This is a genomic window from Aliiglaciecola sp. 3_MG-2023 (genome assembly GCF_030548205.1).
GTDB lineage: Bacteria > Pseudomonadota > Gammaproteobacteria > Enterobacterales > Alteromonadaceae > Aliiglaciecola.
Genome location: NZ_JAUORV010000004.1, coordinates 115,344 through 173,014 on the forward strand (window position 1 = coordinate 115,344; position 57,671 = coordinate 173,014).

Below are 57,671 nucleotides of genomic sequence, written 5' to 3' on the forward strand. Positions count from 1 at the left end.
ATCAGCCATGCCCGTTTATTAGAAATGCTTGGTGGTCAATACGATTTAGTTAGAACAATGCCAAATACCCCTAGTTTGTTGAGTAAAGGCATGACGGGTTTGTTTGCTCCTGATACCTTGGCCAAAGAATTAAGAGATTTTGTTGATCAGATGATGGCCAGCGTTGGCGAAACCTTATGGGTATCCAAGGAATCTGATATTGATATTGTTATTGCCACAGCGGGCAGTAGCCCTGCTTACTTTTTCTTATTCTTAGAGTCCATGCAGAATCACGCAATGTCGTTGGGAATGAGCCAATCCGACAGCCGCAAGTTAGTCCAACAAGCCATGTTAGGTGCAGCGGAAATGGTTTGTCACAATGATCATCTTGAAATTGGTGAGCTTAGAGCCCAAGTTACTTCAAAAGGCGGTACTACTAATCAAGCCATTGAAAGTTTTCAGGCAAGTGAATTACCGGCAATAGTCGCCAAAGCGATGGATGCAGCAATTAGTAGAGCCCAACAAATGTCTAAACAATTTTAAGGTATCAAAATATATGGAAGCCGTGGCTTTTTTAGTTGAAACGATTTTTAAGCTTTATTTAATGGTTGTTATGTTACGACTTTGGCTGCAACTCGCCCAAGCCGATTTTTACAACCCATTGAGTCAATTTGTTGTCAAAGTGACACACCCAGTTGTTGGCCCTATGCGCAGGCTCATTCCTTCCATAGGAAAGTTTGATACTGCAACCTTTGTATTTGCTTTGGTCATAGCCTTAGCAAATGTATGGATTATCGCTTGGCTAAAAGGGTTCATGATTTTAGATGTACTATGGCTACTAAAAAGTGCGTTTTTGATGCTACTTATCGAAGGCGTACAATTAATCATATATGTACTTATTATTCGTGCGATTCTAAGTTGGGTCAGCCAAGGAAATAACCCCCTTGAATATTTGTTTCACCAGTTAACAGAGCCAATGATTGCGCCCATAAGAAGAATAATCCCCCCTATCGGCGGGCTTGATTTATCCCCTATGATTTTGATTATCTTTTTGCTTTTTATCATGCGACTGTTTTAGGAACCTAACATGTTTTACCGGGCTATTTGTTTATCACTAATTTTACTCTCGAGTGTTTGTACTGCGGAACAAAAAAAGGTTTTAGGCGATTGGGATGTTCATTACATTGCTTTTAATACTACCTTTTTGACGCCCGAAATCGCCCGGGCAAATGGTATTGTTCGGAGTCCAAATAATACTCTACTTAATATTTCAATTATCGACCGAAAAACTAAACAAGCTCAAAAAGTAGATATAAGTGGCACAGCCAGAAACCTCATAGGTACAACAACTGAACTAACGTTTAAACCAGTAATTGAAGGAGAAGCCATATATTATTTGGCTTCTATGCCTTTTGAACATGAAGAGCATTACCGTTTTAGCATTTCGTTGAGACAAAATAAGATCAATCAAACACTAAAATTTGAACAAAAACTTTATCGTGAGGAATAATCAAAACTAGGCTAATTTAGTCTGTTTTTTATACCATTGTTTAATAGATAAAGTAACTAAATTGCTTTAACGTTCAGTTATTAGAATCGACTGAATCGTTTTCATGGCAAATACTTCAAACCTTTTAGATAAAAGTAAACGTAGAACGCTAAAAACCTTAGCTAAAAGTGGCACCACAGCAATGCTGATTAGCAAGGCTCCCTATGTGTTTGCCCGCACTAAAACTGTACTTAAAGTTCTTGGTACTCACGTTACCTTGCAAGAGGAACTGCGCAAGCAGGCAATGCAAGATTTAGGCATCGATTTAATCTTTGAAGCTGGTGGCAGTGCTGCGATTTTGCAAAAAGCTTCGGTAGATCCAACGTCTTTTGATTTATATGAACAATGGTCGAATAGCATTAACGTACTTTGGGCATCGGGTTCTATCCAAGGGATTGAGAAGAAAAGATTAACCTATTGGGACGAGATTAATTCGTTAACCAAAACCGGCAAAATTACCGAGGATGCTAAATTCGGCGCAGGGGATGCCCCTTACAAAATTTTACATGTACAAAACAATGGTCGCTTAGGAATTGAACACACGGATAAAGTGAGTTTTTTACCCTATGTTCATAATGTAGATTCCTTCGGCTATAACACCAGCAAAATTGCCCAAGGTATTCCTTATAAAACTGAAAGTTGGGGTTGGTTATTAGATCAAAAAAATCGAGGAAAAGTCGGCATTGTTAATGCACCTACAATAGGAATATTCGATTTAGCCTTAGCAGCTCAAGCGCAAGGTGTATTAACCTTCAACGATATAGGCGCGATGTCGAAACGAGAATTAGACATCATGTTTGATTATCTTATTGAATTGAAACATAAAAACCACTTCAGTGGATTTTGGACGTCAGTACCCGAATCTGTGGACTTTATGCGCTCTAACCGTGTGCATATTGAAAGCATGTTTTCACCCGCAGTTTCTGCATTAAATGGCCAAAATGTACCTGTCTCATTTGCCGCTCCTAAAGAAGGTTATAGGGGTTGGCATGGTGTGATGTGTTTGTCATCTGCAATTTCCAAAAGTAAAAAAGATGCAGCTTATGATTACATGAATTGGTGGTTATCAGGCTGGCCTGGCGCTTTTATCGCCAAGCAAGGATATTATATTTCAAATCCGCAACGTTCTGCTAAATACTTGACTCAAGCAGAGTGGGATTATTGGTATCGAGGATTGGCCGCGAGTCATGATTTACAAGGAACTGATGGCAATATTTCAGTCAACAAAGGAGAGGTTCGTTCTGGCGGAAGTTACGAAACACGATTCTCAAATGTAGCAGTGTGGAATACAGTGATGCCGACTTACGATTATAGCTTACAAAAATGGTACGAATTTATTAGCTCATGATAATTTTGGAGATCTAAAGGAATTGTTTAATTCGTTGAAAATTCAAATAACGATAGTGTTAACTGCGCTGATTCTTTTTTTAACCGCACAGTCGTATTTGTCTACAAAAAACCAAGAAGCCTTTTTGGCGGGGATAACGTTATCACAACAAACAATGGATAAAGTTGGCCTTGTTCGCGATCTCGAAAAAGACCTTCTTGATATCCAACGATATGTACTGATTTATAAACAAACCGCCAGTGAATCAGTCATCGAGCGGTTTAATTTAATCCAAGACAAAATCAACTCAAACCTGTCATTGCTATATACCTCTGTTCAGTCTGATGATCAGGCCACCGTATATATCGATCGAATCAGCAGAATGCGGGCACACTTACAAGAATATAGAACTAATTTCGAAAACGTAATTCAAGGGCGTAGCCGCAGAGAAAGGTTATTCGAAGATAGTATTAAAAGGCAGTTCGAAAAAACCCAATTACAGTTAGAAGAATACCAATCCAGTAAAAATCTTTCCGAGCAAGAAAGTAGCGCAGTATTGGCTATGAGTCTGCAGCTGTCTGAAGCCCATGCTCTGTCTTTAGAGTATTTGTTAACGCCAGACCCAAGCATAGTTGGCGAGTTTGATAGTTTGTTGTCAAAGTCAAAAGAGATTATGAATGAATCTCTTAAAGACAATCCAGTTTTGTTTAGCCTAGAAACCGATTTAGACAAATTGAGCACTGACTTTAAACAACTAACTCAAGTTACCCGAGGGTATTTATTCTTAATTAATGTGGTAATGGCAGGCTCGGCAAACGAATTTTTATATTTAACTAGAGAACTCAATCAACTTGTTACAGAGAACCAACAACGAATAAATGAAGAAATTATTCAAAGTGGTAAAGATGCGCAAAGCCGCAACAGTCTTTTCGCTGCTATAAGTGTGGCCTTAGCAGTATTAACAGCATTGTTTTTTACTTATCGGGTAATGATGCCAATATCTGAAATGACTGAATTATTTAAAACCTTGGCCAGTGGCAAAAATATCAATAAGACAATTAAAAAACGCAAAAACAACGAAATTGGCGAATTAGCCGCAGCAGCACAAGTGTTTCAAGAGAAGAATAAACAGACCCAAGAGCTTTTAGAACATTCCAAAAACCTGAATGCTAAACAGGAAAAGCTCAATCAAGAGTTAGCGATTTCAACTAAGAAAGCGGAGGAGGCTTTGGCAACTAAGAGTATTTTTCTTGCCAATATGAGTCATGAAATCCGAACACCAATGAACGGCATTATCGGCTTAGTCGATATCGTTTTAAAATCGAAGCTTGATAACAAGCAGAGAGCGAATTTAGAAAAGGTTATTTATTCAACCCATATTCTGCTGAATTTAATCAATGGAATTCTCGACTTTTCAAAAATTGAAGCTGGCAAACTGGATATCGAAAAAGTTAAATTTTCCCCCAGATCGATGTTCGAAAACGTTTTAGCTAATATTTCCGCCAAAGGAAACGAAAAGAACCTTAATATACAGTTTTTTGTCAATCCCTTACTACCCGTAGAACTTATTGGTGATCCCATGAGAATAAACCAAGTTCTACTTAATTTGTGTACCAATGCGGTTAAATTTACGCGCAATGGTTCTGTGCATATTCACATCGACTTCACCCCACTGGAGAATGAACAAATTTGTTTAAAAATATCAGTGAAGGATACCGGTATTGGTATGGATGAAGCACAGTTAAAAAGTATATTTAATCCATTTACTCAAGCAGATGACTCTACAAGCCGAAAGTTCGGTGGTACTGGGCTGGGATTAACCATAGTCAAACAACTCGTAGAATTAATGCACGGGAAAATAACGGTTGATTCAACAGTAAATAGTGGAAGTCATTTTCAAGTGGAATTAATTGTAGGTGCTGGAAGTCTAAATAAGCGAATTATGGACTTAGGATTTGAAGTGAGTATTGCACACATTTCTGTCAATGATTCAGGCTTAACTCCCGATACTTATTTGAACAGTTTGGATCAAGATTATGTATCTTTATCGTTAGCAGAAATCGACAATTTTGAATTTCAAAATAAAGAAAAGTCCTTGTTGTTGATAGATATTGACGATATTAAAACCCACAAAGTTTTAAACCAACATATTGCCAAAGCAAAAGAAAAAGGAATGAATATTGGTTTAGTAACTAATACTCAGCCCAGTACTCTCCCCTCTCTGTTGCAACAAAAATGGAACCTGCCGGTACTTTCCCATCCATTTACCCCTAGACATTTTAGTCTGTTTATATTGCAAACATTAGGCGTTGACTGCCCATACGACACGCCTAATTTGGGAGAAGTTACCCCAAAATCAGCGCAACTTAAAGGACATGTTTTATTGGTGGAAGATAATCATATCAACCAGATTGTTGCCTCTGAAATGCTCGCAGCTCTTGGCTTAACCTTTGATGTAGCTGAAGATGGTCATCAAGCCGTGACCAAGATAGTCAATTCACCTCAATACGATATTGTGTTGATGGATATTCAAATGCCGGTTATGGATGGTTATGAAGCCACCAAACAGCTCAGAAGGCAGGGCTTCAAAGATTTAGTTATATGTGGATTGTCTGCCAACGCAATGAATTCTGACTTTGAATTAGCTTTTGCAGCTGGTATGAATGATTATATAACGAAACCCATTAAACCCCAGATGTTAAATCACGTATTGAGTAAATACCTCCCCTCAAAAACGACGGATAACACCGCAAAAGATGACTTCATACTTGAGAGACAAAGTTAACGAGTTGAGGAGATCAGTTTCCCCTCAACTTTAGCTGTCAAATTAACTGCCGCTTACATCTGAGCGGGCAGTTACCGCTTCTTGCACGCCATTGAAAACACTTTCATCAGGGTACCCATCGGCTAGCATATTATTAGACAATTGGAATTGACGAATGCCCTTACGGGTAGCCGGCCCCATGATCCCATCAGCCTTACCGACATCAAAGCCAAGGTCATTGAGCCCATCTTGTAGGGCAACCATTTGACTGATCGGGTAATTAGGTAGGTCGGGCAAAGACTTGCTCCATTCAGGTTTACCAATAATTCGATCCGCTAGATAGCCAACAGCTAGGGCGTAAGACTCAGAGTTATTCCAGCGCATAATTACATCAAAATTGCGGTAAACTAAAAACGCGGGCCCTTTCGCCCCTGTGGGTAAAATGAGTGAAGCATCCATATCACTTTTAGGAATTTTATCGTCATTCACTTTACGGAGTCCAAACTCGGACCATTGAGCCAATTGTTTTCGACTATCTTTACCTGCATGGCTATAGTCAAAGTTTTCCGGGAGTGTCACTTCTCTTCCCCAAATAAAACCTTTTTCCCAGCCTAATTTACTTAAAAAATTGGCAGCTGATGACAATGCATCAGGTTCACTGTCCCATAAATCTACTAAGCCATCATTATCTCCATCAACGGCGTAATTGATATATGCAGAAGGCATAAATTGCGTGTGTCCCATCGCGCCCGCCCAGGAACCAAGCATTTTATCTTTCTTCAAATTTTCTCGTTGCATCAACTTGAGTGCAGTGAGTAGCTCTTGGGTAAAAAATCGACTGCGGCGTTGATCACACGCCAAGGTAGCTAAAGAGTCGATAATTGGCATCTTGCCTTTGTAACTCCCAAAATTGGTTTCTAACCCCCAAAAGGAGATTAAATAGTGGGCTGGGACTCCATACTCGTGAGTTAATTGACTCAGTAGGTCCTTATGCTTACGCAGCATTTCACGACCTTTATCAATCCGCCATTGAGTGACACGTTTATTTAAATATGTAGGGAAAGTTTGTACAAATTCAGGTTGATTACGATCGTATTCAAGCACTTTGTCAATTTGCTTTACATCGTCCAATGCATAAGCGATGACAGTTTTATCTATACCTGCTACTTCTGCTTTTTGCTGGATACCAGAAATGCATGTTGAAAAAACTGCGTCATCCGACTCCAGAGCAGTTTCAACAGGTGCATCTTGTGCCAATAAGGTGGCACAATAAAACAAATTTGCAGCAACCAATGTGCTTTTTGTCAAAACAGACATCATATAATTCCTCGGCTTGAATAGTTCTAATAGTAGCTTAAATGGCGCGCTTGAGCTTAATAACGTTTCTGGCATTTCATGACTGCCCTATTCAATATCACTGTTCTTCGCGGGTAAAGACCCATTGTTTGTCATTACTTTGAGATGCACTATATTGATAACCAGCGGCATCAAATTGCTTAATTTGTTCAGGATCAGACAAACGCTTTTCAATAATATATCGAGCCATTAATCCTCTTGCTTTTTTAGCATAAAAACTAATGACTTTATATTCACCGTTCTTTTTATCTTTGAAAACTGGTGTAATAACTTCGGCTTTCAAGTTTTTCATCTTCACCGATTTAAAGTACTCATTTGAAGCTAAGTTAACTAATACGTTGTCACCCTGCTGTTGCAATGAATCATTGATGCCAAGTGTTATTTTGTCTCCCCAAAATTCATACAGATTCTTGCCCCTTAAGTTAGCTAACTTAGTGCCCATTTCTAAACGATATGGCTGCATAAGATCCAAGGGTTTTAGCAAGCCATACAAACCAGATAAAATGCGCATGTGTTGCTGGGCATATTCTAAATCTTGTTGACTAAATTGTTCGGCTTGAATGCCCGAATAGACATCACCATTGAACGCTAAAATAGCTTGTTTCGCGTTGTCAGGGGTGAATGGCAAAGACCAACTACTGAACCGGGCAGCATTAAGACCAGCTAATTTATCACTTATATGCATTAGACTGGATAATTCAGCCGGTGATAATTTGACACACTCTTTAATTAATAATTCAGAATCCGGCAAATATTCAGGTTCAGAAAAAAGTTGGGTTGTGGGCGGTGTTTCGTAGTCTAAATTCTTTGCAGGTGATACAACAACTAGCATCAAATATCCTTTGGTAAATTTGTGTGAATGACAGGTTTAAGCCGGTCATCACTATAACATTAATTATAAATACTAAACATTTGGACAGTTACATATTTAACAGTTCAATTTATATTTAATTAGAATTTAAGCCCCTAGAAACCACAAATAAATGTGACAATTTTGAGTAATTACTCACTACTCATATAATTGCTCACTTTTATTTATTATAATAAGTCTATTATTTTTAATAGTTCAGGGGTCGATAAAGTAGAAACCAAACCTTAACAGTTATACCCTGTGAGTCATTCTTAAGGTTTACTATTTTTATCAGGCAATATCGATAACCATTCACTATCGATGATTGTGAAATTAATTTTTTCTAAAGAGGTTTTTATGACAAATCAATTAGCAGCTTTGCGGGAAATCACCACTGTAGTGGCAGACACCGGTGACATCGAAGCCATTAAAAAGTATCAACCTGTTGATGCTACGACTAACCCATCTTTGTTACTTAAAGCTGCCGAACTCCCTCAATACCGCACTTTGATTGAAGAATCAGTCGCCTGGGCAAAAAGCCAATCAAATGATGAATTACAGCAAATAGAAGATGCCGGTGATATGTTGGCGGTCAAAATTGGTAAAGAAATCGTCAATATCGTTCCTGGCCGCATTTCTACGGAAGTCGATGCCCGCTTGTCTTTCGACACCCAAGGCAGCATCGCCAAAGCCAAAAAACTTATCGCCTTGTATGACCAGGCAGGTGTTAGTAAAGATCGCGTTTTAATTAAATTAGCTTCCACTTGGGAAGGTATTCGTGCTGCTGAAATATTAGAAAAAGAAGGCATTAACTGTAACTTAACTTTATTGTTTAGTTTCGCTCAAGCACGAGCCTGCGCTGAAGCTGGCGTTTTCTTAATTTCTCCTTTTGTAGGCCGAATTCTAGATTGGTACAAAGCGAGTACAGGTAAAGATAGCTACCCAGCCAATGAAGATCCTGGGGTAGTTTCTGTCAGTAATATTTATCAATACTATAAAGAACACGGATATAAAACCGTAGTTATGGGAGCAAGTTTCCGTAATACCGGTGAAATCATTGAGCTAGCAGGCTGTGATAGATTAACCATCAGCCCAAACCTTTTAGAAGAACTTTCACAAACTGAAGGCGGTTTGGAAACCAAATTAATTGATAAAGGTGCAACTAAAACAGCTGGCGAAAAACTGACTGAAAGTCAATTTAGATGGGAACATAACCAAGATGCGATGGCGACAGAGAAACTTGCTGAAGGTATTCGTAACTTTGCCAAAGATCAAGACAAACTAGAAGTAATGTTGAAAGACCTTTTGTAAATGGATTTAACCTAGCCTCTGAAAACATGGCTATTTAGTTACCAGGTTTTCTTGGCAGGAATTAAAATCATCCAATACAACAATCTTTAATCGCCTTTAAAAGAAGAGAATTGATAAATGTCTTTAGTAAATCAAAGTGAACAATGGAAAACCCTTGAGCAATTAGCTAGCGGTATCGCTGATCAGCATATGCGTGATTGGTTTGCAGCAGATGAGTCAAGAGCATCTAAGTACTCCTTGGAAAGCTGTGGGATCAAGTTAGACTATTCCAAAAACTTAATAAACCAAGAAATACTGCAGGCCCTTTATAGTTTAGCAGATAGCCAACAAGTAGCTGAAAAGCGCGATGCTATGTTCGCTGGCAACATTGTTAATCACACGGAAAAAAGAGCGGTATTACATACTGCTTTACGCAACTTTTCCGGTGAACCCGTGTTGGTTGATGGCGAAGATGTTATGCCAGAGGTTTTAGCCACACAAGATAAAATTAAAGACTTTGTTCATTCGATTCATTCTGGCGAGCACCTTGGTTACACAGGCAAAACAATCAAACATATTGTGGCTATTGGTATTGGTGGCTCATTCTTAGGTCCTAAAATTATGTCAGAGGCGTTAAAGCCATACTGGCACAAAGGTATTTCAGTACACTACGTGGCTAATGTGGATGGTTGTCATATCCAAGATGTGTTAGCTGATCTTGATCATACCGATACCTTAGTAGTCATGTCTTCGAAGTCTTTCACTACCCAAGAAACTCTGCAAAACACGCTGACTGCAAAACAATGGTTTCTTGACCAAGGTGGTAGTCAGAAGGATATTGCTAAGCATTTCGTGGCCGTTTCATCTAACGTCAATGCGGCTGTCGAATTTGGCATGGACGAAAATAATATTTTCCCTATGTGGGATTGGGTTGGCGGCCGCTATTCATTATGGTCAGCCATAGGTTTACCGATTGCGTTAACCATTGGATACCAAAATTACCGTGAGTTACTCGAAGGCGCTTACCAAATGGATTGCCATTTCAAAGAAGCGCCAGCAGAGCAAAACCTCCCCATGTTATTAGGCCTACTTGGCGTTTGGTACACCAATTTCCACGCTGCGCAAAGTCATGTTCTACTGCCTTATTATCATTATCTACGTGGTTTTCCAGCTTATGTCCAACAGTTGGATATGGAAAGTAATGGCAAGAGCGTAGCGGGTTTAAATGAACAAATTGACTATGCAACAGGACCCGTTATTTGGGGAAGTGAGGGTACCAATGGTCAACACTCGTTTCATCAATTAATTCATCAAGGAAAAGTACTGATCCCTGCTGATTTTATGTTCCCGTTGAAAGTAAACAATCAAGATGACACTCACCACGCAATGCTAGCCTCTAATTGTTTTGGGCAGACCCAAGCACTGATGCAAGGTAAAACCTATGAAGAGTGCTACGCTGATTTAGAGGGTGCTAATTTAGATGAAGAAACTCGTCAGTCTTTAGCCACCCATAAAACCATGCCCGGTAACAAACCAAGTAATACCTTATTATTTGATCAACTAGATCCTAAGACGCTAGGGGCCTTAGTTTGTATGTATGAACACAAAGTGTTTGTGCAAGGCGCGATTTGGGGTGTGAACTCATTTGATCAATGGGGTGTTGAGCTTGGAAAAGTTTTAGGTAACCAAGTGTTAGACAAATTGGTTAATAGCGATGCACAATTGGATTTTGACAGTTCTACTAATCAACTGATTTCCGCGTTTAGAGCTGCCAATAACAATTAGTTTTTTTCCTCTATAAGTAGGATTTGCTGTTGCTTAGTGCACGCAGCAAATCCTTTCCCACCTCGTTCCTTAGTTTGCATGAAAACCCTGCAACTTGTTCACTTTAAAGGCAAAAACCACTTTTTTGTCATCAAAAGTTCATGTTTTATTAACAAAAACTAAAACTAATAGTTTTATTTTGGTAGCGCCTGTGATAAAAAATTACTCGGTTAGGAAACTAAAGCAGGAAATCTTGGTTGACTAACTAGCCTTATTTGCGCCAAAAACAATAAATGGAGACGTAAAGTGGATACAAAAAAATTAATGTCAATGATTGACAACGAATCCCGCCCATCAAAAACTAAAAGCAAAAAGCGTAAGTGGAGAGAAATAGAAGCGATTCAAGATCGCTATAAACTGAGAAAAGAACTCGAAGATATGGACATGTCTTTAGAAGCAGAATTAGCTAACCTATAAACGATAAATCAAAGCCCCACATTGTGGGGCTTTTTTTATCACTATAGATTTTAGTCAATCTGCCAATTTATTGGAGATTGTCTTTGGCTAGTCAGTATTTTATTGGTCTGGGAGAAGTGTTTACATCCTAGAAAGCCTCGATGTGCTGACAACGGCGATGGATGCGGTGCCCTAAGTATGTGGTGGCGATTTTGGTCTACCAATTGCCCCTTCTTTTGACTATGGCTGCCCCACAGTAAAAAGACTAGCCCCTGACGGTGTTGGTTTAATTGACTGATCACATTATCGCTGAATATTTCCCAGCCAATTTTTGCATGGGAGTGGGCTTTGCCCTGCTCTACAGTTAATACCGTATTGAGCAATAACACACCTTGTTTCGCCCATTGAGTCAAATTGCCATGGGCCGGTATTGTAAAGCCTTCAATATCCTCAGCCAGTTCTTTGAATATATTTCTCAATGATGGCGGGATTTTAACGGTTGATTCTACCGAAAAACTTAAACCATGAGCTTGTCCCGGGCCGTGGTATGGATCTTGACCTAAGACGACAACCTTAACATCCGTAAAGGGAGTCATTTTAAAGGCGTTGAAGACAAACTCATCTGGCGGATAAATTATTTTACCCGCGCCACGTTCACTGGCAATAAACTGTTCTATGTTTTGGAAATAAGGCTGTTTTTTCTCAGCCTCAATAATTTCTTTCCAAGTTAGCATTTACGCTTGTAGAGTCTTGAATAAATGAGCCTTTAATTGCTCATAATCATTAGCCAAGTCTACCGAGAAGCTCTCTTTACCAGCACAGTCAGCCAAAGGTTGAGGCAAACTAATAGGCTGCCCCAGTACATTCTCAACACTTTCTCTGAATTTCGCTGGGTGAGCAGTACCTAAGAAAATACCGGTTTCACCTGGCTCAATAAAACGTGTTAACGATTTATAAGCGATTGCGGCATGGGGCTCACTCACATAACCAAGTTGAGCCAATTGTTTCATAGCAACCTGAGTGTAATCTTCATCTACCGCATCACCCTGCAACATTTCTTTGTCAATTAAACCACGTTCGATTAGGGCTTCGATTCTTGGCCAGTTGTTTGGTTGGCTCACGTCCATAGCATTGGATAAAGTAGCAACTGTCGCTTTTGGATCCCAGTCACCGGTTTTCAGGTAACGAGGAACCGTATCATTAGAGTTAGTCGCCGCAATAAAACGTTTGATAGGTAGACCCATCACTTTAGCAATCATCCCTGCGGTTAGGTTACCAAAGTTTCCGCTTGGTACAGAAATCACGACGTTTTCACGCTCTTCTTCTGACAACTGAGAAATCGCTTCAAAGTAATAACAAACCTGGGCTAGCAAACGACTGATGTTAATTGAATTAGCCGAGTTTAAGTGCAAGCCTTGACGCACTTCAATATCATCAAAGGAAGATTTGACTAATTGTTGGCAAGCATCAAAGTCGTCTTCAATGGCAACAGTGTGGATATTGTCGCCAAGTGTTGTGAACAGCTTTTCCTGTAGCAGACTAATTTTGCCTTTAGGATACAAAATCACCACATTAATATTGTCTAATCCATGAAATGCATGGGCAACAGCCGCACCAGTATCTCCTGAGGTCGCGGTAAGGATAGTAATAGGCTCACCTTTTGCGATGACAGACAAGACTTGCGCCATAAAGCGGCCACCAAAGTCTTTAAACGCCAATGTTGGCCCATGGAACAATTCAAGACTGTAGATACCGTCAGTCACTTTTGCCAAGGGAGCTTCGAAAGCAAACGCTTTTTCGACAATACCTTGAATTTCAGCTTTGGAAAGCTCATCGCCAATTAACTTTGACAATATTTCCACTGAACGGGGAACGAATGGCATATCCAAGATTGCTTGGATATTTTCGAACTTAGGAAATTCCTTTGGAAAATATAGCCCTTGGTTTTTACCTAAGCCTTTTTTTACCGCTTCAGCGAAACTAACTTGATCGCTGTCATCTTTTAAATTAAACAATTCCACTTAATTACTACCTTTATTTTATCGGTTTACCAGCGTCTTAGGGCTGGTTTATGAGACCACCGCACCTTGCGTATCAATCTGGCAAATATGACTAAAACCCGTGTCATTCTGAATATAATTTTCAGATAACCAATTTTGAATACCTTGTGCTTTCTCTAAATTATTACAAACTGCAAATACAGTTGGGCCCGAGCCAGAAATACCGAAGGCTAAGCCACCATTGTTCATTACATAATCTCTGCTTTCATCAAATTTGGGTAACAAAGACTTACGATAAGGTTCTGCCAACACATCCTTCATCACTGCAGCGGCTAAAGCTTCGTCTTTTCGATAACTTGCATCCACAAACACGGCCAGCTGCTGACCAAAGGTGATAGTCTGCGCCATGGGGATTTGCTTGGGCAAAATGTCCCTCGCTGCAGCCGTTGAAACACTGATCCCTGAATAACAAGCTACCCAATACCAATTTTCAAAAATCGGTAACGACAACGCTATTTTGTCTGACTGGCTATTCATCAAAGTTAAACCGCCCACAAAACAAGGTGCTACATTGTCGTAATGCACACTTCCGCTAATTTGTCCTTCCAATTCACCCATCATCAATAGTAACTCGTTTGCTTCGAAAGGTTCATCAAAAAACTGATTTAAACCGTGCAACGCAGCGACTATCGAACTGGCACTTGAACCTAGGCCACTGCCAATGGGTAAGTTTTTGTGTAATACCATTGCCACTTCCGCACTTGGCAATTCACGTTCATGCAATTTTTTAGTGAATAAAGTGTAGCAGTGAAAAACAATATTTGATTGTGGATCTGCAGGCAATTTATCCGCAAAGCGTCCTTCAACTTTTAGACTAAAGGTATCCGCAGCGCTAACCTCCACTTGATCGCCCAAAGGACTTCCATCAATAGGGGTTAATGCTGCACCTAGTAAGTCGAAACCTAGACTAACATTGCCAATTGATGCAGGCGCGTAAGCTGTCATGCTTTTATTCATCGTTTAGATATCCTGTTTCCATGGCATAGTACGAAGTACATCAGCAAACACACCAGCGGCGGTAACTGTTGCGCCGGCGCCATAACCGCGAATAACATAGGGAATAGGCTGGTAATAATGACTATGAATCGCTAAGGCATTTTCCCCTTCTTTAATTGTATATAAAGGGTGGGTGTTATCGACGGCTTTTAACGCAACTTTACATTGGCCTTTTTCAATTGAGCCAACATAACGTAAAACTTGTCCTTTGCTTTTGGCTTCTTCAACCAGTTTTAAATAGTGGCCATCCAAGCTAGGTAGGTTAGCCATAAAGTCATCGATACTGCCACTGGCATCAAAAGAGTCTGGAAGTACGGATTCTATTTCAATATCGCTTAGTTCTAACTCTAGATCTGACTCGCGAGCCATGATTAAGAGTTTTCGCGCCACATCCATACCCGATAAATCATCCCGAGGGTCAGGTTCGGTGAAGCCATTTTGCTTGGCTATTTGAGTGGCCTCTGACAATGTATGGCCTTCATCTAACTTACCAAATACAAACGATAAAGAACCCGATAAAATACCTTCAAAGCGTTTTAATTCGTCACCTGCGTAAATCAACTTTTGCAAGTTATCGATTACCGGCAATCCAGCACCAACAGTTGTTTCATATAAAAACTGGCGATTTGTTTCCTGAGCCATAGAACGCAGTTTTTTGTAGTAGGCAATATCGCGAGTGTTGGCTTTTTTGTTAGGGGTCACAACATGGAAACCAGCAGACATAAAGTCGGCATATTGACCGGCAATATTTTCGTTACTCGTACAGTCCACAATAACTGGGTTAATCAGACTGTTTTGCTTAACAAATTCATTCAAATTTTCAACCGATAAGGTTTTGTCTGAGTTATCTAAATCAGTTTGCCACTCCCCTTGCAGATCAATGCCACCAGCTTGCAACAACAATTTACGACTATTGGCTACGCCGTAGACTTTTAAGCTAATACCACGCTCAAACAAAGGTTGTTGTTGGCGAGCCATTTGTTGCAATAGTTCTTTCCCTACGTTGCCGCACCCCACAAGGAAAATATCAATGGAGTGGGTATTCGAGAAAAAATTCTGATGTACAACCTTCACTGCTTCTTTTGCACGGTGACTCTCAATTACCGTCGAAATTGAGCGCTCAGATGAGCCTTGAGCAATAGCGACATTGTTGACTCTTGCTTGAGCCAATGAACTGAAGAACTTGGCTGCTAAGCCCTTTGAATGACGCATACCATCTCCAACTAAAGTGACAATTGCTAATTCATGGCGAACTTCGATGGGATCTAGTAAGTTGTTCGCTAATTCCAACGCAAACGCATCTTCTAACAGATTTTGAGCTTTTTCAGCATCTTTGCTGTGAATACAAAAGCTAATGCTGTATTCAGAAGATGACTGGGTAATTAAGCTGATAGAGATATTCGCATTCGACATGACTTCAAACACACGACTGGCCATGCCAACCATACCTTTCATACCTGGGCCAGCGACATTAAACATAGTCATATCATCAAGATGAGATATCCCTTTAACACTGGTCCAAATTTCACTCGAGTCTTTACCGATTAATGTCCCAGGAGCAGCGGGGTTTAAGGTATTGCGAATCAAACAAGGAATATGGTGTTGGGCGATTGGGCCAATGGTTTTCGGGTGCAGAACTTTGGCTCCAAAATAAGAAAGCTCCATGGCTTCTTGATAAGTAAGTTTATCGAGTAACACGGCACCATCTACTTGGTTGGGATCGGCATTGTAAACCCCGTCCACGTCTGTCCAAATTTCACAACACTCCGCATCTAAGCAGGCGGCAAGGATAGCTGCGGAATAATCAGAACCATTGCGACCAAGGGTCACTTTTTCGCCTTCAGCGTTAACTGCAACAAAGCCCGGCATAATCAATATTTCAGATTTATCATAAACAAAGTCTGAAAAGCGCGCTTTGCTCACTGCAACATCAGCAATGCTATCTAAATACTCACCTTCAGCAACAATATAATTAACAGGGTCAATAATGTGATTTTTTTGGCCAAGTGCGTTTAATATTTCACTAAAAATATTCACACTAACATATTCGCCCATACTTAAAATTTTAGCGGTAATTTGGTCTGGGGCACAACGAAGTAACTGAATGCCATCTAAATGCTGTTTCAACTCAACTAAAATAGTGTCAATAAAGCTGCTTAAACGGGCTTTACGAAAAGCGGGTAATTGGTTAGCGAGATCGCTAGCAATACCATTTAACGTCATTTCTAGTTTGGCATACAATTCGCCAAAATCGCTCCCTGCACTTGCTTGTTCACATAACAAGGATAATGCGTTGGTCACTCCCTTAGGAGCCGATAAAACCACTGCTGCACCGTTTTCTTCATGGCTAGCTAAGCTTATGTCTTTGACCGACAAATAACGTTTAGCATCAGCCATAGAAGAGCCACCAAATTTCAACACCTTCATTTATTGCTCCTGTTTACTTCTGTTCCGCTGCTTGAGATTGCATTCTAATTTTATACTTCAGCCTTTCCCTCACACTGCGGCAATATAATTGCGCTCAGTGACAAAAGTAGGCAAATAATTTTGCTATAAATAACAAAAAGCCCGCTTGAGTCGCGGGCTTTTTTTAAATTTCTTTAAGCACTAGCCAGCGACCAACTCGTTTGAGGTGGTAATCATAATCATGCCGATGGTGCTTATTATTATTTTCATGTGGCTCAATTTGCCGTATAGACGTCTATATGTCAACCGTCAAAGGGCGATTTGTTGGTGATTTATGCCGATCTATTTACTCTAAGGTAGAATTAAACGGATTGAACCGACTATAAACAACACTTCCGGGTTAAATAACCACCCAAAAACCAACTTTGCCCCATAACTGACTTGTTTATTGTGCAAACACTGGATTCAATTCAATTCGATAGAATGTGTTACTGGCTTTATAAGCCTGAAAATGGCCCTTCGACCATTATAGAGTCATTGAGAGAAGATAGTTAAGATAATCAATTTCACCTAATATTGATGTGAATCATATATTTGCAGCTATTTTGTCGCTAGTATAACAACTAACAAATAGTTCATATTGATAATGATTAAGGAGCAATTATGTATAAAACAATTTTGTGTGCAATAGAGGCATCAGCAGAAGGGAAACAAGTTCTGGCCAAAGCAGCTGAAATGGCAGAGCTTTATGGCAGCAAATTAATTGTTATGCATGTTTTACCATACAAATTATTGCCTAAGGATTATCAGAAAGAATTAAAAGACGAAATATCGCCAAAGATTGAAGAGTTATGCGCTGATTTCAACGTTCCTAAAAAGAATCGCATTATCAAGGTGGGTAAACCTTATGAATTGATATGCAATGAAGCCATTAAGAGAAAGGCTGATTTAATCATGTTAGGAACACATTCTAAAAAAGGGATTCAAGCGTTAATAGGTTCAACTGCTAATGGGGTTGCTAACTATGCTGACTGCGATGTGTCATTAGTGAGAATCGCAAAACCCGCTCATTAGGCACAGAAATAAATGCAATCATTTGTTACCTACAAATTTGTGGGTAACAAATAGTATGCTGGGTAAAACAATGGCAATCGATAATCATCTTTGCTCTAACCGAAGCTGATATTTGTTTAAGAAAAGCGTTTAGCTAAATCTAAAACTTACTTAGTATTTTCTCCTATCCCATAACAATTCAGTTATAAAACCCACTGTCGTAATTTAATGATAAGCCACTAGGGTCACTTAATTGTAGCTTTGGTATTCAATGGCTTATTAAATCAAATACGATTGTGTTGCTTTTTTGATCCTAACCAAAGGCTTATTTATTGCAGATTACTCTTAAATTCCTTTGCAAGTTGGATGAAAAACTCAACTTTTTGCGGTTCAATATCTTTAAGCATAGTATCGAATACTTGCTTTTCGATTGTATTAAATTTGTCGAGGTACGTTTTTCCTTGGCCAGTTAAAGACAAAATTTGACTACGCCCATCGTTTTTGTTGCTAGTTTTAACCACCAACTGCTGATTTACGAGCTCTTTAATCAAGCGATTAATTTGCGCTTTGTCTCGAGACATAAACGTGGCCAACTTTTGACCGGTGCAATCTTCAATTTTAGAGATCACCTTCAGGGACTTTAAATGCATAGGTGATAAGTCTGAATCCAATTGTTTAACGCCCTCAATGATATTCGTGCGCACGGTCCGAAAAAGACTAAAAAGCGCTTCATTTAATTCCATTATTTCTCCACATGTAAAAACTCCCGATACATTTGGTTGACATTATCAATCAAAATCAATATAGTAGACTTTATCAACCTTATTCCATTGGGTACGAAAATGCAACTAGAGTTCAAAAAACACTGACGATATTCACTATTCTCAGTACGTTCGTTGGCTTGATAACAGCGATTATGACATAGCTAAACTTGCAGACAACTCAGATTCATCAAAAGCAGTACTCGGACTTTTGAAGGCTGTGCTATTGGGATCTGCAACGGCAATAGGATTAACCATCGCCTGCATAATGGTGTTTGTGATCCGCTCCAAGTTACAACAATGTTTAGCACCACCATTAACTTAAAAATCACTCTTAAAGGAGAATTATATGGGTCCCAAAATGCGTATGACAACGGTAGAATCGGTAATTGATTTATCGCCTCACATGAGACGAATCATTTTACAGGGTGACGAGCTTGAAGACTTCCCTGATGATAAAAAAAGCGCCCACGTAAAAGCGATCTTCCCAAATCCTAATTCAACGGAAAAAATGCCTAAACTAGGTATGTATATAGGCTTTAAGAAGTGGATGCGCTCATATACTGTGCGCGAATTTGACAAACAGAACCGTCAATTAACCCTCGACTTTGCGGTTAATGATCACCAAGGATTAGCCAGTAATTGGGCGGCTAATGCTAAATCTGGAGACTTTCTGGGAATTGCTGGACCGGGAGAGGTTAAACATACAGATTTAAATGCCCCTCAGCATCTTTTCTTTGGTGATATAACTGCTTTACCCGCTATCGCAGCAACATTGGAGCAATTACCGGTTGATGCGAAAGGTAGCGCGTGGATCCAAGTACCTGATGAAGCAGATAAACAACAATTCAATGCACCTACCGGTATCGAGATTAATTGGTTGGTCACGCCTGATAAGTTAACCGAAGGTTTTTTATTAGGATTGTCATCGCAGCCGACAGATATGCAAGAAACGGCGATTTTTATTGGGGCTGAAGCCAAGATCGTGAGGCAATTAAAGTCTTACTTAAATGAATCTTGCCACTATGATAAAAGTAAATTGTATGCAAGTGCCTACTGGAACCAAAAAAAGTAGTACTGTCTCGGTGGGTACTTTGACTAAAAATGTCAGGTAAACTATATGCCAACTTCAACACTTCAGCATTAAACAAGTAGTTTTAGATGGCCTTTGATACGCAAGCAATCAACAAACAACGTCAGAACTTAACGGACTATGATGAAATCTGGTTGTTCGGTTATGGCTCATTAATTTATAAAGTGGACTTTGATTTCATAAGCAGTGAATATGCGCACATTTTTCATTACGAGCGCCGCTTTTGGCAAGGAAGTCATGACCATAGAGGGACTCCAGAGCGCCCCGGAAGAGTGCTAACCTTGTGCCCTAGCAGTGGAAAAAAGTGTTTTGGACGTGCGTTTAAAGTCAACCACGACGTTTTCGAGCACTTAGATCATCGAGAGAAAAATGGGTATCTGCGCCATGAAATACCTATCCATCTATCAGATAACCGAACAGTCAAAGGTTTGATATATCTTGCCAGTCCTGACAATGCGGCTTACTTAGGCGAAGCCAGTATAAAAGATATTGCAACGCAAATTTTCAACTCATCTGGACCAAGCGGATTGAATCGCGACTATGTTTATGAACTTGCTGCAGCGCTAAGAGAGCATGATGAAGTTGACAAACATGTGTTTGAAGTCGAAAAAGCACTTATCGCCATGGCTTAATAGTTAAGTATCAGCGCTATGATTCAACATTTCATAGGAATAAAGTCCAGCCGACAAACGTATTTGCATATCTCAACGAAATCACAGAACCGGTAGCTCGGGCTTCAGTCCGATATATTAGCCGAAGCAATCCACTGACTAGAAATATTTCTCGAATGCAGTCTAGCCTAAAGGTGAGCGCGGAATATAAGGGTGCGACAATATGTCGCATTTTAGAGGGCTAACTGCCTCGCTATACTAACGTTAAATCACACTTAAAAGGTTCAAATTGGTGTCAGTAACGTCCAGTAATCTAAGCATTTCCCAGAAACTTTCCCCTATCGCACTAGTCATCGGTGCGTGTTTCTTAACTTCTCCTGTATATGCAAATGACGAAACCGAAATTGTAGAAGTAATAGGCTATAAACCTCAAGATAAAGTGCTTTTGGGTTCACCAGAAGCTCTACTAGAACAACAAGGTGTGCGCTTTTCGGCAGCAGGTGGAATGTCCAGCTTACCGGTACTCAACGGTATGATGGGAGATCGCGTTAAAGTGCTGGTAGATGGTGCAGATGTTACCGCAGCCTGTGCAAACCATATGAATCCTCCACTATCCTATATTTCTGCCAATCAAATCAAGACGATTTCAGTAATTGCTGGCATTTCACCGGTAAGTTCGGCAGGAGACAATATTGCCGGTGTAATAGAGGTGAACACCATAAATCCACAGTATAACGACAGTGAAAATATAGGCTGGCAATCGGGTTATGCTTCGGCGGAGTACCGCAGTGTTAACGATGCCATGCTAATTGGTTTAGGTATGCATTTGTCAAGTGATTCAATCAGTCTGGATTATCAAGGTGCCTATGAAGATGCATCAAGTTATGATGATGGCAATGGTGACCAAGTGCGCGATACACTATACAGAGCACAAAACCATGCGCTAACTGCAGCTTTCAAAGACCAGTATCAGCAACTGGCAGTTAAACTAACCCATCAATATATCCCTTTTCAGGGCTTTGCAAATCAATACATGGATATGACTCACAACCAAAGTTATGGGCTAACCACACAATATTTACGTGAGTTACAAAATGGCGATTTTCAGGCACAATTCAATTGGCACCAAGTTGAACATCGGATGGGCTTTTTTACGCCAGAAAAAACGGGCATGATGCCGATGAATACTGAATCTGATGACTACAGTGCGAAATTACGCTGGCGTGTCCCTACCTCCGACAACCAAACCTGGTTAGCTGGTGCAGAATGGTTTGCTTATCGAATTGAAGATTGGTGGCCGGCGGTTGCCGATTCTGCAATGATGGGACCCAATGATTACCACAATATTCATGATGGTGAGCGCGACCGCCTGGCAATCTACGCTGAAAGTATTTCCCAGCTGGCCAATCAATGGACAATCTCTGCAGGAGTGCGGGTTGAACATGTTACAACCGATACCGGTGAAGTGCAGTCATACAGTACCATGTCGATGATGGGCATGCCGAATGCGGATTATGCAGCTAGCCTGACATTCAATGCAGCAGATCGAAATCGTTCAGATACATTAGTGGATATATCCTTATTGGCATCCATTCCCCTTAATAGCCAACAAACTTTAGAATTGGGTATAGCACGCAAAAACCGCGCACCAAACTTATACGAACGTTATAGCTGGGGCCGCGGCAGCATGGCTATGACCATGATTGGCTGGTTTGGCGATGGTAATGGCTATGTGGGAGACATTAATTTGGCCCCTGAAACGGCAGTAACCTTTAGTGCTGGATACCAATACGCTAGTGCCGATGAAAGTTGGCAATTTTCCATTAATCCTTATTACACTAAAATAAGTGATTATATTGATGCACAAGTTATTGGTAGCTTTAGTGCCTTTGGACAAACAGACAACCCTGATGCCACCCGCAACCTGTTGCAGTTCGGTAATACCGAGGCCACGCTTTATGGGGTGGATATCCAAGCGCGAAAACAAATTGCAGACGATGCCACATGGGGTCAGTGGAACCTACAAACCGAATTTAGCAGTGTCCGAGGTTCCCGCGACGATAGTGGCGAAGATCTTTATCAAATTAACCCCATAGAAGCTAAACTGAGTTTGCAGCACAAGTTAGCTAATTGGCAAAACAGCGTGAGCGTACAGTGGGTAGACAGCAAAGAGCGTGTTGATGCTCGTCGACTTGAAAATACCACCGATAGTTACACATTAGTAGATATCGCAAGTCAGTATCATTGGCAACATATAACCCTAAGTGTGAGTGTCAATAATCTGCTGAATGAATACTATGAATTGCCGCTAGGTGGCGTCAGTGTTGCAGATATTAGAATGGGTGAAAGCACTGATTTTGCGCAGCTACCTGGTAAAGGTCGCTCAATTAACCTTGGCCTTCGTGCTAGTTTTTAATCTGAAAGCATAGGGAAATAGACAATTGCAGTGAAGATGTCGCCGCGCTATCAGTGGCGACATCCACCAGCGAATCAAAGTGGCTTAGTTTGTTTCTTGGTCTCGAATATATTCATTAAGTTTTGCTTCTGCTTCATCGCCAAACAGAATATGGCAGGCTTCTAACAAACCGGGAGAAGACAAAATTTCTTGTTGCGATAACACCAACGAAATCTTCGATCTTCTTCTTAAAAAGTCATCCAATTTAGTTACCATTTCTCGATTTGCTGCATGCTCCAACTCTACGGTTAAATACTCAGAGTTTTTAATCAATAACTCCCCTTTTTTAGGGTTTTCACGAATACTTTCTAACATATTGATCGCATTTCTACCGTACCGCCGCCAAAACCTTTGGGTTAATGGCTCAGAAGAAGATTCCGGCGTTAATGCATCAAAGTCCATCAGTTCTGCTCGATGTAAAAATTCTTTTTTAATGCTGTCATCGGGCTCACCATACCACTTTTTATTCGCGTAAGGCATGTTAATGCCAAAACCTTTGACGATTTTAGCCACCTCGTTACCCACGTTTATGCAATCAGTTAGTTTGCCTCCAAATATGGACATGTATTTGGTTTCTGAATTGGTATCAATAGCATGTTTACGAGATAACTGTACCCAATCCGCTTTCCCACCTTTACCTTTGATAGCTAAAGGACGAACACCACATCTTTCGGAAATAATATCTTTTTTAGTTAGAGCAGTTTCTAAATCTAATAAATTGTTGGCGTTATCTAAAATAAACTGCCTATCTTCATCAGTAACTTTAACATTTGGGGATTCAACTTGACTATCGGTTGTTCCAATACACGTTCTTGTTCCCATAGGTATAACGAAAAAAAGTCGACCATCATCAGCAAAGAAAGTCAAAACTTTGTTGCTTTCCGTAATTCTTTCAACAATTAAGTGAATACCTTTTGAAAAAACATGGTGATGCTCGGTAGTTTCACCTGAAATATTATTTACCGGATCTACGAAAGGGCCGCAGGCATTGATAATACACTTAGAGCGAATCTCCATTTTGTCATTGTTGATTATGTCTTTCGCTGTAGTTACCCAAATATCGCCTTCTTTTTTAGCGCTTTGCGATTCAACATAATTAGCGGCAATACAGCCATAACTCATACTTGAGCGAATAAAGTTGAACACAAATCTTGCATCATTATCATATAAATAACAGTCTGAATATTCAAAACCACCATTCACTGCAGAAGTATCTATTATGGGCTCTAGTTCTTTAATTTTTTGCGCAGACAAGTAGTTAGGAAACTTAGTGAAAAAACGCCCCATTGCCCAATAAAGCAGAGTCCCCATGTAAATAAAAAATGGTGGAAACCTAAATCCACGTTGAATACTTGTTAGAAAGCGAATTTCTTTAACTGTTGAAGGATAACTGCGCATAAGATGATTTCGACTCTTACACAATTTATTGACCAAGGTGTATTCATAACTTTCTAAATATTTAATTCCGCCCCACGCTAAGTTTGAAGAATTCGAACTAGTAAACCCAGCGAAGTCCCCCTTATCAATTAAGGCTACTTTTACCCCTTTTGCAGCAAGCGCTGCCGCAGAAACTGCACCGTTTATACCTCCACCAAGTATAAGTACATCAAACTCGTTTTTTGGAAGCTTTTTGATATTGCTTTTGCGTAAATTAGTCATATTATTTATCTATTAGTTAAACGATTTAAGGATTGGCCTGTGATGTATTTGCCCAAGATAATGTCGCGCTTTGTTTGTATATTAATTTATTAATTAACAATGCTACTGCGACGCAGGAAACCAAAGTAATGAACATTAAATGTATATAATGAAGACCGAAAGGATTTGAAACTGGTGAAAATTCAAATGACAGTGAGCCATAAAGAAGCACTCCAAAGAACACTGCACTAATTGCCGCATTTGCATGAACATTCTTAAACACTAAACCTACAATAAATACTGATAAAATAGGCATACTTAGTAAACCGTAAAGTTGCTGAAGCAAGTTAATAATACTATCTGCTTGTTGGTAAACAGGAACTAAAGCAAGGGATAACAAAGTTAATCCGGCAGTAATCCAGCCACTCAGTTTAGGCACATTAGGTTTGTCATCGATGTAAGCCTCATGAATATCACACACATATAACGCAGTAGCGGAATTAAGATTACTATTAAATGTAGTGAGTACCGCTGCCGCCATTGCCGCTGCGAAAATGCCAGATAACCACGCGGGTAATAAATCCCCAACAATTCGACCATATGCCGTATCACCAATATCTCCATATAATTTAAAAGAGATAATTCCTGGTACAACTATGATTGTTGGTACAATTACCAAACGGATTACCGCCGCCGCAAAAACACCTTTTTGCGCTTCTCTTAGCGTCGGTGCCGCCATAGCTCTTTGGGTTACAACTTGATTAGTCCCCCAATAAAACATCTGTATAAAAATCATGCCGGTTAGTAGTGTATGCCAAGGAATAGGAGAGTCATCATCACCAATAAGAGTTAAACGTTCAGCGGGGATACCAGAAAAATCATAGTCGATAGCATTAAGCGCCAGAAATACAATTAAAATAGCCATAACCAATAGCAATACACCCGAATATGTATCTGACACAGCAACTGCTCGCAAACCACCAAATATTGCGTACATAGCCCCGATAGTAGCGAAAGCAGTGGCAATATACATAAGTGGAATATCTATATTGAACATGTTTTGCATAAACAACGATCCAGAATAGATTACAGCAGGACAAAATATTAAAGCGCTCCCCAAAAAGAACATAACACTGATGACGGCACGAATATGACGATTTTGGTATCTTTGCTCGAGTAGCTCTGTGGTTGTAGTGCATTTAAATTTATAATAAACGGGTAAAAATACTTTAGCTAAAATAATTAGGCCGACTACAGCTGAAAATTCCCACAAAGCCAACAATGCCATTTGTTGACCATTCATCCCGACTAACTGATCTGTACTTAAATTGGTTAACGTAATCGAACCCGCGACAAAATACCAAGCTAAGCCACCACCTGCTAGAAAGTACTCCTTATTTTGATTGGCTTGCCTGTGGCCTTTTCCTTTACAATGAATATAGGTCAAGACGCCAATTAAAGCCGTCACGCCTATAAATACAGATATTTGAATTAAGTGGTCTGCCATTATTTTTCCTATACTTTCTTCGCTGTTGTTTATACTTGCTTTTGCTAAAATCCGAGTGCGGCTTTAGCTTTTATTTACTTCAAGTTTTATACTTTGGATTTGTGCGTTTGTATTTCGCTTATTGTTTTTCTGAATCAGTCCATTTAGCTGCGAAATTGATAGCAATATTCCGTGTATTGGAGTTAGATAACCACGTCGATTTAACTCGCCTAATTGAGCATCTGAAAGGCTATGTAATTGGTCTTCGTTGATACTGTTCAAGCCAGTAAGTGTGTGCTGATTCTGATCTTGGTAACGAATGATTAAATTAATCGGTTTTAACAACTCTAAATCTTGCAATACCTGACCAAACTGCATCGTCTGGATATCGTTACGAATGTCTGCTTTAAGGTTGTTTTTTATGCGTTTTAAAATCTCAGTTGGTTGACCATTGGAATCAAATAAGCTCTCACCTTTTGTCTGAGAAAGTACCGAATTGGATTCGTCCACTCCCAACAAATACTTTTTTTCATCTTCCCCTGAATTCATCAAGTAGAATGGGTAACTCAAAATACTACTCGGGCGATAGACTGCCTGCCATTGATTGTTTTCTACAAATAAATTGGATCCCATTTCAAAACTGGTTACGGCTGACAAATTCCAATATCCGCTTTGTAGGTTTTTATTAAAAAATACCGGAAAATCACATAGAGTAGAGGCCACTTCATTCACCCGTATATTGAGTAAATGTTGGCTTGAAGCAAATTGAATAAATGCGCTTGGATCAAGCTTAAGCTCCCCGTGTTTTTCGTAAGATAACTCCATTAGCTTTGGCATTTACTAAACTCTCTTATTCGATGTGGCGAGCCACGATTCTATGTAATCTCTATGGGAGGGTAATGAACTTAACATTTGTTCGGTAAGTTGATGATTGCGTCCTATCACTTTTTCAGCTTGTGCACTTTGATCATATAAATAGGCTTGTTTATCAAAGTCAGGTTTGAATTCCATTCCATATAGAACATACTGATAACTTGCCGCAGGAAACAATTCATTTGAGCTAGTAAAGTCAGCCAATGTTGGTCCTCGGTATTTCCAAATAGATAGGTCTTCTTGCAAGCTTTCAGGTATAGATCTTTTATCACAATGAGCCAGCCAGTATGGCTCCTGACGTTTTGTTAACATGTAATGGAATTTTAAAAAATCAATAATGCGTTGCCAACGATAGTCCATTTGTTGATTAAATCGTTTAGCTACAATTGGCATTAGATTATTATCTGCGGGTAAATTTTCCGCGATATAACGCGCTGAGATTTCAACTAACATAATAGCAGTAGCTTCTAGAGGTTCGACAAAACCAGCTGACATACCTACAGCAACACAATTATTTTTCCAGAATTGTTTTCTGTGTCCTGATTGGAAAGTAATTTTACGGGCATCAAGATCTTCAGATCCTTCTCCAATGTAAGATCGTAAGTTCGCTTCAGCTTCATCGTCTGAAAGAAATTTACTCGCATATACGTGTCCTACGCCCCTTCTATTGGTAAGTCCAATATCCCAAATCCACCCAGCATTTTGTGCAGTAGCAATAGTGTGACAGGCAATGTTTTGTTGAGATTCCTTGTAGGGAATTTGCATCGCCAAAGCCGAGTCGTTAAACAATACATCATCCGTTTTTTTAAAAGGAACATCTAAGGCTTTACCCAATAATAATGATGAAAACCCAGTACAATCTATATACAAGTCCGCAGTCAAGTTGCCTTTTATTTCCAGCTCGATTTTATCAATATGTTGTTGAGGTGACAGATGTACATTTTTTACAGTATCAACAATATGCTTTACTTTGAGTTTATTTATACAGTGCTGTTTAAGTAAATCAGCAAATGCGCCTGCATCGAGATGATATCCATAATTACATTGGCCCTGATACTCAGCATCAGCTAAGGTTCGCGGTGCTAACCCAGCTTCGCCAATTTTGTATTGAAAATTGGAGTCTATCGCGAAATTTTCAATACGAGATACATAAGGCGCTAGATCTATTCGACCGTATCCCAAGGGCAATGTGAAAGGGTGATAATAAAAGTCATTATTACCATGTACCCAATTGACAAACTTTCCCCCCTGCTTAAAGGCTGCATGACAATGTTGAAACAGGTCATACTCTGAAATACCTATTTGTTGGAGGGTATTTTTCATCGTCGGCCAGGTTCCTTCCCCCACCCCCACAGTAGGGATGTCTGAAGATTCGACCAAGGTAACTTTGAACTGCTCAGGATTTGCTTTTTGGTGGTACGCGGCAATAATAGCGGCGCTCAGCCATCCAGCAGTCCCCCCCCCAACAATAACAATTTCTTTAACCTTCGATGACATTTTCATTTGCCTACTATGTTTTTAATACTAAAATGAAGCACTTTTGGGCTTGATTATATTCAATTGAATATCGAAGTTTTTATTTATCGAATATCAATCGGCCTGCTTTCACAGGCCGAAATTTAGTAGTTATAATTAAAACTTCCCTCTTATACCTATTGCATAACGAGAACCGTTGTCTTCAATATTATATATTTGGTTAGCATAACGACCTGTTTGCACTAACTCTTCTTCAGTAATGTTAATACCTTCAAAAAATACAGTGAAATGTTCATTAATGTCGTAACTACCACTTACATCCCATTGACCATAAGTTTGAGTATTGACAGGCTCACCATTGAATCCGTTATCTACTAGGCGTAAAAACGATTCGCGATTATTAAAAGCAATTCTTGCTTGCCAATTATCAGCCTCATAAAAACCAACTAAATTTTGTGAATCACCTAATCCTTCTAAAGCGAAACCTTCACTAGAACTACTGTCGACAACAGTTGCATTTGCAATGAAACCAAATCCATTCTCAAATACATGAGTAATAGCTATTTCGTAACCGCTAACTTCACCACTTTCACTGTTTTGTGGTCGACTAACCATGTAATCTTCTTGTGCACCATTCAATTCCTCGATTTCAGCAACATTGTCGTCGGCACATTGCGCCGAATTATCAATATTACATAAAAAATCTGGACCGACACGATCGGTCATAGTGTAAGTTTCGACACCAGTTGTGGTCACTATGTAATCTTCAACTTCTTTGTTGAATACAGCAAACGTAAAGTAACTTGCATCGCCGTAATACCACTCAAAAGAAATATCCCAGTTTTCAGAAGTAAAAGGCTTCAGATCTGGATTTCCGCCTTGCGCAGTCAAATTTTGACGACGAGGCTCATTAAATGTAGTCGCGGGAGACATTTGAGACATGGTAGGACGAGTCATTGAGTCATATGAAGCAAACCTTAAAACCATGTCATCTTGGATATCCAATTTAACATTGATACTTGGTAGCAAATTTGAGTAGTCTGAACTTCCTACGATATCATTGGGGTCGGCAAAATGATTAGCGAACAAAGTTTCATCTGTTGTCTTGACGACATCACTAATAAAGCTTTGCACTGCAAAAACATCTACAGAAGTTTGCGCGTAACGAGCCCCAATGTTCACAGTTAATGGCATATCACCTAAGTCATGTACTAGTGTAAAATCCATGTATAACGTTGTGATATCTTCATCAATAGTATAGCGGTTGTTTTGTAAAGATGTTTCTATGGGGAAACCTTCACTGGCTAAGAAGTCTACGTACTTGTCACCATCAAAAGTATAGAAAGTATCAATTAATCCTGGAAAGTAGTTATTTGCTGTGAACTCTTCAAAATCAATTACGTCATTAGGGGCTGAGGTACCGTACCCGCAAAACTGGCATTGACTGCCGAATATTTGAAAACTAGATTTCTCTCTTTCTTGTCGATAAGCACCAAACCGAGCAGATTGGAAAACATCACTATCAGCTAAATAGACAAAATCTGCTTTATATTCGGTAATTTCATCTTCGTCACTAAAGACATTTCCTTTTTCGTTATAGTGCAAGCGAGACAAATTCGCATCCGGCAAGTTTCCATCACCAAACCCGTCATGGCGCACAGTGGGTATGCTACCAGTATTATCAAATTCATACTCATTGATGATACCAATAACGTTAAAGCGGTCTTTTCCAGCACGGTCATTCTCAGCTTCAGAGGTTGAAATATCAAATGTAGCTTCTAATTGATCTGTTAACGCCCATTCGACATTGATACCGAAACCTTTGGTTGTTGAATCACGTGAATTACGAGTATGAGATACAAAATCTGTTGCCGGGTTACCACTTCCCTGAGCATCAATCCCGATTCCTTGTGTAAACGAAATTAGAGTCCCTGTCGCTTCATCAATCTGGGCTGAACCAACACGATCAGGTTCAAACCATGAAGCTAAGTCTGTTGCAACCGAATCCACTTCAAATTTAGATATAAAACCGTCAACAGTTATCACAACATCATCAGACGGAGCATACTGTAATACGAGACTTGCGTTTGTTCTTGTACGCTCTTGTTGATCTACAATTTGATCCCAGTTTCTTGGAATATAAGCATTCTCAAACAATACGCCGTCAACAGAGTTTTCGATACGTTGGTTTGGACGCCAACCAGCAGTTTCGATGCGATTTATTTGTACATCTCGTTCTTGGTGGCTTACAGCTAGCAAAGCGCCAAATCGATCCTCGTTAAAAGTATTACTAATCAACACTGATGCAGCCGGAGAAGTTTCTTCTGATAGGCTTTCATATACTCCCTTCAACGAGCCGACTAAATTAAAACCGTTATTATCAAATGGTTTGGCTGTTGATACATTTACTGTACCTCCCATACCTCCCTCTTGAAGATTAGAGGTTGAAGTTTTATATACATCAGCTCCAACAATCTGATCTGCTGCTAAAATATCAAAATTGAATTCTCTACCTGCGCTATCTGTAGCCATTTGGCGGCCATTTACTAAAACGGTATTAAATTGAGGTCCAAATCCTCGGACAGTTACTGCCTGACCTTCACCACCGCTTCGATCAATTGAAACGCCTGTAATCCTTTGTAAAGACTCAGCAACGTTCAAATCTGGAAATTTGCCTAGGTCTTCAGCAGCAATTCCATCAGAAACGACAGCGGACTGCTTCTTATCTTCCATCGCTCGTTTAAGGCTACTTACAACACCTCTAACAGATATAACTTCTACATTTTGATCATTCGGTGTAGCTTGTGCGAATACTTCTCCCGTAGCAAAAGCAGTCGTTAAGGCCATTGCGATAGCCGTTAGTTTTCTCTTGTGTGTTTTCATTTAATCTCCCCCTCAGAAGATACTCTTTGTTTTTATTCTAAGTTCAAATTGGACACGTTGTTAAAAAGTGAGCAATTTTAGAATGGTGGTCAGAATTTAGTTAAGAATTTGTTTCATGCATAACCTTGCAAACAGCCTGCAACCAGCCTGAATACAATTTTTCACGTAACTCTTCGGAAATTGTGGGCTTAAAAACGCGGTTGGAGCTCCACAAATCAGCGATATCATTAGTATCCTGAAAAGATCCAATCTGAAGGCCGGCTAAGTACGCGACACCAAGGGCTGAGGTTTCAGTAACCTCTGGCCTTTCGACGGTTACATTTAAGAGGTCGGATAAAAATGTTAAGGTCCAATCACTACTTGACATGCCACCGTCTACGCGAAGAACATTAGGTTTTAAGCCATCGTTCTCCATTGCTAGTTGTAAGTCTTTCGTTTGGTAACAAACTGATTGCAGAGCGGCAGTGGCAATTTCTTGAACCCCCGAATCTCGCGTTAGACCAAGAATTGCGCCTCTAGCATCTGAGTTCCAATAAGGAGCTCCTAATCCCGTAAATGCTGGAACCATATAGACTCCATGATCATGAGGAATACTATTCGCTAAACCATCACATTCGCTTGCTTGTGATATTATCTTTAGACCATCACGGAGCCATTGGACTGTTGCACCTGCCATGAAAATGCTACCTTCAATTGCATATGTAACTTTGCCATTCAACCTGTAAGCAACAGTAGTGAGTAATTTATTATTTGATTTGAGAGGCTGGTTACCAGTGTTTTGCATAACAAAACAACCCGTTCCATAGGTACTTTTAGCCATACCTGGCAGAAAACAGGCCTGTCCAATTAAAGCAGCCTGCTGATCACCGGCAATACCGCAGATAGGGATACTTCTATTAAAAACAGAAAATTCAGTCGAGCCAAAATCATCAGCAGAATCTTTTACTTCTGGCAACATTGACTTTGGAATGGAAAACATTGATAGCAACTCTTCATCCCAGCATTGGTCGTGAATGTTAAATAACATTGTTCTTGATGCATTGGTTGCATCTGTAAAATGAGATTTACCCGAAGTTAGTTGCCACAACAAATAACTATCTACAGTGCCAAATACTAACTCTCCTCTTTCGGCCTTTTCGCGCGCCCCTTCAACATTTTCTAAAATCCAACGCACTTTTGTTGCTGAAAAATAAGAATCGAGTAACAGGCCAGTTTTGTTTGAAATTAAGGATTGAACCTGCGGGGAATTAATACTCTCGCAATAAGCGGCGGTTCTTCGATCCTGCCAAACGATAGCGTTGTAAATAGGCTTGCCAGTGAATCTGTCCCAAACAATGGTGGTTTCTCTTTGATTAGTTATGCCAATGGCGCGAATCTGTTTTATATCAACTTCCGTATCAGTGATGACCTTTGTGCAGGTTGATAAAACAGAATTCCAAATGTCGTTTGGATCATGCTCTACCCAACCGTTTTGTGGAAACTGTTGTGAAAACTCTTGCTGGGCTTTGCCATGTATTTGACCTTCTTCAGAAAAAAGTATGGCTCGGGAACTTGTTGTTCCTTGATCAATGGATAAGTAAAAACCTGACATATTTGCTAACCCCGAATAATATAGGGAGAGATAATAAAGAAAAACGAACATAAATCAACATTAATTAACATTAAATTTTCATTTTATTACATTAAAATCTAATTACACCATTCACATTAACAAATTTAAGGTAGTTCAATTACTAATATTTAACAACTAAACTTTGGTATAATCGAACAAATGCAGTAATAGTGGGGCTTTTGTTAGAGTTGATAGAAAAGTCGCAGGATTTTCAAATAAGTAAAGTTAATTATAACAACTCGTAAAATGAAAAAATAACAGCAAAGTCCAAAATAGTAGAATAGATGTGTGAAAACGAACTTTCAGAAAATAACATGATGAATTAAGAAATATTATTGTTTAAACTCATGATATGCCTTGTTTTACTTTTCATTTGCTATAAGGAAGAAAAATGCCACAAAATAAACGGCAAGTTGCTTTAGTCAAGCATTTGCAAGCGAAAGGGTTTGTAAGCATTGATGAGTTAGCATCATATTTTGACGTTACCCCTCAAACTATTAGACGTGATTTAAACTACCTTGATGAGATAAAATTAGTTGTTCGTCGGCATGGTGGGGCAGAGATCACAAATTCTTCCACTACTGCAAATACGTCTTATCAAACTCGAAAAATAATGAATTTGGAATCAAAAGAAGCAATAGCAAACGAATTAGTAAAACTGATCCCCAATGGCGCTTCTTTATTTATTAATATTGGCACAACCACTGAAACGATAGCTCGTGCACTACTAAACCATCAAAACCTTAATATTGTGACCAATAATATTCATGTGGCAACCCTTTTATCGGCTAAAGAAGACTTTACGGTTATTGTTGCCGCTGGAGAAGTTAGACATAGAGATGGCGGAATAATTGGTGAAGCAACCTGTGATTTCATATCACAATTTCAAATGGATTTTGGGATTATCGGCATAAGTGGAATCAGCCAAGACGGTTCGTTACTAGATTTTGATTTTAGAGAAGTTAAAGTAGCACAAGCGATTATTGATAATTCAAATTGTATTCTGCTAGCTGCTGATCATTCTAAATTTGGAAGAAGTGCAATGGTCAAACAAGGCAGCATCACCCAAGTAGATCACTTATTTACAGACCAAAAACTTTCACCGGAGATTGCAGAGTTATTGGTTGCAAACGAAGTGCAGGCACATATTATTGAATAGTGATTCGCAGTATTCAACTAACCAAAGTCTTCTGTCTTAAGCGACAAGAAGACTTGTTAGTATTTGCTCTTAAAGTCCGATATTTACACTGCTTTTAGTTCAAAAATCAATGATGTTTGTGGAAATAATGCCGGCAACTGCATTCCAAACTGCTGTAAAACCTCACCAGTGAATACTTGACCTTCAATTTGGCGTAATACTGAAGGGGAATATTCTTTTAAATCAGTGGGCCAGATTAAATTCAATTGATAAACCTTATCAATTGCTAAACCTACAAATCTGTATTTACCTGGATTAGTGCGATTTACTTCATTAACACTATTGTATGCAAATAATGCATGATTCCGATCCTCACTAACAATACCAAAATCAACTGAGAATGGATTTTCATTCAAACGGACAAGGTTACCCGAATGAATTAAACACCGATGTTTTTTGTGCAAGCTGATGATTTCAGATAAGGCTTGTTTTTCTTCAGAGGTTAATTCTCTGGGGTCCATCTCAATCCCCATATGGCCGAAAAAGGCAACTGCTGCACGCATCTCGATGCTAATGTGCCGACCTGTTATATGGCAATCCCTAGGGCCAACATGCGCTCCCATAATTTCCGAAGGAAAGAAAATAGAGCAACCACGCTGAATTGATAAGCGATCTAATGCATCATTTGAATCAGATGTCCACACGCGATCTGTGCGACTTAATACGCCGTAATCAATGCGCCCTCCGCCTGAAGCGCAACTTTCTATTTCAACCTGCGGGTGTTTAGTCTTCAAGTTGTCAATGAGTTGATAGAAAGCCAAAGTTTGCAAGTGAATAGCAGGTTTACCTAAATGGTTACCTGGATGGTTGTAATCTCGATTGTTATCCCATTTGATATACTTAATCTGCGGATGTTCCGATAAAATGTCGTCAATAACCTTAAATAAATAATCTGTCACTTCTTTGTTAGTTAAATCTAACACCAGTTGATTTCTAAACTCTAGTTGTTCATTACCTTCCGTTGCCAATACCCAATCGGGATGATTTCTAAACAAGTCGCTGTCTGGGTTCACCATTTCTGGTTCGAACCATAAACCAAACTCTAAGCCAAGACTGTTTACATATTCAATCAATGGGCCTAAGCCTTCGGGATAAATGTCTTTATCAACATACCAATCACCTAATCCTGCAGCATCACCACGTCGTCCTTTAAACCAACCATCATCTAAAACGAACCGCTCTATTCCTAATTCACTCACTTGCTTCGCCAAGTTTTTCAGGGTCTCAATATCATGGTCAAAATACAAACCCTCCCAAGTATTGAAATGCACAGGGCGAGGTTTATTTTTTACTTCGGGGCGGATGAGATTTTGACGCACAAAATGATGGTAATTTTGAGATAAACCACTGATCCCTTTATCAGAAAAACTAGCATATAGATTAGGGCTTTGATAACTCTCGTTAGCTTGCAGTATCAATTCACCTGGCATCAACAATTCACCGAGTTGGACGTAGTTTCTGCCTTCTGGTAAGTGTTCTACCCGGGTTCTGTGATTACCGCTCCATCCCAAATGGAATCCATAACAATCGCCATTGTGCTCGTCAGTTTTTTCATCATAAAGAACAACACCAGGGAAATTATCATGAGATGTTTTGCCTTTGCGGTTTTCTCGCAAAAAACTCCCCAAGAATAAATCCACTTTGTTAAGTAGAAATTCATTAGACCAACGGCCTTCAAAAGATAAGATTTTATTGATGTTGTCTGCTAATGGTATAGTCGGCGCCGCGCACCATGTGACGTTTAGTGGTGCTGTAGTTCGGTTCGTTATGGCAGTGGAAGCCGTCAGTACATTAGTTTGTTTGTCCAGATGCAGCTTGTGAGTGATCTCTATTTGCCTAACATTATCGACACATACAAACTCAACGCTTTGCGCATTCTGTTGTTTTATAGAAATCAAAGCTCCACCCAATGACCATGCACTATTGTCATTACTTATTTCAATACCCGGTGCGCCTGTAAAGCCTTCGCCACTCAATGGTGATAAAGAGATAGGCGCTTCAACAACTACGGCACACTTAACCTCCTGTCGAGTTGCTAGACTCCTAAGCATACTAACAGAACTAGCAGCTGACAGCGATTTGCCCCAATAAAGAACGCTTGGTGTTTTGCCTTCACAGTCTATAATTAGGCTTGTTTGCTCACTATTTAGTTGAATAACATTGGGTAATTGGCTCATTAATTGCTCCTTGTTAGCCCGATTTTTTAAGTCACGACCAAGTTGTGGTTCATTATATTTCACTTACATTTACTTATACCAAGCACAATAGTGAGTTAATAATGCGTTAAAATTTTGCTATATACTAAGTAAAACACTGTGAAAATCCAGAACATTTTTTCGAAATACAACAAAAATGTTCGTTTTTGTTCGCATTATGTTACATTGATGGAAGTATAGTTAGTTGTAAATATAGTCTAAGTTTAACGTTCACCATCACTAATAGAGATAAAATATGTTAGGTATTTGTTATTATCCTGAGCATTGGCCTGAGCACATGTGGCAAAAAGATGCGCTAGAAATGAAGAAATTGGGTTTAGAGTTCGTACGTATCGGCGAATTCGCATGGTCACGTCTAGAGTCTGAAGAAGGAATTTATAGCTTTGAATGGTTAGACAGAGCAATAGAGACGTTAGCGTCGGCCGGACTAAAAATCATTATGTGCACGCCCACAGCTACGCCTCCTAAATGGCTGATAGATAAATACCCAAGTATCTTACCTGTTGATATCAATACAGGTAACCTGAGAGGGTTTGGCTCAAGGCGCCATTATGACTTTTCTAGCCCAGATTATCTAAGGGAAGCTCTCAAAATTTCTGAAGTTGTCGCTGAGCGATACGGCCAACACTCTGACGTGGTAGGTTGGCAAACGGATAATGAAATCGCCTGCCATGATACTTGTCACAGTGGCTCTTCGAACGCTAGACAAGCTTTCCAAAAATGGTGTAAGCAAAAATATTCGGATATAGCCAGCTTAAATAGTGCCTGGGGAACAGTATTTTGGTCGATGGAATATCAAGATTTCTCACAGATAGAATTACCTATTTTAGCGGTCACTGAAACAAATCCAGCACATCAATTAGCCTATCGACGTTTCAGCTCTGATCAGGTCATTCAATTTCACGATAGTATGATTAAAGTCATCAAAAAACATGCGCCAAATAGTTGGGTCACACACAATTTTATCCCAATGGCTGACACACAAACTGACAATCATGCATTGGCTAAAAATCTTGATTTTGTGAGTTATGATAATTATCCCCTTGGACGCAGTGATTTGTTTTTTGCTAATGCACCGAAGGAAAATTTTAAACCTTACATGCGCACCGGACATCCAGATTATTCAAGTTATGCTTTTGATCAAAGCAGAGGAATTAGCAATAACAACTTTTGGATCATGGAGCAACAACCAGGCCCCGTGAACTGGGCAAATCATAATCCCCGCCCAGAAAAAGGTATGGTTCGTTTATGGTCATGGCAAGCGTTTGCTCATGGTGCTGACTGTGTTTGTTTCTTTCGCTGGCGACAAGCGCCATTTGCCCAAGAACAAATGCATGCTGGAATCAAACGAAATGACAATTCTCCTTCTCAGGCATGGCACGAAGTGAAACAACTGAATGCTGAGTTACAGCAATCTATTTTCAAAGCTGGTAGTAAAGTGAAATCAAAAGTAGCGATTGTCACAGGAACACTATTTCAGTGGGTGACTGAAATAGAAATTCAGGGAAAAAGTTACAGCCATTTAGAGGTGGAATTTTCCTATTATTCGGCGCTTAGGCAATTGGGGTTGGCTGTTGACTTCATCTCAACCGAAGATGACTTAAGTCAATATGACATGATCATAGCGCCTTGTATGCCAATTGTGGATCAAAACTTTATTGATAAATGTAAAAACAGTAAAGCACATTTTGTGTTCGGACCCAGAGCAGGGGCAAAAACCAAAGAGCTTAGTCTAGTGCCAAATTTAGGCCCTGGTTTGCTTCAGCAATTAATCCCAATTAAAGTCTTATCAACTGAGACTATTCGTCCAGATTGCAGTGAGAGTTTGAGTTTTAATGATAGAAAGTATGAAAGTTGCTGTTGGCGTGAAGAACTGGAGATATCTGCGGGTGTAGAAATTTTAGCTATTGATGAGAAAGCGGATCCAATCGTTGTAAAATATGGTAGAACACACTACATAGCCAGCCTAACTTGTGATCATTTTTTACAAGATTTTTTGTCTTCAGTAGCCGAAAAAGCCAAGATAAATACACTCCGCCTACCTAAAGATATCCGTATTATGCAAAGGGAAAACTTAACCTTTGTATTCAATTATGCCAGTGAGCCTCAATCTTTACCTACTAAGTTAGTCGATAAATTAGGACATTTTGTGTTAGGAAGTAAAAAGTTAGCACCATATGATCTGGCGATTATTCAACACGCAAATGAATAATGAAACCCCAAAGAGGTTTTATTAGCCAGAAAAACATGTCGTCATTATTATTTCAATTTTGACGACCGTTTTTTAATTAATATAGTCCAAAACGTGTTAACACATTTTGCAATTTGATTTTATCTACCGGCTTTTCGATAAATTCGAGTACGCCAAGTTTAGCCACTCTCGATTTCATTTCAGGCTGAATATTACCAGAGACAATAATTACGAAGACTTTGATGCAACGTTCATTTAACGTTTCTAAAACTTCAATGCCATTCATAGTGGGCATCATTAAATCAAGAATGAGTAAGGTAAATGAACCTTCGGTTAGTTTTTGAATGGCTTCTTGTCCATTACAAACACACTCAATCTGATTGACAAATTGACTAGGCAGACTGCGTGATACCATCTTGCGCGCTAACGCAGAATCATCACAAATTAATATTGAGAAGCTCACCATCTCACCTTTTATTGTTATTATTAGATAGTTTTATGTTTCAATAGACTTTTCTTCAACTTTATACTGTGACAGAAGTTATGCCAAGCACGCAACAAAAAGTGGCCTATCAGATACTTTATGGTTTTGAGAAAAACTATCGCTGGTTTTGTAGAATTACCTCAGGGGCAAAACAACGTTTTGAGCAAGCGCAGTGGCAGGCGACTCAACTGGCAGTAAAAGAGCGCATTTCTATTTATGAGCAAAGTTTGGCGGATACGATTTCTGAAGTGTATGCCCTAATTAATCCGCGCCAGCAAAGCCATGAATTCTGGCAACAGGTAAAACGCTTTTTTGCCCTTCAATTAGAACACCATCCACAATACGAATTGGCCGAAACCTTTTATAACTCAGTGATTGGCAGACTTTACAAACACAATAAAATTGATGACGAGATCATGTTCGTGTTACCCAGCCGATGTTATATCCCTGGTCAAGATAAACATAAAGTCGTGAATAGTTTCGATACCAGTGGAACAGTTGGTTCGCTGATGGAGGCGATTTTAGCCATGTACCGCTTTACCATTCCGTATGAAAATAAACAAAGTGATATTCATCAACTTGACCAAGCACTTAGATCTCGACTTAACACAGAGCAATTAGCTTCAGTGCATACTGTTGAAATTTTAAAGCCTGTATTTTTTCGCGGAAAGGCTGCGTATTTGATTGGTCGCATATGTATGCCCGATGAAACCCTACCATTCGTAATTGCTTTATTGATCAGTGAGAAAAAAGAACTTCAGGTAGATGCCTTACTAACCAGTAATAAAGATCTCAGTGTCATCTTTGGTTTTGCCCGCGCTTATTTTATGGCAGATACCCTGTATCCGGCTGAAATTGTTGCGTTTCTACAAGAATTAATGCCCAACAAAAAGAATTTCGAATTGTATATGTCGATTGGTCACTACAAACACGGTAAAACCGTATTCTATCGAAATTTTTTGCAGCACTTAGACAATACCCAAGACCAATTTAGCATTGCACCCGGCATTCGCGGCTTGGTAATGGCGGTTTTTCATTTACCCTCATACGGCGTTGTTTTTAAAATTATAAAAGATGAATTTCCAGAGAGTAAAAGAGTCACTCGCGAACAAGTTAAAGAATGCTACCGTTTAGTCAAAACCACAGACCGCGTAGGACGAATGGCAGACACCCATGAATACGTTAACTTCAGACTGCCAAAACACCGAATAGAGCCAGCATTGCTAGAAGAGTTGCAAGCAGTAGCAGGTAAAAATATAGAAATAAAGGACAATGAAGTCATCATCAAACACGTTTATATAGAACGTAAAATGACGCCCTTGAATATTTTCTTGCAAACTGAAACTGACGAAACAAAAATTCACAATGCGATTAATGACTTGGGGTTATGCATTAAACAAATTGCGGCAGCTAATATATTCCCTGGTGATATGTTGCATAAGAATTTTGGGGTTACCCGCCACGGCCGCGTCATTTTCTATGATTACGATGAAATTTGTTTGATGAATCAGCGCACCTTTAGAGAGCTTCCCAAGTCAGATGACCCTTTTGCCATGGATACCCTATCAGTGTCTCCAGAAGACGTTTTTCCTGAACAGTTCGAACATTTTATTGTCGGAAAACGCCATTTGAAGGATCTTCTAAAAAAACTCCACCCTGACCTAATGACGGCACAATATTGGATTGAAGCACAAAAAAAAGCGGCAACAGGGACAGTGCAACACTTTACGCCTTATAGTTCAGAATTGCGTTTTAAACGACAGTAGACAGCAAGTGAATATAGCCCAAATGCCAGCAACGATGACGAGTAGATTAACTGAGAAACTTGGCATTCAGTTACCATCAGCAGAACAAAAGTTAATATTGAACTGGAAAAATGACCATGCGGTGAGTGTTTGGATTAAACGGGATGATTTAATCCATCCGATTATTTCAGGCAATAAATGGCGGAAGTTGAGTAAAACGTTGTTAAGTTCAGCCCAATCACCACCAGCAAACATTATCAGTTTCGGGGGCGGGCACTCTAATCATTTACATGCATTGGGTTTTTGTTGTCACAAATTGGAAATTCCTCTCGTGGCAATCATCAGAGGGGATTATTCACAACATATGACACCCATGCTAAACGACCTCAAACGCTGGGGCGCAACAATTGAATGGGTCAATAAAGTCACTTATGCTCAACGAACTGAGGCGAGTTACTTAGAGCATTTAAAAGGCCGGCATCCCAATTCATTAATTATTCCAGAAGGCGGCTCTCATTTCGAAGCCTTAGATGGGGTTGCTAGCATAGTGACAGAATTAACCCAAGAATATGACGTGATAATTGCCCCTGTCGCCAGTGGTGGAACTTTGGCTGGGTTGATTCAAGGAGTACAAAATAAACCCAGCAAAGTATTAGGCATAGGCGTATTAAAGGGACATGACTATTTGTACCAATTGGTTAATCAGTTTTTGCCAAAACAGGGGAAACAACAACCCTCGGAGCAAGCAGCTTGGCAGATCAATTCAGATTTTCACTTTGGCGGATATGCTAAAACAACACCTGAACTAGTTACTTTCTGTGAACAATTTGAGCAAGATACCCATATAGCACTAGAACCAATTTATTCAGGTAAGCTGTTTTGGGGATTACGTCATCTCATTGAAAATAACCATTTTCCTCAAGGGAGTAAAATCCTTGCTTTGCATACCGGTGGCTTGCAAGGTAAACGTGGACAGCAACCCGCAAAGACAATAAGGAAACAAGATGCAATGGACTGAATGGCTCGCTGGCTTCGCTGGTGCTTCACCAATCGAGTGGATAGCAACTGTCAGCGGATTCTTATGCGTATTTTTGATTATTAAACGTAGTATCTGGTGTTTTTTCTTCGGTTTTATTCAAGTGAGTTTATACAGCTATATTTTTTATGATGTAAAGCTCTATTCCGACATGCTTCTGCATCTTATCTATGTGGGTTTTCAGGTTTATGGGTATTGGATTTGGTCGAAAAACTTAGATGACGGTGGTCATGTGGTAGTTCATCGCGGGAGTAATAATCTTTATGTGCAAATATCTGTGTTAGCCATTATTGCCACTGTCTTGTGGGGATGGTTTATGGCCAGCAATACAGATGCCAGCCTCCCCTACTTCGATGCATTCACCACTTGTGTCAGTTTAATCGCCCAATGGTTAATGTCACATAAGAAGCTGTACAACTGGAGTTTTTGGATTGTAGTTGATGTAGTAGCTATTTGGGTTTATTGGCAGAAAGCTTTATACCCTACCTCTGTGCTCTATTTATGTTTTTTAGTGATGGCCTGTATTGGTCAGTATCAGTGGTGGCGGATTTACCACAAAAATTCCAAGCAGTTCGCTTAACTGACTTGGAATAGCGCAATAAAGTGTCTATATTTTTGCATTCGCCTATTGCGTCTTTAGCTAGCAGTGTTAGCATGCGCAAAATTTTCAGCTTGGATAAAAGGAAGCTTATATGTCTCGTGTTTTGATCATCGGTGCTGGCGGCGTTGCTGCAGTTACCATAAAAAAATGTGCCCGTATGCCAGAGCACTTTGACGAAATCTATTTGGCCAGCAGAACCGTGTCCAAATGCGAAGCTTTGCAAGCTGAAGTTGGCGCAGATCGCGTTAAAGCTGTATATGCTATTGATGCTGATAATGCCGCAGAAGTTGAAGCGTTAATCAATAAAGTTAAACCTGATTTACTTATCAACCTGGCTCTTCCCTATCAAGATTTGCCAATTATGGATGCCTGTCTTGCCACCGGAACCAATTATTTAGATACCGCTAACTACGAGCCGAAAGACGAAGCTAAATTTGAATATTCATGGCAGTGGGCTTATCAAGACAGATTTAAAGAAAAAGGCATAATGGCGCTTTTAGGTAGTGGTTTTGATCCCGGTGTGACTAACGTTTATACCGCTTACGCTGCCAAACATTATTTTGATGAAATTCATTATCTGGATATAGTCGATTGCAATGGTGGCGACCATGGTCAAGCCTTTGCCACCAACTTCAATCCTGAGATTAATATCCGCGAAATTACCCAGCGAGGACGTTTTTGGGAAAATGGCCAGTGGAAAGAAACCGACCCATTGAGTGTTAGAGAAGACCTTGATTACCAAAATATTGGGGTTAGAGCCTCATATTTGATGTTCCACGAAGAACTGGAATCAATTGTAAAACACTTTCCAACATTGAAACGTGCACGTTTTTGGATGACCTTTGGTGATGCTTACTTGAACCACCTGAAAGTACTTGAAGGTATTGGCATGACCAGTATTGAACCTATTGATTTCCAAGGGCAACAAATTGTGCCCCTTGAATTCTTAAAAGCCGTGTTACCAAATCCTGGTTCTCTTGCCGAAGGTTACACCGGCATGACTTGTATAGGCACTTACATCACAGGGGTTAAAGATGGCAAAGAAAAAACCATTTTTATTTATAACAACTGTGATCACGCTGCATGTTTTGAAGAAGTGGGGGCACAAGCGGTTTCCTATACGACAGGTGTACCTGCGATGATAGGTGCAGCGTTGATGTTAAATGGCACCTGGAAAGGTGAAGGTGTTTGGAATATGGAACAATTTGATCCAGACCCATTCATGGACATGCTAAATCAACATGGGCTACCTTGGCAGGTGCTAGAGTGTGAACAAAGCCCCTTTAAACGCTAATTGGGAGTAACACCTTGAGCGATATAATGTTAAACCCAGTCATCCCTTCACCATGCTATGTGTGCGAAGAGTCTAAGCTTGAACATAATTTGCAAATAATGGAACGTGTACAGCGCGAAGCTGGGGTTGATATTATTCTTGCGCTCAAAGGGTTTGCCATGTGGTCGACCTTCGATTTAGTGGGTAAATACTTGAAAGGTTGCACCGCCAGTTCAGTTTGGGAAGCCAAACTTGCAAAATTTGAAATGGGTAAAGAAGTCCACGCGTTCTCTCCGGCATACAAACCGGCGGACATGGATGAATTATTGAATCTGGTTAATCACATTTCATTTAATAGTTTAGGTCAGTGGCAGCGTTATAAAGAGCAAGTTTTGGGTAGAGGTATCTCTGCGGGCATACGCTTGAACCCTGAACACCGGGAAGCAGAAACAGAGCTGTATGATCCTAGTGCACCAGGCTCGCGTTTAGGTATTCGAGTGGCTGACTTAGCAGGTGCTGACTTAAGTGGTATCGAAGGTTTTCACGTGCACAATTTGTGTGAATGTGACTCTTATGCCACTGAACGCACCTTGTTAGCGGTGGAAAAACGCTTTGCAAAATGGCTTCCAAGTATTAAGTGGTTAAACTTAGGTGGTGGTCATTTAATGACTAAAAAAGGTTATAACCTGCAACACCTAATTGACACCTTAATCCAATTTAAACAGCGCCATCCGCACATTCATATTATTCTTGAGCCTGGTTCTGCTGTAGCGTGGCAAACCGGTTCTTTGGTGTCTGAAGTTGTGGATATTGTTGAAAACGAAGGGCAAATCGCTATTTTGGATATTTCCGCCACTGGGCATATGCCAGATGTATTGGAGATGCCTTACCGGCCAATGGTGACAGGTGCAGGAGAGCCTGGTGAAAAAGCGTTTGACTACAAGCTTGGCGGTAATTCCTGTCTTGCCGGTGACGTTATCGATACCTATAGTTTTGATCACAAGTTAGCTGTGGGCGAACGAGTTATTTTTGAAGATATGATCCACTATACCATGGTAAAAACCACGTTTTTCAATGGCGTTGAACACCCCGCGATAGGGATAATTCGAACAACAGGAGAGTTTGAGTTAATCCGTGAGTTTAACTACCAAGATTTCAGAAATCGTCTTTCATAGCCTTAATTAAGGATTATTGCTTTCCCACTTTATACCTGCGGCAATTAACTTCTAAGTTGCCGCATGCCTAATATAACCAATACTAAACTAGTTAAATGCATAAGTGTCACAGGTTCGTTTAACAGCTGATTAGATAAAATAATCGTAAATAAAGGTCCTACCGCTCCCACAATTGACGCTTTACTAGCGCCTATTCTTTTCACCCCTGCACTGATCATAAAAGACGGGATCAAGGTCATAAAAATGGCCACGATTAACCCTCCCATATATAGCTCAGTTGAGTAGTGCAATAAGTCCCCCACTCCCGCAGCATAAGAATGTATTAGCAAGGTAATACAAGCAGATATCATAGCTAAACAAACAAAACGTTGACTGCCAATTTGTCGGGAAAAACGTTGAGTAGCCACTAAATACCAAGCCGTTAAAATACTCGCAACAAATACCAGAAAACTGCCCAAATAAAGGTTATCACCACCGAAGGAAAGGTCTGCATAGAAAAACACAAAAATACCGGCATAGGACAATATCAGTGCTAACCAGACACTGCGGACTGGTTTTTCGTTTAAAAACCACCAACCAAATAAGATTGCCACTGCGGGATAACAAAATAGAATAATTCTCTCTAACCCCGCAGTAATGTACTGTAATCCTAATAAATCGAAATAACTGCCCAAATGATAACAAGCGATGCCCGCCGCACAACAAGCCAATAATTCCTTAGGACTGAGCGTTCCCCAACCGGTCTGTTTTAATGACCATAATAGAATCAGCAAATAAAAGGGTAAAACAAACAACATGCGAAGGGTTTGCAATTCCAAAGGACCTATACCTAACTGATACAGGTATTTAATCATAATCGCTTTACTGGAGAATAGAATAGTACCTAGAACAACGAAGAAAATGCCCGGATCAATGCGTAGCATGAACGGCTTCAAATGAACGAGAATAATGTAGTCGGCGCTGATCATCTAAAATAATCGCTTCATAGCCGCGGGTCTGATTGATTAAATCTATGCCTTTTTTGACGCCTAATACAAACACCGCAGTGGATAAACCATCATTTAAGGTGCTTCTGGGGCCAACAATAGTCACACTTTGCACTTCACGGCTCGACTCACCACTTTTTGGAGAAAGAATGTGATGATAGCGTTTCCCACCCTCTTCAAAATACCTTTCATAATCACCAGAGGTAGACATGGCGATATTTTCAAGAGGCAAAACCACTGCTTGTTTTTGCCGATTTCGAGGGTCACGAATCCCCACTTTCCAGGGACGTCCATTGCGATCCCCTAACAACCCTGTGTCACCACCTGCCGTTACCAAAGCATGTTTAATTCCCATATTTTTAAGAATAGACAAAGCGTTATCTACCGCGTGTCCTTTAGCAATGCCCCCCAAATCTATTTTGACTTTTGGATGGGCAAAAGTCACGGTTTGCTGTTCAGGGTTTAACAATAGATGTCGATAATTAATCGCATCCAACAAACCTTGAATGGTTTTAGTATCTGGCCGTTGTTTTTGTCGATAGTCATATAAATACCCCACACTGGCAAACGTAATATCGAATGCTCCCTGGGTTTCTTCTGAAAGCCCATAAGACAACTGCAATAGTTCAAACATCTCTTTGGAGACAGTGACTGGCGTATTCGCAGCCAAACGGTTTAATTTCGACAATTCGCTGCTGTCGATATAGGGGCTCATCAATTGATTTATACGCTGCATTTCTGCCATTACCGCATCCACAGCCGCGCGCCCCACCTCTGGAGATGCGGCCCAAATTTCAGTATGGATGTTAGTCCCCATAATGCCGCGACTGTCAGAATACCAAGCCCCCTGCTCACCCTCAGTGTTGTGAAGGTCTTTTTCTGATTGCCCATAAGCAAGATTGGAAAGCGTAATGTTCACCCCAACCCATAAATAAAGTAGGTAGCGAAAACGATGCTTCACATTACTCATTCAAGCTTAAACCATACTGATAGAGCGCATTTTTTTTAAGTCCATAGTGTGAGGCGGTAATAGCAGCGGCTTTTTTTAGAGGCAATTCTGCTAATAACGTTTTTAGTAGCTGCAAACTTTCTGTTGGCATTTCAGTATCATGCTTGGGTGCGCCAGCGACCATTAATACAAACTCTCCACGCTGATGGTTAGCATCTTCTAACAGCCAGGCTAACGCCTGGGCTGCGGTGGCCGAGTAAAATGTTTCAAACGCCTTAGTGATTTCTTTGGCTATGGTGATTTTGCGCTGTGCTCCTAACACTTCAATAATAGCTTCAACGGTATCGACGATACGCCGAGGACTCTCATAAAAAACCGTGGTTGCCGTTTCACTATTGAGACGCTCTAACACACTGTGTTTGGCCATCTGCTTGACCGGTAAAAAGCCGTGAAATAGGAATTGATCTGTGGGTAAGCCTGATGCACTTAATGCTGCAATCGCTGCACACACACCCGGAATAGGCACCACTGTTACACCTTGTTCAGTGCAACGATTGACTAAGTTATACCCTGGATCACTAATCAAAGGCGTACCCGCATCTGAAATTAAGGCGATATTCATGCCTCCTTTCAATTGTTCAATTAAGCGATCGGATATCAGTTTCTCATTATGATCGTGAACTGCCGTCATTCGAGTGCTTACTCCCCAATGTTGCAACAGCTTTTGACTATGCCGCGTATCTTCTGCAGCAATCAAATCTACATCGTTTAATACTTTGATTGCGCGGTGCGTTATATCGTCCAAATTGCCAATGGGTGTTGAAACAATGAACAATGTGCCAGTTTTTGCCACTTATAATCAGCCTTTGATTGTTTTACGTCATTAGGCATTTTAAACTACCTAGAGATAAATGGGGTGGAAAATTTTGAGAGTATCAATGGGCAAGTTAAAATGGCTATTTGTTTATAGTGCTGTCACAGCATTAATCGGTTGTGGGTCGACACCTGAAATAACCAAAACCGCAGGAATTAAAGAGTCCAACTCACCGGTCACGCAGCCACAAGAGGCGCAGCCTAAAGATCCCTATTTATATTTAGATGAAGCAAAACGCATATACGCTGATACAGGAGACAAATATCAGCGTAACCAAAGAATTTTACTGGCGGCTGAGTCTTACAAGCAACAAGGTCAATGTATACAAAGTGAGAAAATTGTACAGCTCACTATGACTGAACTCACATCGCCGACTCTACGTAATCAAAGTCAAATTATATTAGCTGAATGTGAATTGGCAAAAACTCCTACCGATTGGGCTAAGATTGCCACATTGCAAGACCAAATAAATCAAAATATTAGCCACAAAAATCGTGTTCTATATATTCAATACAAACAATACGTGCACTTAAAACAGTGGCTCAATGCAGCACTAGTATTGAACCAAATTGAACCTGCAGAAAATCAGCAGGATAAAGATGTATGGTATTTGCTGCAAAGGTTGACTGAGACAGAGTTAGAAAATGCACTTCGCGCCCATTCAGAATTATCGCCCTGGATACAATTGAGCCTAATCGTTAAACGTTTTGGTTTACAACCCCAGCAACTACAAACTGCTGTAAACGAATGGCAAACACGATTCGGTTCTCATCCTTTAAGCATTAACTTACCCCAAGAAGTCCAAATGGCCGTAAGTATAAGTCCCTTAGAAACCCACAGAATAGCGGTACTCTTACCTCTTTCTGGTAGATTATCGCAACAAGGTTTAGCCATAAAACAAGGTCTTCTGGCAGCCTATTATGGCAAGCAAAGTTCAATGCCCAGTGACACCAGGGACGACTTCCCTGCTCTACATTTTTTCGATATTGAAAGTAAGCCAATGGCTGAATTGGTAGCAGAAGTATCAGAATATGACGTGGTAATCGGTCCTTTGGTAAAAGACAAGTTGGCTGAGTTTAGTCAATTAGCACCGCCAGAATTGAATATTATAGGCTTGAATAGACTTGATAACAGCAAGCTTGTATCTGAACCTGGAGTGATAGATCCATCTTCTTTGGATAACAACCAAAGTTTGGAACTAGCCACCCCAGAAATACAAGAATCAGCAAGACAGCAAGATGATAGCCAACCCGGAGTTCGCATCTATTTTGCACTGTCTCCAGAAGACGAAGCGGTACAGTTAGCCAACAAAGTGTTCAAAACTGGTGCTACTAGCCCCATTGTTGTCTCTCAACAAAGCGGTGCTCCTAAACGTATGGCCAATGCCTTTTTACAAACTTGGCAACAATTAACTGAAGGGGACGGCGTAGCCCCTGGGTTAGCAACGTTTACCGACAATAAGAGTATGCGCACCAGCTTAACCTCTTTGCTGGATGTCTCCCAAAGTAAAACACGTATAAACCAATTAGAAAGTATCACCAGTGAAAAAATTCATTCAGTTCCAAGGAACCGAAGAGACATTGATGCCATCGTTTTATTTGCATCGCCTGAACAAACAGAATTACTTAACCCGATAGTTGAAACTAGCTTAAGTCCTTTTAATGACAAGGCCGTCCCCGTATACGCTTCGTCTAGGAGCTACAGTAAGAATTTTAGTAATAATACCTTGCGGGATCTGCGAAATATTACATTTACCGATATGCCCTGGATGTTACCAGATGGAGAACATCAATCACTTAAAAGTGAAGTGGAAGCCATTTGGCCTAAACAAGACGATACCTTAAAACGTTTATTTGCTTTAGGCTTCGATGCGTATACGCTAGTCCCCGTTTTGTCTAGTTTAAAAGTATTACCTCAAGTCTCGGTCAAAGGCTTAACTGGCACTCTATCGGTTGACCAAAACGGCAATGTTATTCGTGTGCTTCCTTTTGGTAAAATTACGGAAAGAGAGGTGATATTGCTTGCAAAGGATTAAGCAACGTTTCGCAAGAACAACTGGACAGTTGTCAGAAATCAAAGCTCGCCAGTACTTGCAAGAAAATGGGTTGGATTTTTATCAGAGCAATTATCATTGTCGCTCTGGTGAAATCGATTTGGTAATGCGAAACGGTCAAGAGTGGGTATTTGTTGAAGTAAAATACCGCAGCAATTCTGACTATGGTACAGCAGCAGAATACTTTCATGCTGCCAAACGAAAAAAATTTACTCAGGCAGTGAAACATTTTATGCATTTTCACCGTCTAAACCCCGCAATGGTAGCACATCGTATTGATTTAGTTGCAATTGACGGTGATCAAATTCAGTGGTTCAAATCGGTCTGAAACATGCCATTGATATTCTATTAAAAACACAACTGAGATTGTCATGATTGAACAAATAAAAGCAAATTTCACTGAAAGTATCCAGACGAAAATAGCCGCTGGAGAAGTACTTCCAGAGTCGATTTTTAAAGCATCACAGATGATGGTTGATGCACTTATTCACGGCAATAAAATTTTATCATGCGGGAATGGTGGTTCAGCCGGAGACGCCCAACACTTTTCTTCAGAACTGCTTAATCGTTATGAACGGGATCGTCCGAGTTTACCAGCGATGGCATTAACTACAGATTCGTCAACCATCACTTCTATTGCTAATGATTATAGCTACGACGAAGTGTTTTCTAAACAAGTCAGGGCACTAGGACAAGCCGGTGACATCTTGTTAGCTATATCCACTAGTGGCAACTCTAGAAATGTGATTAATGCCATGGAAGCCGCATTAAGCAGAGATATGACCATAGTCGCGCTAACCGGAAAAGACGGTGGCGAAATGGCAGGATTACTTGGCCCAAATGACGTTGAAATACGAGTTCCATCAAACCGAACTGCACGTATTCAAGAAGTACACTTATTAGTGATACATAATTTATGTGAGTGTATCGATGATAGTTTATTTCCTGAACAAGGAGCGGAGTAGCAGCATGTTATTTTCATCTGGTCGTTCACTGATTTTGATCGCTATGACCACCTTGCTTTTGCAAGGATGTGCTGCTCTGGTAGTCGGTGCGGGTGTTGGAGCCGCCTCTGCGGCCCATGATAGACGGACTTTGGGGACCCAGCTGGATGACAAAACCGCTACGGCTCGACTAGCAGCTAAGTTTGCCAATAACGCCAAGCTAGATTCTGCCAGAATCGATATCACCGTTTTCAATGGTATCGTTTTGTTAGTTGGTCAAGCGCCGTCAGAGTCTATTAGAGCCGAAGTCTCATCCACTGCTCAAACCGTAGATAACTTGCGTAAAATTCACAATCAAATGCGCATTGCGGAACCTATTCCAGCCACAGTCATTGCAAATGACACTTGGTTAGCCAGTAAAGTGAAAACAGCGTTAATTGGTGATAAGCGTGTAGACGGTTTAAATATAATTGTGGAAGTAGAAGACTCTGAAGTGTTTTTAATGGGCTTAGTTGATAATAGTGAAGCTGATATCGCCGTTGAAATTGCCCGCAACGTAAACGGCGTAGCTCGGGTTATTAAAGCATTTGAAAACAACTAGACTCTTCTAGACAAAACAGTCTCTGAGTAGGCAAATCATACATTAAACAGGGTCCGCTCCAATTTACTGCAAATCTGTTGGAAACGACCCCATATCCTTATTCAACCATTTGGCGTCGAATAATAATTCATCTACTTTGTTCTGAGCCCTTCGTATTTGTGATTGAGACATCTTTTCAAACAACTTAAAGTAATGGGCATTCACCTCAGCCTTATTTTTATCTAGCGCGCTATATAACCCTTGCCAGATAGCTGCTTTCTCTAATTCATTTTTTTGCAGGTAATAACCAACATAAAACTCATATACTGACGGCTGGATATCTTTTATGACATCCGCTTTTTTGAGGGCTTGACGCGCATACTTTATGCCTTGCTCATGGTTATACTCTGCGGAGTGCGTCATTAGAGCAACATACACATCCACATGCACTTCTTTAGCCGTCTCGTAGCCATTTACCATGGATTCCCAATTATCTTGATTTTGAGACTTTGTCCAAAGCCAAAGGTTCACTTCAGGACGGGGAATGGAACGAGTGCTAGCGATTAACTCCCGCTGTATTTCAGGAATTTTTCGAATGGTTGTCATCTGTGATTGCTTGTCACTTTTATTTCTAACCGCTTCAGAAACAAAAGCATTTTCTAAACAACTTCGATATGCATCGAGACTTTTAAGTACTATATAGGTGTTAATAGAATTCAATTGCTCCCGTTGACGAGCAAGATCACGGATCACTTCACTGCGTGGTAAAGAACACAACGCTCCTGAGTGTGTGCTGTCGCAGATATCCTGATAGGTATCACAAATCTGCCACATAGAATCATCAGCGACGCCGTCGTTGTTGCAACCTGCTATCAAAATGCTTACCCAAATCAACCAATAACGCATAGATACTTTCCCAGAAACCTTCAACTAAATGATATTTTTATTTGATAAAAAAGGCGCTAAATAGCGCCTTTTATTGTTTATTTAACAACAGTTAGGTTCGGTGGACCTTTCCGCTCAGGTTTGGGTGTTGCTTTAGGTTTAGCAGCTGCCCCTTCCTTATCTCCATCAGTAAGATTTTCTTCTGGAGTAAATACTGTACCTGCACCATTTTCTTTTGCATAAATAGCTAAAACAGCGTGCGTGGGAACCACTAACTGTCGTGGTACCCCGCCAAAGCGAGCTTCAAAACTAACATCCGCATCACCAATATTTAATTTAACACATGCACTTGGTGATACATTAAGAACGATTTGTCCGTCTCGGACATGCTCTTGAGGCACATTTGTACCATCAACAGTCGCATCAACAACTAAATAAGGTGTTAAGTCGTTGTCTACGATCCATTCGTAAAATGCTCTTAACAAATAGGGCTGATTTGAAGTCATCATAATAGGCTACCTAAACCACTTAAAGTGGATCGTGTATTTCTCTTTCTTGATCGGTTAACGAAGCTTTAAAAGAGCTACGAGCAAATATACGATTCATATAAGCTAGTACTTCTTTACTGCCTGCTCCGGTTAGTTCGATGCCAAGTGCCGGCAATCTCCACAATAAAGGAGCTAAATAACAATCGACCAAACTAAACTCTTCACTCATAAAGAAGGGTGTTTCAGCAAACAATGGCGCTAAACTCAGCAATGCTTCTCGTAACTCGTTACGCGCAGCATCCAAATCACCTTTACCTGCTACAATCTTATCAGCAACTGAATACCAGTCTTGCTCTATACGGTGCATCATCAAACGACTTTGACCACGAGATACAGGGTAGACAGGCATAAGAGGAGGATGTGGGAAGCGCTCATCCAAGTACTCCATAATGATATGGGACTTGTATAAAACCAGTTCTCTATCAACCAGTGTAGGCACTGTGCCATAGGGGTTTAAATCAAGTAAATCTTCAGGAAGGTTGGTTGGATCAGTATAGCTGATTTCAACGCCCACTCCTTTTTCCGCAAGTACTATACGCACTTGGTGACTGTAAATATCACTTGTGTCAGAGAACAACGTCATGATTGAACGTTTATTCGCGGCTACAGCCATTAACTATCCTCCAGAATCAACAAAACAGGCCAATCAATACAGGGTAAAAAACAACGAGATTGATTGGTCGCCTAACCCTTTCACGGCATTAGACTGATTAAAAAAAGGGGCAATTCCGCCCCTTTTTTGATTATACCTTAATTTTGGGTGAATTAGTGAACATCACGCCAATATTCTTTCTTAAGTAGATAAACGAAAATAAACAGTACAACTATGAAGGCTAAAACCCATTTTCCGGTAGCTTCTAAATTTAAACGACCGGGTTCACCAACATAAACAAGGTAATGAACTAGATCTCCCACCGCCTTGTCATACTCTTCTGTATTCAATTCACCGTTGCCATCTGTTTTAATGCCAACGTAAACTTCTTTCATTTCGCCATCGATCATTCTTTCTTCATGAGTTTCACGAGGCGTACCTTGCAACTCTTGAAGAACGTGAGGCATACCCACATCTGGGAAACGTTTATTGTTCACCCCAAACGTTTTGCTCTCATCAACATAAAAGGTGCGCAAATAGGTATACAACCAATCAGCACCTCTTACACGAGCGACTAGGGTTAAATCGGGAGGTGGAGCGCCAAACCATTTAGCAGCATTCTCGGCAGGAATAGCACTTTTAATATGATCTGATACTTTTTCACCAGTAAACTGCAAGTATTCTTGTCCCAACTCATTAGGAATACCTAAATCTTTGAAACTACGCTCATAGCGCTGATACTGCATGTTATGACAACCTAAGCAGTAGTTGTTGAACAATTTAGCACCATTTTGCAATGCAGCCTTATCGTTCAAATCAATATCGATATGGTCGTTTTCGATTCCGCCACTGGCAGCACCAGCAAGTCCCGAAAACAATAAAGTTAACACTAATACAAACTTTTTCATTTCGTGATCCTCTCTGGTACCGGCTTAGTATTCTCATTTCTGCTGTATATAAACATCAAAACAAAGAATCCAAAGTACATAATAGTAGCGATTCGAGACGCAATTATTTTCCAATTTTCTTGTGGTGTTCCACCTAAGTAACCTAAGAAGATAAACACAGCTGCAAACACTAGTAGATTCCAGCGATGTAAACCACAGCGATAACGCCACGATTTCACTTTACCGCGATCAATCCATGGTAATAGGAACAATGCAACGATTGCAGCGAACATGGCTATTACACCGAGTAACTTATCAGGTACGGCTTTCAATATTGCGTAGAAAGGCGTGAAGTACCAAACAGGGAAAATATGCTCAGGCGTTTTCAGTGGGTTAGCAATTTCAAAGTTAGGATGCTCTAAGAAATATCCCCCCATTCCAGGAGCGAAAAACATGATGTAGCAGAAGATAAACAAGAATGCCGCGAATGCAACCATATCCTTCAACACGATATGTGGGAAGAAAGGCACTACATCATCAATGATGTCGTACTTCTTAGTGTAGTATTCATGCATTTCAAACTTGGTTTTTTGATCTTCAGTCAATGAACCTTTTTTACGCTTCACTTCAACGCCGTCTGGGTTATTTGACCCAACTTCATGTAACGCTACAATGTGTAAGAACACTAAAATAACGATAACCAAAGGCAATGCAATAACATGTAGAGCAAAGAAACGGTTAAGTGTGGCGCCAGAGATAACGTAGTCACCTTGAATCCACTCAACTAAGTCTGGACCAATGACAGGAATCGCACTGAACAAAGATACGATTACTTGTGCTCCCCAATATGACATTTGCCCCCAAGGTAACACGTAGCCCATGAAGGCTTCCGCCATTAGCGCAAGGTAAATGAACATACCAAATAACCACAGTAGTTCACGAGGCTTTTGGTAAGACCCGTACATCATGCCGCGGAACATATGTAAATACACGACGATAAAGAATGCTGATGCGCCAGTAGAGTGCATATACCTAAGCACGTCTCCGTAAGGTACATCACGCATAATGTACTCAACAGAAGCAAATGCGCCTTCAGATGAAGGTACAAAGTTCATGGTCAGCCATACACCAGTCACGATTTGGTTAATCAAAACGATTGTGGCTAGGAAACCAAAGATATACCAAAAATTCATATTTTTTGGTGCGGGGTATTGAATCGCGTGCATATTAGCAACGCGCATCATTGGAATACGATATTCAATCCAATCTAAAAGACCTTTAAACATCTTATGCTGCCCCCTCGGCTTCAGAACCGATAATTACGGTATTATCATCAACATATTGATAAGGCGGTACCACCAAGTTCAAGGGTGCAGGTACACCGTCGAAAACGCGGCCAGCCATATCAAATTTAGATCCGTGACAAGGACAGAAGAATCCTTCATCCACGCCTTCGACGTATTCAGCAAATGCGCCGTCAGTCAAGTGCTGAGGAGAGCAGCCTAGATGGGTACAAATTCCCACCAGAATCAAATACTCTTCTTTCAAAGAACGATAGCGGTTCTTAGCAAATGCAGGCTGTTGTTCCTGCTCAGAGTCTGGGTCCTTAAGAATATCTTCATGCTTAGCTAATGAAGCGAGTAACTCTGGTGTACGCCTTACAACCCAAACAGGCTTACTTCGCCAAATAACACGAATCATTTGTCCAGGTTGAATTTTACCAATGTCAATTTGCACATCGGCTCCGGCAGCTTTAGCCCTTTCGCTTGGGCTCCATGAACCAATAAAAGGTACAGCTACACCAACGACACCAGCGGCACCTACAACTGAAGTTGCTACGGTAAGGAAACGGCGCCTAGGGTTGTCTTGAGGCTGATTGTCATTATTTGACGAATCATTTGTATCGACAGACACATTGCTCATCCACTCTTCTCCAAGTTCGGATTTAGTGATACTTCTTGAACATAAAAAGTTGGTTCCGATAGCAATTTGCTAACAGGTAACTCGCACAAGAAATTACGGTTTTGTTGAATTTATCTATTAACATGAAATGATAAAAGAAAACCCCTAATAAAGACAAGGAATTAAGTAAATAATCCTGTGTTTTCTGGGATTAATCTAGTTAGAGGCAATTGAATTAAATGTAATAGACATAAAATCACAAATTTTTAACAATAAAAAACCCAGCATTGCTGGGTTTTTGAAATATTCGTAACGTAAAAATTAACGTTTTGAGTATTGAGGACGCTTACGTGCTTTATGAAGACCCACTTTCTTACGCTCAACTTTACGTGCATCACGAGTTACAAACCCGGCTTTACGTAGCGCTGGACGAAGTGCTTCGTCATATTCCATCAATGCACGAGTAATGCCGTGACGGATTGCACCAGCTTGACCACTAATACCACCACCGGCAACGGTGACGTATAGGTCAAATTTGTCAGTCATTTCAACTAGCTCTAGTGGTTGTCTAACAACCATACGTGCTGTTTCACGACCAAAGAAAACATCCAAAGGACGCTTGTTAACTACAATGTTACCACTACCTGGACGTAGAAAAACACGAGCGGTAGAGCTTTTGCGACGGCCAGTGCCGTAGTATTGAGTATCTGCCATTTTTCTCGCTCCTTAAATGTCTAGAACTTGAGGCTGTTGAGCAGCATGTGAATGCTCAGTACCAGCGTACACTTTCATTTTGCGGAACATAGCACGTCCAAGAGGACCTTTAGGCAACATACCTTTTACCGCTTTCTCGATGATCATTTCAGGCTTGTGAGCTTGAAGTTTCTCAAATGTTGTATCTTTCAATCCACCTGGGTAACCAGTGTAGGAATAATAGATTTTGTTCTGTGCCTTACGGCCAGTAACAGTCACTTTTTCAGCATTGATTACGATAATGTAATCACCAGTGTCAACATGTGGAGTGTACTCTGGTTTATGCTTACCGCGTAAACGTATCGCGATTTCAGTGGCCAAACGACCAAGTGTTTTGTCTGCGGCGTCAACCACATACCAGTCGCGTTTTACCGTCTCTGGTTTTGCAACAAAAGTTTTCATTTTAAAATACCCGAAATATATAAATTGTTACTGGTTAATTTTCTGCTTTTGCCAAATATCGAATACATTGCATCGACATTCCACAATCCAGAAAACCTCTTAAATCAATATTCTGACCCCTTCGAGTCGATTGATTCTTCCACTTTCCCAAAGTGGGCGTAACTGGGCAGGGCGCGAATTATACAGAAGTTTTCATAAAACGCGAGAGGGTATTGCAAGTTTTTTAGTCAATTAGGACAATCAATTCATATTCAGTTCATTTAAGTTAGTCCATTGTATGGGCTAATACTTTTCAAACGTCAGTAATCTGTTCTAGTAAAGTGTGTAATTCGGCATTAAATCACGGATAATTCCCTCGGTAACAGGAGCGGAATTAGTGAATTGAGTTTGTTTAATATATATTGCTCATCACAATTAAACCTTAGATTATTTCCGAGGTCATAACTCGCACTGTTCAAGAAAAGTCTAGTATTTAGTGTGAGAGTACAACGTTTCTATTGGAGTCCGTTAGATGAAGTACAATAAGTTGGTTTTGTTGGTCATTGCCAGCATTCAAATGAACCTGGCCATGGCAACCAGCCTACGCTCAGAGCAAATCGAATTGAGTCAACAACAAGGTAGTAATTCAAAAAGCTCCGCTATCAGCCCACTTATTGTTG

At 40.2% G+C, this 57,671-nt stretch carries 50 protein-coding genes (2 of these 50 cut by a window edge); 24 read left to right on the forward strand and 26 right to left on the reverse strand.

Translation table 11 applies throughout. The features are described from left to right. The 5 genes from proC to Q4574_RS05835 all read left to right on the forward strand — a co-directional run. On the forward strand, positions 1–522 hold the 3' portion of the coding sequence (proC, locus tag Q4574_RS05815; RefSeq protein ID WP_303472511.1) for a pyrroline-5-carboxylate reductase. Its footprint begins 300 nt before the window's first position; 522 of the gene's 822 nt are visible here — the last part of the coding sequence; its start codon lies beyond the left edge, outside the window; the stop codon is at positions 520–522. A gap of 13 nt (positions 523–535) precedes the next feature. Further along, complete coding sequence (locus Q4574_RS05820; RefSeq protein WP_303472512.1) at positions 536–1,057, forward strand: YggT family protein; 522 nt, start codon at positions 536–538, stop codon at positions 1,055–1,057. Between the two features lie 9 nt (positions 1,058–1,066). Next, positions 1,067–1,489, forward strand: coding sequence for a DUF4426 domain-containing protein (locus tag Q4574_RS05825; RefSeq protein ID WP_303472514.1), 423 nt, complete (start codon positions 1,067–1,069; stop codon positions 1,487–1,489). 103 nt (positions 1,490–1,592) lie between these two features. After that, positions 1,593–2,876: a PotD/PotF family extracellular solute-binding protein gene (locus Q4574_RS05830; RefSeq protein ID WP_303472516.1), complete on the forward strand. Its 1,284-nt coding sequence runs from the start codon at positions 1,593–1,595 to the stop codon at positions 2,874–2,876. Positions 2,877–2,910: 34 nt separating this feature from the next. Next, positions 2,911–5,640, forward strand: a complete 2,730-nt coding sequence (locus Q4574_RS05835) for an ATP-binding protein (RefSeq protein ID WP_303472519.1) — start codon at positions 2,911–2,913, stop codon at positions 5,638–5,640. A 42-nt stretch (positions 5,641–5,682) separates the two neighbouring features. Here the strand turns inward: Q4574_RS05835 and Q4574_RS05840 are convergent, their stop codons facing one another. Together Q4574_RS05840 and yaaA are read right to left on the reverse strand one after the other, a co-directional pair. Beyond that, positions 5,683–6,939 carry a lytic murein transglycosylase gene (locus tag Q4574_RS05840; protein ID WP_303472521.1) on the reverse strand — a complete coding sequence of 419 codons (1,257 nt, stop codon included), beginning with the start codon at positions 6,937–6,939 and terminating at the stop codon, positions 5,683–5,685. Positions 6,940–7,033: 94 nt separating this feature from the next. Continuing rightward, positions 7,034–7,807, reverse strand: a complete 774-nt coding sequence (gene yaaA, locus Q4574_RS05845) for a peroxide stress protein YaaA (protein WP_303472524.1) — start codon at positions 7,805–7,807, stop codon at positions 7,034–7,036. 375 nt (positions 7,808–8,182) lie between these two features. Between yaaA and tal the strand changes: the two genes are divergently transcribed. The 3 genes from tal (at position 8,183) to Q4574_RS05860 (ending at position 11,356) form a co-directional block, all read left to right on the forward strand. Continuing rightward, on the forward strand, positions 8,183–9,136 hold the full coding sequence (gene tal / locus Q4574_RS05850) for a transaldolase (RefSeq protein ID WP_303472526.1): 954 nt from the start codon (positions 8,183–8,185) through the stop codon (positions 9,134–9,136). Positions 9,137–9,253: 117 nt separating this feature from the next. Then, complete coding sequence (pgi, locus tag Q4574_RS05855; RefSeq protein WP_303472528.1) at positions 9,254–10,900, forward strand: glucose-6-phosphate isomerase; 1,647 nt, start codon at positions 9,254–9,256, stop codon at positions 10,898–10,900. 285 nt (positions 10,901–11,185) lie between these two features. Next, a complete protein-coding gene (locus tag Q4574_RS05860; RefSeq protein ID WP_303472530.1) occupies positions 11,186–11,356 on the forward strand; it encodes a DUF3545 family protein in 171 nt (56 codons plus the stop codon). 50 nt (positions 11,357–11,406) lie between these two features. Here the strand turns inward: Q4574_RS05860 and ung are convergent, their stop codons facing one another. From ung to thrA, 4 genes are read right to left on the reverse strand one after another with little or no spacing between them, the layout of a single operon-like run. Further along, complete coding sequence (gene ung / locus Q4574_RS05865) at positions 11,407–12,069, reverse strand: uracil-DNA glycosylase (RefSeq protein ID WP_303472532.1); 663 nt, start codon at positions 12,067–12,069, stop codon at positions 11,407–11,409. Further along, the gene (gene thrC / locus Q4574_RS05870; RefSeq protein ID WP_303472534.1) at positions 12,070–13,356 is read right to left on the reverse strand and encodes a threonine synthase; all 1,287 of its coding nucleotides are present in this window, start codon (positions 13,354–13,356) and stop codon (positions 12,070–12,072) included. It abuts the gene before it with no gap. A gap of 48 nt (positions 13,357–13,404) precedes the next feature. Continuing rightward, a complete protein-coding gene (gene thrB, locus Q4574_RS05875) occupies positions 13,405–14,352 on the reverse strand; it encodes a homoserine kinase (protein WP_303472536.1) in 948 nt (315 codons plus the stop codon). Positions 14,353–14,355: 3 nt separating this feature from the next. After that, a complete protein-coding gene (gene thrA / locus Q4574_RS05880; protein WP_303472538.1) occupies positions 14,356–16,818 on the reverse strand; it encodes a bifunctional aspartate kinase/homoserine dehydrogenase I in 2,463 nt (820 codons plus the stop codon). 642 nt (positions 16,819–17,460) lie between these two features. Between thrA and Q4574_RS05885 the strand changes: the two genes are divergently transcribed. Next, on the forward strand, positions 17,461–17,871 hold the full coding sequence (locus Q4574_RS05885) for a universal stress protein (RefSeq protein WP_303472539.1): 411 nt from the start codon (positions 17,461–17,463) through the stop codon (positions 17,869–17,871). A gap of 308 nt (positions 17,872–18,179) precedes the next feature. Here the strand turns inward: Q4574_RS05885 and Q4574_RS05890 are convergent, their stop codons facing one another. After that, positions 18,180–18,593 carry a MarR family winged helix-turn-helix transcriptional regulator gene (locus Q4574_RS05890; protein WP_303472541.1) on the reverse strand — a complete coding sequence of 138 codons (414 nt, stop codon included), beginning with the start codon at positions 18,591–18,593 and terminating at the stop codon, positions 18,180–18,182. 367 nt (positions 18,594–18,960) lie between these two features. Between Q4574_RS05890 and Q4574_RS05895 the strand changes: the two genes are divergently transcribed. The 3 genes from Q4574_RS05895 to Q4574_RS05905 all read left to right on the forward strand — a co-directional run bounded on the left by Q4574_RS05895 (position 18,961) and on the right by Q4574_RS05905 (position 22,731). Further along, positions 18,961–19,686 (forward strand): siderophore-interacting protein, encoded by a 726-nt coding sequence (locus Q4574_RS05895; RefSeq protein ID WP_303472542.1) that lies wholly within the window; start codon positions 18,961–18,963, stop codon positions 19,684–19,686. An 86-nt stretch (positions 19,687–19,772) separates the two neighbouring features. Continuing rightward, complete coding sequence (locus Q4574_RS05900; RefSeq protein ID WP_303472544.1) at positions 19,773–20,336, forward strand: gamma-glutamylcyclotransferase; 564 nt, start codon at positions 19,773–19,775, stop codon at positions 20,334–20,336. A 271-nt stretch (positions 20,337–20,607) separates the two neighbouring features. Beyond that, complete coding sequence (locus tag Q4574_RS05905; RefSeq protein ID WP_303472546.1) at positions 20,608–22,731, forward strand: TonB-dependent siderophore receptor; 2,124 nt, start codon at positions 20,608–20,610, stop codon at positions 22,729–22,731. Positions 22,732–22,815: 84 nt separating this feature from the next. Here the strand turns inward: Q4574_RS05905 and Q4574_RS05910 are convergent, their stop codons facing one another. From Q4574_RS05910 to glpK, 6 genes are all read right to left on the reverse strand, one after another. After that, positions 22,816–24,429, reverse strand: a complete 1,614-nt coding sequence (locus Q4574_RS05910) for a glycerol-3-phosphate dehydrogenase/oxidase (protein ID WP_303472548.1) — start codon at positions 24,427–24,429, stop codon at positions 22,816–22,818. A 25-nt stretch (positions 24,430–24,454) separates the two neighbouring features. Then, on the reverse strand, positions 24,455–25,915 hold the full coding sequence (locus Q4574_RS05915) for an SLC5 family protein (RefSeq protein WP_303472549.1): 1,461 nt from the start codon (positions 25,913–25,915) through the stop codon (positions 24,455–24,457). A gap of 63 nt (positions 25,916–25,978) precedes the next feature. After that, a complete protein-coding gene (locus Q4574_RS05920) occupies positions 25,979–26,731 on the reverse strand; it encodes a SapC family protein (protein WP_303472551.1) in 753 nt (250 codons plus the stop codon). 3 nt (positions 26,732–26,734) lie between these two features. Next, positions 26,735–28,264, reverse strand: coding sequence for a tryptophan halogenase family protein (locus Q4574_RS05925; protein ID WP_303472836.1), 1,530 nt, complete (start codon positions 28,262–28,264; stop codon positions 26,735–26,737). Between the two features lie 135 nt (positions 28,265–28,399). Further along, a complete protein-coding gene (locus tag Q4574_RS05930; RefSeq protein ID WP_368411636.1) occupies positions 28,400–31,090 on the reverse strand; it encodes a TonB-dependent receptor in 2,691 nt (896 codons plus the stop codon). Positions 31,091–31,226: 136 nt separating this feature from the next. Continuing rightward, positions 31,227–32,717, reverse strand: a complete 1,491-nt coding sequence (gene glpK / locus Q4574_RS05935) for a glycerol kinase GlpK (protein ID WP_303472555.1) — start codon at positions 32,715–32,717, stop codon at positions 31,227–31,229. A 412-nt stretch (positions 32,718–33,129) separates the two neighbouring features. Here glpK and Q4574_RS05940 point away from each other — a divergent pair, with 412 nt between their 5' ends. Further along, positions 33,130–33,897: a DeoR family transcriptional regulator gene (locus Q4574_RS05940; RefSeq protein WP_303472557.1), complete on the forward strand. Its 768-nt coding sequence runs from the start codon at positions 33,130–33,132 to the stop codon at positions 33,895–33,897. 83 nt (positions 33,898–33,980) lie between these two features. On the opposite strand, the gene Q4574_RS05945 is transcribed toward Q4574_RS05940, so the two are convergent. Next, the gene (locus Q4574_RS05945; protein ID WP_303472559.1) at positions 33,981–36,113 is read right to left on the reverse strand and encodes an alpha-galactosidase; all 2,133 of its coding nucleotides are present in this window, start codon (positions 36,111–36,113) and stop codon (positions 33,981–33,983) included. A 274-nt stretch (positions 36,114–36,387) separates the two neighbouring features. Between Q4574_RS05945 and Q4574_RS05950 the strand changes: the two genes are divergently transcribed. Continuing rightward, a complete protein-coding gene (locus tag Q4574_RS05950; RefSeq protein ID WP_303472560.1) occupies positions 36,388–38,364 on the forward strand; it encodes a beta-galactosidase in 1,977 nt (658 codons plus the stop codon). Between the two features lie 76 nt (positions 38,365–38,440). Here Q4574_RS05950 and Q4574_RS05955 read toward each other — a convergent pair whose 3' ends face one another. Continuing rightward, entirely contained in the window at positions 38,441–38,806 is a 366-nt protein-coding gene (locus Q4574_RS05955; RefSeq protein ID WP_303472562.1) for a response regulator, read from the reverse strand. A gap of 80 nt (positions 38,807–38,886) precedes the next feature. Between Q4574_RS05955 and aceK the strand changes: the two genes are divergently transcribed. The 5 genes from aceK (at position 38,887) to nspC (ending at position 44,657) form a co-directional block, all read left to right on the forward strand. Further along, on the forward strand, positions 38,887–40,593 hold the full coding sequence (aceK, locus tag Q4574_RS05960) for a bifunctional isocitrate dehydrogenase kinase/phosphatase (protein WP_303472564.1): 1,707 nt from the start codon (positions 38,887–38,889) through the stop codon (positions 40,591–40,593). 7 nt (positions 40,594–40,600) lie between these two features. Further along, the gene (locus Q4574_RS05965; protein WP_368411634.1) at positions 40,601–41,590 is read left to right on the forward strand and encodes a 1-aminocyclopropane-1-carboxylate deaminase/D-cysteine desulfhydrase; all 990 of its coding nucleotides are present in this window, start codon (positions 40,601–40,603) and stop codon (positions 41,588–41,590) included. Further along, complete coding sequence (gene pnuC / locus Q4574_RS05970) at positions 41,577–42,188, forward strand: nicotinamide riboside transporter PnuC (RefSeq protein ID WP_303472566.1); 612 nt, start codon at positions 41,577–41,579, stop codon at positions 42,186–42,188. Before Q4574_RS05965 ends, pnuC begins: the two co-directional genes overlap by 14 nt. 112 nt (positions 42,189–42,300) lie before the next feature. Continuing rightward, positions 42,301–43,503, forward strand: a complete 1,203-nt coding sequence (locus tag Q4574_RS05975; RefSeq protein ID WP_303472568.1) for a saccharopine dehydrogenase family protein — start codon at positions 42,301–42,303, stop codon at positions 43,501–43,503. Between the two features lie 14 nt (positions 43,504–43,517). Then, a complete protein-coding gene (nspC, locus tag Q4574_RS05980; RefSeq protein ID WP_303472569.1) occupies positions 43,518–44,657 on the forward strand; it encodes a carboxynorspermidine decarboxylase in 1,140 nt (379 codons plus the stop codon). A 44-nt stretch (positions 44,658–44,701) separates the two neighbouring features. Here the strand turns inward: nspC and Q4574_RS05985 are convergent, their stop codons facing one another. The 3 genes from Q4574_RS05985 to rsmI are packed head-to-tail and all read right to left on the reverse strand — an operon-like array spanning position 44,702 to position 47,445. Then, on the reverse strand, positions 44,702–45,580 hold the full coding sequence (locus tag Q4574_RS05985) for a DMT family transporter (RefSeq protein ID WP_303472571.1): 879 nt from the start codon (positions 45,578–45,580) through the stop codon (positions 44,702–44,704). Further along, positions 45,567–46,613 (reverse strand): FAD:protein FMN transferase, encoded by a 1,047-nt coding sequence (locus Q4574_RS05990; RefSeq protein ID WP_368411635.1) that lies wholly within the window; start codon positions 46,611–46,613, stop codon positions 45,567–45,569. The genes Q4574_RS05985 and Q4574_RS05990 overlap by 14 nt, the downstream gene beginning before the upstream one ends. Beyond that, positions 46,606–47,445 (reverse strand): 16S rRNA (cytidine(1402)-2'-O)-methyltransferase, encoded by an 840-nt coding sequence (gene rsmI, locus Q4574_RS05995; protein WP_303472573.1) that lies wholly within the window; start codon positions 47,443–47,445, stop codon positions 46,606–46,608. Before rsmI ends, Q4574_RS05990 begins: the two co-directional genes overlap by 8 nt. An 85-nt stretch (positions 47,446–47,530) precedes the next feature. On the opposite strand from rsmI, the gene Q4574_RS06000 reads away from it, so the two are divergent. Genes Q4574_RS06000 through Q4574_RS06015 form a run of 4 tightly spaced genes read left to right on the forward strand, consistent with a single transcriptional unit; the run spans position 47,531 to position 51,064 of the window. Next, positions 47,531–49,501, forward strand: coding sequence for a penicillin-binding protein activator (locus Q4574_RS06000; RefSeq protein WP_303472574.1), 1,971 nt, complete (start codon positions 47,531–47,533; stop codon positions 49,499–49,501). Then, entirely contained in the window at positions 49,488–49,847 is a 360-nt protein-coding gene (locus Q4574_RS06005) for a YraN family protein (protein ID WP_303472576.1), read from the forward strand. Before Q4574_RS06000 ends, Q4574_RS06005 begins: the two co-directional genes overlap by 14 nt. A gap of 43 nt (positions 49,848–49,890) precedes the next feature. Continuing rightward, on the forward strand, positions 49,891–50,484 hold the full coding sequence (locus tag Q4574_RS06010) for a phosphoheptose isomerase (RefSeq protein ID WP_303472578.1): 594 nt from the start codon (positions 49,891–49,893) through the stop codon (positions 50,482–50,484). A 4-nt stretch (positions 50,485–50,488) separates the two neighbouring features. Then, on the forward strand, positions 50,489–51,064 hold the full coding sequence (locus Q4574_RS06015; protein ID WP_303472580.1) for a BON domain-containing protein: 576 nt from the start codon (positions 50,489–50,491) through the stop codon (positions 51,062–51,064). A gap of 63 nt (positions 51,065–51,127) precedes the next feature. On the opposite strand, the gene Q4574_RS06020 is transcribed toward Q4574_RS06015, so the two are convergent. The 8 genes from Q4574_RS06020 to rplM all read right to left on the reverse strand — a co-directional run bounded on the left by Q4574_RS06020 (position 51,128) and on the right by rplM (position 57,012). Next, the gene (locus Q4574_RS06020; protein WP_303472582.1) at positions 51,128–51,949 is read right to left on the reverse strand and encodes a DUF2989 domain-containing protein; all 822 of its coding nucleotides are present in this window, start codon (positions 51,947–51,949) and stop codon (positions 51,128–51,130) included. Positions 51,950–52,026: 77 nt separating this feature from the next. Next, positions 52,027–52,434, reverse strand: a complete 408-nt coding sequence (locus tag Q4574_RS06025; protein ID WP_303472840.1) for a ClpXP protease specificity-enhancing factor — start codon at positions 52,432–52,434, stop codon at positions 52,027–52,029. Between the two features lie 22 nt (positions 52,435–52,456). Next, positions 52,457–53,089: a stringent starvation protein SspA gene (sspA, locus tag Q4574_RS06030; RefSeq protein ID WP_303472584.1), complete on the reverse strand. Its 633-nt coding sequence runs from the start codon at positions 53,087–53,089 to the stop codon at positions 52,457–52,459. A 152-nt stretch (positions 53,090–53,241) separates the two neighbouring features. Next, positions 53,242–53,976, reverse strand: coding sequence for a cytochrome c1 (locus tag Q4574_RS06035; RefSeq protein ID WP_303472586.1), 735 nt, complete (start codon positions 53,974–53,976; stop codon positions 53,242–53,244). Next, on the reverse strand, positions 53,973–55,241 hold the full coding sequence (locus Q4574_RS06040; RefSeq protein WP_303472588.1) for a cytochrome b N-terminal domain-containing protein: 1,269 nt from the start codon (positions 55,239–55,241) through the stop codon (positions 53,973–53,975). The genes Q4574_RS06035 and Q4574_RS06040 overlap by 4 nt, the downstream gene beginning before the upstream one ends. A 1-nt stretch (position 55,242) precedes the next feature. Continuing rightward, a complete protein-coding gene (gene petA, locus Q4574_RS06045) occupies positions 55,243–55,878 on the reverse strand; it encodes a ubiquinol-cytochrome c reductase iron-sulfur subunit (protein ID WP_303472590.1) in 636 nt (211 codons plus the stop codon). A 300-nt stretch (positions 55,879–56,178) separates the two neighbouring features. Continuing rightward, complete coding sequence (gene rpsI / locus Q4574_RS06050; protein WP_303472592.1) at positions 56,179–56,571, reverse strand: 30S ribosomal protein S9; 393 nt, start codon at positions 56,569–56,571, stop codon at positions 56,179–56,181. 12 nt (positions 56,572–56,583) lie between these two features. Next, on the reverse strand, positions 56,584–57,012 hold the full coding sequence (gene rplM, locus Q4574_RS06055) for a 50S ribosomal protein L13 (RefSeq protein ID WP_216046920.1): 429 nt from the start codon (positions 57,010–57,012) through the stop codon (positions 56,584–56,586). A gap of 511 nt (positions 57,013–57,523) precedes the next feature. Between rplM and Q4574_RS06060 the strand changes: the two genes are divergently transcribed. After that, a protein-coding gene (locus Q4574_RS06060) for a trypsin-like serine protease (RefSeq protein ID WP_303472594.1) crosses the window boundary here: on the forward strand, positions 57,524–57,671 show its beginning. It continues 1,937 nt past the right edge of the window; the window shows 148 of its 2,085 coding nt (coding positions 1–148); the start codon lies at positions 57,524–57,526; the stop codon falls past the right edge of the window.

Excerpts from the sequence above, each read along its gene's own strand:
- Q4574_RS05820 (WP_303472512.1), top strand. The coding sequence starts at position 536 with ATGGAAGCCGTGGCTTTTTTAGTTGAAACGATTTTTAAGCTTTATTTA.
- Q4574_RS05825 (WP_303472514.1), top strand. The coding sequence starts at position 1,067 with ATGTTTTACCGGGCTATTTGTTTATCACTAATTTTACTCTCGAGTGTT.
- Q4574_RS05830 (WP_303472516.1), top strand. The coding sequence starts at position 1,593 with ATGGCAAATACTTCAAACCTTTTAGATAAAAGTAAACGTAGAACGCTA.
- Q4574_RS05840 (WP_303472521.1), bottom strand. The coding sequence starts at position 6,939 with ATGATGTCTGTTTTGACAAAAAGCACATTGGTTGCTGCAAATTTGTTT.
- yaaA (WP_303472524.1), bottom strand. The coding sequence starts at position 7,807 with ATGCTAGTTGTTGTATCACCTGCAAAGAATTTAGACTACGAAACACCG.
- tal (WP_303472526.1), top strand. The coding sequence starts at position 8,183 with ATGACAAATCAATTAGCAGCTTTGCGGGAAATCACCACTGTAGTGGCA.
- pgi (WP_303472528.1), top strand. The coding sequence starts at position 9,254 with ATGTCTTTAGTAAATCAAAGTGAACAATGGAAAACCCTTGAGCAATTA.
- ung (WP_303472532.1), bottom strand. The coding sequence starts at position 12,069 with ATGCTAACTTGGAAAGAAATTATTGAGGCTGAGAAAAAACAGCCTTAT.
- thrB (WP_303472536.1), bottom strand. The coding sequence starts at position 14,352 with ATGAATAAAAGCATGACAGCTTACGCGCCTGCATCAATTGGCAATGTT.
- thrA (WP_303472538.1), bottom strand. The coding sequence starts at position 16,818 with ATGAAGGTGTTGAAATTTGGTGGCTCTTCTATGGCTGATGCTAAACGT.
- Q4574_RS05885 (WP_303472539.1), top strand. The coding sequence starts at position 17,461 with ATGTATAAAACAATTTTGTGTGCAATAGAGGCATCAGCAGAAGGGAAA.
- Q4574_RS05890 (WP_303472541.1), bottom strand. The coding sequence starts at position 18,593 with ATGGAATTAAATGAAGCGCTTTTTAGTCTTTTTCGGACCGTGCGCACG.
- Q4574_RS05895 (WP_303472542.1), top strand. The coding sequence starts at position 18,961 with ATGGGTCCCAAAATGCGTATGACAACGGTAGAATCGGTAATTGATTTA.
- Q4574_RS05900 (WP_303472544.1), top strand. The coding sequence starts at position 19,773 with ATGGCCTTTGATACGCAAGCAATCAACAAACAACGTCAGAACTTAACG.
- Q4574_RS05910 (WP_303472548.1), bottom strand. The coding sequence starts at position 24,429 with ATGACTAATTTACGCAAAAGCAATATCAAAAAGCTTCCAAAAAACGAG.
- Q4574_RS05915 (WP_303472549.1), bottom strand. The coding sequence starts at position 25,915 with ATGGCAGACCACTTAATTCAAATATCTGTATTTATAGGCGTGACGGCT.
- Q4574_RS05920 (WP_303472551.1), bottom strand. The coding sequence starts at position 26,731 with ATGCCAAAGCTAATGGAGTTATCTTACGAAAAACACGGGGAGCTTAAG.
- Q4574_RS05925 (WP_303472836.1), bottom strand. The coding sequence starts at position 28,264 with ATGTCATCGAAGGTTAAAGAAATTGTTATTGTTGGGGGGGGGACTGCT.
- Q4574_RS05930 (WP_368411636.1), bottom strand. The coding sequence starts at position 31,090 with ATGGCCTTAACGACTGCTTTTGCTACGGGAGAAGTATTCGCACAAGCT.
- glpK (WP_303472555.1), bottom strand. The coding sequence starts at position 32,717 with ATGTCAGGTTTTTACTTATCCATTGATCAAGGAACAACAAGTTCCCGA.
- Q4574_RS05940 (WP_303472557.1), top strand. The coding sequence starts at position 33,130 with ATGCCACAAAATAAACGGCAAGTTGCTTTAGTCAAGCATTTGCAAGCG.
- Q4574_RS05945 (WP_303472559.1), bottom strand. The coding sequence starts at position 36,113 with ATGAGCCAATTACCCAATGTTATTCAACTAAATAGTGAGCAAACAAGC.
- Q4574_RS05950 (WP_303472560.1), top strand. The coding sequence starts at position 36,388 with ATGTTAGGTATTTGTTATTATCCTGAGCATTGGCCTGAGCACATGTGG.
- aceK (WP_303472564.1), top strand. The coding sequence starts at position 38,887 with ATGCCAAGCACGCAACAAAAAGTGGCCTATCAGATACTTTATGGTTTT.
- pnuC (WP_303472566.1), top strand. The coding sequence starts at position 41,577 with ATGCAATGGACTGAATGGCTCGCTGGCTTCGCTGGTGCTTCACCAATC.
- Q4574_RS05975 (WP_303472568.1), top strand. The coding sequence starts at position 42,301 with ATGTCTCGTGTTTTGATCATCGGTGCTGGCGGCGTTGCTGCAGTTACC.
- Q4574_RS05985 (WP_303472571.1), bottom strand. The coding sequence starts at position 45,580 with ATGCTACGCATTGATCCGGGCATTTTCTTCGTTGTTCTAGGTACTATT.
- Q4574_RS05990 (WP_368411635.1), bottom strand. The coding sequence starts at position 46,613 with ATGAGTAATGTGAAGCATCGTTTTCGCTACCTACTTTATTTATGGGTT.
- Q4574_RS06000 (WP_303472574.1), top strand. The coding sequence starts at position 47,531 with ATGGGCAAGTTAAAATGGCTATTTGTTTATAGTGCTGTCACAGCATTA.
- Q4574_RS06010 (WP_303472578.1), top strand. The coding sequence starts at position 49,891 with ATGATTGAACAAATAAAAGCAAATTTCACTGAAAGTATCCAGACGAAA.
- Q4574_RS06015 (WP_303472580.1), top strand. The coding sequence starts at position 50,489 with ATGTTATTTTCATCTGGTCGTTCACTGATTTTGATCGCTATGACCACC.
- Q4574_RS06020 (WP_303472582.1), bottom strand. The coding sequence starts at position 51,949 with ATGCGTTATTGGTTGATTTGGGTAAGCATTTTGATAGCAGGTTGCAAC.
- Q4574_RS06025 (WP_303472840.1), bottom strand. The coding sequence starts at position 52,434 with ATGACTTCAAATCAGCCCTATTTGTTAAGAGCATTTTACGAATGGATC.
- sspA (WP_303472584.1), bottom strand. The coding sequence starts at position 53,089 with ATGGCTGTAGCCGCGAATAAACGTTCAATCATGACGTTGTTCTCTGAC.
- Q4574_RS06035 (WP_303472586.1), bottom strand. The coding sequence starts at position 53,976 with ATGAAAAAGTTTGTATTAGTGTTAACTTTATTGTTTTCGGGACTTGCT.
- Q4574_RS06040 (WP_303472588.1), bottom strand. The coding sequence starts at position 55,241 with ATGTTTAAAGGTCTTTTAGATTGGATTGAATATCGTATTCCAATGATG.
- petA (WP_303472590.1), bottom strand. The coding sequence starts at position 55,878 with ATGAGCAATGTGTCTGTCGATACAAATGATTCGTCAAATAATGACAAT.
- rpsI (WP_303472592.1), bottom strand. The coding sequence starts at position 56,571 with ATGGCAGATACTCAATACTACGGCACTGGCCGTCGCAAAAGCTCTACC.
- rplM (WP_216046920.1), bottom strand. The coding sequence starts at position 57,012 with ATGAAAACTTTTGTTGCAAAACCAGAGACGGTAAAACGCGACTGGTAT.